This window comes from Mucilaginibacter sp. UR6-1 (genome assembly GCF_020880975.1).
Classification (GTDB): domain Bacteria; phylum Bacteroidota; class Bacteroidia; order Sphingobacteriales; family Sphingobacteriaceae; genus Mucilaginibacter.
On the sequence record NZ_JAJIWP010000001.1, the window covers coordinates 980,414 to 1,038,084 of the forward strand.

Below are 57,671 nucleotides of genomic sequence, written 5' to 3' on the forward strand. Positions count from 1 at the left end.
AACTATCCTTGTAGTGCCTTAAAGTGAGCAGGCTAAGCCCATCATTATATTTCACTTTAAAATCCCGTTTCAAATCATTTAACAATCCCTCGAATCGATCGGTGTTCATATCGATACATATTGAAAAACTCAGTGCCGAAGTTTGCAACACATTGGTTTTTACCAGATGCTTGGCAAATATGGCGAATATGCCACTCAGGTGATGCTCGGTAATAAAGGAATAATCCTTGGTAGAAATAGATACTAATACCTGGTTATTCTTTACAATAACAACCGGTTTTTCAAACACCGGCAACACACCTTCCTTTATTACAGTACCCGGCGCATCAGGCTGGTTAAATGATTTTACCAATAGCGGTATACCGGCGTTTTGCAGTGGCTTTATGGTTTTAGGGTGGATAACCGTGGCGCCGTAATACGTCATCTCAATGGCCTCGTTGTAACTCAGTTCATCAAACTTTACCGTATCAGCAAACAGTTTAGGGTCGGCATTTAAAATGCCGGGTACATCTTTCCAGGTAGTAACCGATTCAGCCTTCAGACACGATGCAAATATGGATGCCGTATAATCCGATCCCTCACGACCGAGCGTAGTTGTAAAATTCTCTGATGTACCTCCCAAAAAGCCCTGGGTAACTACCAACCCTTTTTGCAGTAAAGGCGGCAAGCCCCGCTCAATTTCTTCGCAGGTTTTTTGCCAGTCTACCACGCCTTCGCGGTAGGTATTATCGGTGTGTATGTAACTGCGTACATCAAGCCATTTACTTGTAAGGCCAATGGCGTTAAGGTAAGCGTTAATTATGCGGGTTGATACCAGCTCGCCGATAGATACGATCTGATCATAAATAAAATCAAAATCATCATGCGGTTCATCCTCTATCATCCAGTCTATCTCAACAAAGGTATTCTGTATATCATCAAACACCGGATGGCCGGGCTCAAACAGCCGGCTTAAAATATTAAAATGATGGCTTTTAATATCCTCATAAACCTGGTGCATATCATCATGCTGCCCAACATAAGCACGGGTAAGGGCTTCGAGCGCATTTGTGGTTTTACCCATGGCCGAAACCACGATAAGCAATTGCCCGCCGCTATACTGTTTAACTATGTTACCCAGGTTTATGATGCCCTCAGCATCTTTTACAGAAGCACCTCCGAATTTAAATACAAGCATTTATTATTTAACGAATTGTGTTATTACGGTATTAGGCCGTAACAGCGGTTTAATTTGCGCGTAAGGTATCAGCAACTCAGTTTGCCCCGCGGCGTAAGGCTTAATCTCGTATTGATTATACAAAAACCGTAACCCTACAGGCGTTACCATAAAGTTGCTGTTAAGTGCGAATTTGTTACTCTCAAAAAAGTAATTTGTTGCCAGCGATGCCGTATCGCTCAGCTTCTCATCCTTGCGGAATATTTTTTCGGCTATGGCAGTTAATTTAGGGCCGTATCCGTCAACCAGCAGATCATCCAGCGTCAGATCCTTATTGGCCTTTGTATCCCAATTAATAAACACCGTAGTGCTGCCGCCATGCGCCCCACCCTGAAATATGTAACCGCCAACTTCAATGGCTACCAAATTTGTATCCTGATGAATTACGCTGGCGTGGCTATCCATCTCAAAGTACATTTTGGTATCCGGATTTTCTTTTTTAAACGTTTCGTAATCACCTAAAAAGCGTTTGGCGTAAGCATTCAAACTACTATCAGCCTTGCCATCATAAGCGAACAGTACCAGCAGCTTATGCGTTACACTATCATTAAGCTTTTGCTGCCCTGTAAATTCAGGGTACGTTACCTCGAAATGCGTGCAGGTGCTGTCAGCTTTATCGCCGCAATCCGCCGCGCGCTGCTGTATGGTTTTATAGGTATATTTAAGTGTATCCCTGTAAATGGCATCTTTTTGTTCAACATGATCATCTGCCCAGTGGCATGATGCCAAAGTGGTAAGCAGAGCCGCAATTACAGTAAGGTTTTGTAATGTTTTCATGCCGGTAATAACCTTAAAAGCTAAGTAATTGTTCTTTACTTAATGACGCGTTGAGCCAGCCGGCCTCAATAGCAGCGTTGTATTTATTATAAAAATTAATGGCAGGTTCGTTCCAGTCAAGCACCTGCCAGCTCATGCCATTAAAGCCCAACGCTTGTGCTTCCTGTACAATACGGTCAAACAAAAGCTTACCCAGGCCACGGCCGCGCATGGTTTCGGTAACGTAAAAATCTTCCAGATACAAGCGGCAGCCTTTCCAGGTAGAAAAACGAATATAATACAAAGCAAAGCCTACTATTAATCCATCTATTTCTGCCACATAAGCCTTCCATACCGGTTTAGCGCCAAAGCCCGCCTCTTCCAGCTCCTGCAAGGTAATGGTCACTTCCTGGGGCGCACGTTCATAAATGGCCAGCTCATTAACCAACTCTAAAATTCGGCGGCAATCATCTTTAACGGCAACTCGTAAATTCAGGTTCATGGCTTAATTGTTTTTCCAGTGTTTAATAACGCGGTTGCCAAAAATGGTACTGCCCAATCTTATAAGGGTACTGCCCTGCTCAATGGCTATCTTATAGTCTGACGACATACCCATTGACAGTACATTAAAGCTTTCCTCCTTACGGAAGTACGTTAGCTTGATGCCATCAAACAGCGTATGCAACTCGTAAAACTCTTCATTTATCTGCTTCTCGCTGTCGGTATTGGTAGCTATGCCCATCAGGCCGCGTATGCGTATATTTTTCAATTCGCTATATTCAGGCGAACGCAACAACTCGATCAACTCATCATATTGCAGGCCGAATTTTGTTTCCTCATCGGCAATGTAAACCTGCAACAGGCAGTCAATCACACGCTTATTTTTTAGTGCCTGTTTATTGATCTCCTGTAAAAGCTTCAAACTGTCAACCGATTCAATAAGACTGATAAATGGTGCTATATATTTTACCTTATTGGTTTGCAGGTGGCCAATCAGGTGCCACTCAATATCTTTGGGCAATTGCTCATACTTTTCGGCAAGCTCCTGCACATTGTTTTCCCCAAATAAACGCTGCCCGGCATTATAAGCTTCCATAATATCTTCAGCGGGTTTTGTTTTTGATACGGCCAGCAATGCAACATTTATGGCATCGGTTTCGTTTTTTAAAGCGCGTATGTTATCTGCAATGCTCATATTTATACGTAATTTTGCTCAATTAAGCCGCTAAATTAAATAATGCGTAAATATATAATCCTGTTTTTTTCAGCTTTAGCTGTTTTTTGTTCCTGCGGTGATAATACACCCGATGGTATACTTGACGAAAAAAGGATGGCCGATGTGCTTGTAGATGTACATATTGCCAACGGTACCATGTTCATGATACCAAGTATACCCGACAGTTTGTATAAATACGGCCTGGGCAAATACCTGCTGGTGTTTAAAAAGCATGGTACCGATTCGGCACAGTTTACCCGCAGCTATAAGTACTACACCAGGGATGTAGAAAAATTAGTAGCCATTTATGACGTTGTGAACAAAGGGCTTCAAAAAAAATCAGACTCGCTGAACAAAATATATTTAAAACAGCAGCAGCAACCACAAAAAATAAAACCGGAAAACCCTAAACCGGTACAAGTTACCGGCCCTGCCAAACCACGGCCAAACAAGCTGGTAAAGGATACAGTAAAAAGGATAAAGAGGAATGTTATACCCAAATAACAGTGCTGATAAGCTCGGCTTTAACGAGATAAAGGAACTGATAAAAGCACATTGCCTGAGTACTATGGGCCGCCAAATGGTGGACAAGATACAGGTGATGAACAATTACGATAATATTAAAAAGTTTTTAAGCCAGGCCGCTGAGTTTAAAAACATACTCACCAATGATGCCGCCCTGCCTATTCAGCATTTTTTTGATATAAAAACGCTGGCTAACAAGGCGCGTATTGAGGGCGCGTTTTTAAGCGAGGAAGAATTTTACCAGGTGCAGGCATCGCTATCGACAGTGTTTGCGGTGATAGCTTATTTTAACGAGCGTGAGGGGCAATACCCTAACCTGGAAGCTTTATTTGAGCACTTACCTATCGAGAAATCGATACTGAAAAAGATAGGACTGGTAATTGACGAAAAGGGAAAGATAAGACCCAATGCTTCGCGAGATTTGATGGACATTACCAGCTCAATAGCAAAAGCCGAGCAGGAAGCACGCCGTAAAATAGACCAGATATTTAAAAGTGCCGCGGCTAATAACTGGACTGCAGACGGATCACTCACCGTGCGCGACGGCCGCCTGTGTATCCCGCTGCTGGCCGAAAACAAACGCAAGCTGAAAGGCTTTGTGCATGATGAATCGGCATCGGGACAAACTGTTTATATGGAGCCTGAGGAAGTGTTTACACTGAACAACCGCGTGCGCGACCTTGAATTTGAGCGCCGACGTGAGATTGTAAAAATACTCACCCAACTTACTGATGAGTTGCGGCCTTATGTGCCATTGCTGCTATCATACCACGGCCTGCTTACCAAGCTTGATTTTGTGCGTGCTAAAGCCCTGTTTGCTATTGACATTGATGGCTCGCTGCCGGAGGTTACTAATGATGCTACCATAAAATTGGTGAACGCCCGTCATCCGCTATTATACCTTAGCTTTAAAAAGGAACAACGCACGGTAGTACCCCTTAATGTTAACATTGATGAAGGCGCAAGGGTGATCGTTGTATCAGGCCCGAACGCCGGCGGCAAGTCGGTATGTATGAAAACGGTTGGTTTACTGCTGATGATGGTACAGGCGGGTTTGCTTATCCCTGCTGATGATACCAGCCGCATGGGCGTATTCAAGCAGTTGTTTGTTGATATAGGCGATGATCAATCCATCGAAAGTGATTTGAGTACCTACAGCGCCCACCTGTCAAAAATGAAATACTTTGCCGAAAATGCCAACGGCAAAACCATGATACTGATAGACGAGTTTGGTACCGGTACCGACCCGCAATTTGGCGGTCCTATTGCCGAGGCTGTGCTTGAATCGCTCAACCAAAAAAAGGTGAAGGGCATGGTTACCACCCACTACTCCAACCTTAAAATATTCGCCAGCAATACCGAGGGTTTAGAGAATGCCTCAATGCTGTTCAATAATGTGGAGATGAAACCGCTTTACATACTGGAGGTTGGTAAACCCGGTAGTTCGTACGCTTTTGAGATAGCGCAAAAAATAGGGCTGCCAACACATGTGCTCAACCTGGCCAAAAACAAAATAAGCGCCGGGCAAAAAAAGGTGGATACTTTGCTGGTTGATCTGGAACGCGAAAAAAAAGAGATATATGATACCCGCATAAAGCTGAACAGCCAGCAACAAAAAGTAAATACTTTGCTGGCCGAGAATGCCAAGTTGCAGGAGTATCTGGAAGAAAATAAAAAGAACCTGATACGTGAGGCCAAACAGCAGGCACAAAGCATCATACTAAATGCCAATAAGCTGGTTGAGAATACCATTGCCGAAATAAAAAGCAGCAATGCCGATAAGGAAAAAACCAAGGCCCTCCGCGATAATTTGACGGTAGAGCTTAAAAAGAATACTGTTAAAACCGAGCCTGCCAAACCGGCGGCCAACAATGAGGAGATACAAAAAGGTGATTGGGTAAAACTAACCGACTCTGAAACCACAGGCCAGGTTATCGAGATCAATAAGGATAATGTGGTGATAGCTATTGGCGATCTGCGTACCGTTGTTAAGCGCAAGCGGGTACAAAAGGTGTCGAGCTCATCAGTACCCAAGGAGATCAGGCGCAGGTCAGCATCAAGCGTGGGCGACTATTCGAGTTTTAGTCCGGAGATCGATGTACGCGGTATGCGCGGCGAAGAAGCCCTGTATACCATCGAAAAAATGCTCGACCGCGCTTTAATGATGAGCGTTAACAGCATTAAGATACTCCACGGTAAAGGCGACGGCATTTTGCGCAAACTGATACGCGATTACCTAAAAAAGTACGATCAGGTTGACCGGATGGAGGATGAACACGCCGACCGCGGCGGCGATGGTATCACTTATGTTTATTTGAGGTAATGGTATTTTATAATGTCATTTCGAAGCGGTAGCGAGAAATCTGTCTGCGTTCATAGCAAAGCGACAGATTTCTCCTCATACCTCGTCGAAATGACATCTGTTTTAACCAAGTATCGCCACTCTAATTATCTTGTGTAAGTATAGGTACCTGCTGATACATTATACGTTTTATAATCTTTACCGGCAGCATCAGGCACGTTCACTTCGGCAGTGGTGCCTTTTGGTACAGTCACCTTTAGGGTGAGTTTGCCGTTCTCTATCTTCCAATCGCTGCTAATAGCGCCGTTCACGCTGTTAAAGCTGGCCTTGGCCCAGGTAAGCTTGCCGCCAATAATGGGTTTGATAATGATCTTTTTATAACCCGGCTCGGCAGCCTGTATACCGGTGATGTTTTTGTACATCCAGTTACCTATGGCACCATAAGCATAATGGTTAAAGCTGTTCATCACGGTAGTTTGGAATTCGCCATCAGGTTTTATGCCATCCCAGCGCTCCCAGATAGTAGTAGCGCCTTTTTTTACAGGGTATAACCAGCTCGGGAAGGTATCCTGTAAAAGCAGCGTGTAAGATAAATCAGCATATCCGTTTTTGCTTAAAACATGGCACAGGTATGGTGTGCCCACAAAACCCGTAGTTAAGTGGTTATTATATAAAGCCACATTTTCGGCAAGGTAAGCCGCTGCTTTTTTGCGTGGCTCACCCTCGGGCAGCATATCAAATTGCAGCGCCAATACATAAGCGGTTTGCGTGTTCGACATCAGCCTGCCGCTACCCGTAACATACTCTTTATTAAAAGCGTCCTTCAGGCGTTTTAACAGGGCCTCATACCGGGTAACATCATCTGTTTTACCTAATACTTTGGCCGAATTTATTAATAACTGGGTTGAGTAGGCAAAAAAGCATTGTGCTATCTGGTACTTATCAGTAATAGCCTCGGTGCCATCATCATTACCCGGACGGTAGCTCAGCCAATCGCCATAATGAAAACCGTAATGGTACAGGTTATCCTTATTAGTATGGCTTTCCATGTAACCTATCCACTTTTTCATGCTCTCGTATTGGTTTACCAGTATCTGCTTATCGCCATAAACCTCATACATCTCCCAGGGCACAATAGTAGCCACATCTCCCCAGCCGGTTGAACCGAACTCCCAGTTGCCCAGCACATTAGGCACTACGTGCGATATCGCCCCATCCTCACGCTGATCGGCAGCAACATCCTTTAACCATTTGGTAAAAAATTGCTTAACGTTAAAGTTATAAGCCGCTGTGCTAAAAAACGCCTGCGCGTCGCCTGTCCAGCCCAGGCGCTCATCGCGCTGAGGGCAATCTGTCGGCACATCTAAAAAGTTACCGCGCTGCCCCCAGGTAATGTTATGCTGCAATTGGTTAAGCAATGGGTTTGAGCATTCAAAGGTACCGGTAGGTTTCATGTCAGAGTACAGTGCAACCGCTGTAAAATTCTCCGGTGTTATCTCTCCCGGGTAACCTTCTATCTTTATGTACCTGAAACCATAAAAAGTAAAATGTGGTTCAAAGGTTTCGCCGGCGGCATCGCCATTTAAAGTATAATTGGCCGTGGCCTTTGCAACACGCAGGTTAGCGGTATAAAAATTACCTTCCCTATCCAATACCTCGGCATGTTGTATGGTAATATGATCGCCGGATTTGCCCTTGGCTTTAACCATTACCCAGCCAACCAGATTCTGTCCAAAATCTATCACCTTTTCGCCTTTTGGCGTGGTCAGTATCTTTACAGGCTTAAATGTTTCGTGCTTTTTAACCGTTTCATTTTCTGTAGGTATAAGGTTATCGTTATTAAAAGTAGCCACGGCAACCGGTTTCCAGGCAGCATCGTTAAATGCCACGTTGTCCCAATTCTTTTGAGTAAGGGTATGATCTACAGCCTCCCCATCATATATCTCGTTTCCCTGAATTTCACCATTGGCGGTTTTCCAGGTATTATTTGTGCTGATGGTTTCTTTACTTCCATCAGTATAAACCACACGCAGCTCTGCTAATAACCCCAGTTTTTTACCCCAATGGTTTTTATTATCGCCCCAGCCTAAACTGCTCCTGCTCCAGCCGTTGCCTACTGCTACACCAACAGCATTTTTACCTTTGGTAATAAGTGCCTTTACATCATACTGCTGGTATTGCAGGCGTTTGTAATAGCTTGTCCAACCCGGGGTAAGGTAACTATCGCCTACACGTTTACCATTAATACGGGCCTCATACATGCCATGTGAGGTGATGAATAAGGTGGCCGACTTTATTTTCTTTTTAAGATCAAAAGTGGTACGATAGTATTGAGCCGGGCGGTTTGGAGCTTCATCGGTTGATGTTTCGATCCAACTGGCTGTCCAGTTAGCCTGGTTTTGCTGGGCATGTAATACTTGTTGCGAGCTAAGCATTAATAACAATGCAGCTAAGGTTTTTCTCATCAGTTTATTGCAATGGTTTATAATCTGCTAATTTATGTGATCTGAAATTATAACCATCACGAACTGTCTGATGTAAAAAATCATTATTATATGATGTTGATAGTCGCTTGGCTATCTACCTGCCCTGCCGGCATCACTAAGCCACACCTTGTAAGCATGATCGCCACGGTTACCAAGTGCGAAAAATGGAATGGCCGTAAACTGTATTTTATTATTTGTTGCGTGTGCTTCAATCACATTTACGCCGCCAAGTAACCGCGGTTTATTTACTCCCTGCAATAAGGTTTCTTTAGTAATACTGATGTTTTTTATATCGGTGTTATCGTTACCTTCCAACGCGTAAACCAGCGGGCCGGCGGCAATAGCCAATTTGTTCTCAATTGTTTTTACCTGCTTATTAGGCTCAACCAGGCGTGGCTCAACAGGCAGGCTAAGCTCAATACGGTCGCCCTTCTTCCATTGGCGGTTGATAACCGCGTAGCCTTTCTCTATGTTCAACGGTTCATCATTACCGTTTAGCTTTAACGTTACCTTGCCCTTAGTGGCTGATGTGTACAACCCGTACGGATTTTCGTTACCCTGCGCCCAACCCGGTACGCGTACCCTCACTGCAAAATTTTGTGCCGATTCGGGGTCAACTGTTAACTCTACCCGGCCCTTCCAGGGGTACGCGGTTGTTTGCTTTATGCTGATGTTCTTATTTTTCAGCTTGAATTTGGCTGTACTGCCGATGAAAAGGTTTACATAAATATCCTTATCATTCTGCGCGTAAATATAACCTGGCAGCGCTCCTGCCATTTTCAATAACATGGGCGGACAGCACGGGCAGCTATGCCAAACCCAGCGCGGATGTTTATCAGCAACCAGCGGATTTTCATAATGATAATGTGTGCCATCAAGCGACAGGCCCGATAGGATGTTATTGTACAAAGCCCGTTCAAACAGATCCATATATTTACCATCGGCCTGTAACTCATTCATGCGCTGACTGAAGAATGCTCCGCCAATTGAAGCACAGGTTTCAAGGTATGCCGATTCGGGCAGAAAATAATCGTCGCCAAATTTTTCATCATTGGCAATAGCACCCTGCCCGCCGGTGATGAACGTACGTTTACCGGCCATGTTATCCCAATATCTGTTTGCTACGCTGATGTAACGGGCATCGTTGGTATGTTCAGCCATGGCCACAATGGCTGTACCCAGCAGGGTTGCGCGCACGGCATGCCCTTCAATAGTTTGCTGATCAAATACCGGTTTATCATCCTGGTTATAAGCGCCGAATGTTTCACGTTTTCGTGAGCCATCGGCATCGGCAAAAACACCACGTTTTTCAACCCAGTATTTAGCTAAAGCAAAATAGTCATCAGCCTTTACCGGGGCATTCACCTGTTTTTGCACCGTCGGGTTATTTTTAAACAGTAAATACATTTTAAAAAAAGCTTCCTCTGGCCCGGCATGGCCCGGTATCACGTTCAGCCTGGGGGCATTACCCATAACCTTGCTCATGTAATTGGCCATTTTAACCGCGACGGTGAGCAGCTTGGTTTTGCCCGTAGCCTGGTAATAATGTACGCCGGCTTCAACCAGCATACCCGCGTTGTACATATCGTGCTGCCAGCGGTCGTCGCCGCCATTGGTACCCCAGCGTTGATTCGGGCGGTTGAGGGTAGTATATGTGTTGATATAGCCATCCTTATCGGCAGCCTGTGCGGCAGCAATACGGTCAATGTATGCATCTATCTTTTGCTCCAACTTTTTATCCGGATAAGCCACCAGCAGATCGGCCGCGCCGCGTATGGTTTCGTAAACCAGGCCGTCATACCAGGGCGGGCCATCGCTGGTGCCGATATTGGTTTTACCCTGCGCCACACGGTCAAAATTCAAAAAGGCGTTGCGGGTACGACCCATCTCCTTTTTTTCTTTAATGATATCCTCGCGGTCGGGCTCGTACTTACCTTCCAGTTTATTAAAAACATCATAAACGGTAACGGTATGCCAAACCTTTAACTTTGGCGACCAAAAAGCATCCTTCACCTGCACATCGCGCAGGTTAATCGGCTTTATAATTTGCGTTTTTTGTGCTGATACTGATAAGGTAAAAGCACCCGCTATTAGTAGCGAAATATATTTTTTCATACTGTTTATTTTTCAAACCGGAGGATGGTATACGACCCCGCCGGAAGTTCATAATTGATGGTATTGCCCGGCATATTGCTCCGGGTGATTGTAGTGCTTATTAGTTCAGGTTTTGCCGGCGTATTCACATCGCTTAGCTTACCACTCATTTGTGTGATGGTAGCCTCAGCCTTTCGGCCATCAAAGCCGCTTAACTGCAAACTTGCCGATATCGGCTTTTCGGCAGGGTTTACAATATGGATCACCAGTTGGCGGCCATCCTCGCTGCGTGTGGCGGTAACATCAATATCTCCCACGGTACCTGATTTTACAAGCAGTGGCTGATGGTTAGCCGATGCCATTTGCTGCGAATAAAAAGGCGGCATGCCCCAAACCTGTAAAGGCGTAAAGAATATCTGCCCCTGATCCCACCCATTATCATTTTGCCCGAAAGGCTGCAATGCATTTGCCGGGCAAGAGGTAAGCACAAACTCACCATGACGGCGCACCGCGTTAAGCGTGGTGGCATGGCCAAGCGCACGGCTAACATCGTGCCGCCCGCCATTCTCCTCAAAAATAGCGCATTTCATTTTGGTTTGCGGGTCCCACTGCTTAAACAGTTGCTCCATACGGGTAAGGGTGCTATCCACTTTTGAGCCTGAGCGTGGCGCATCGGCATCGGTATGCAAATCCCAGTAATCAGCTTTACTATTAAGTGCCTTAAATACCCGCGCCATATTTGGAGATTCAGGCCGCCACCAAGCCGATTGGATAAACTTTATACTTGCGTCCTTAGCACGCATGGCATCATACAACAAGTTGAAACGCTCAACGTAATGATCGTACTCCGATGCTACATCGCCATTAAATATTACTTCTTCGTTGCCTATCTCAAAGTATTTAACCTTGTACGGCGCCGGGTGGCCGTTTTGCGCACGGCGCTTGCCCCATTCGGTATTGGCATCGCCTTTCAGGTATTCCACCAGGTCGGCGGCATCCTGTGGCGTTTCCTCTATATTAATGGCGAATGCGGCCTCAAAACCTGCCGCTTCGCAAAACTGTAAAAACTCCTCAATACCAAAACCATTGGTTGAATATGGATACCAGTGGCCGGTATATGGCGGACGCTTATCACGCGGACCGATCATATTTTTCCACCGATAGCCCGCCGCGTTTACCATGGTTCCGCCATAGCGTAAAAAGTTAAGCCCTTGTTGCTGCATCTTTGTAGCGATGTCGGCACGCAGTGGCAAGCCTTTAAATTGTTCATCGGCACAAACCAAAGTAGCCTGATCCATCCATAATTTGCCTTTGTTATTTATAGAGATAACAAAGCGGGCTTTAGCATCGGTATGATTTGGTTTGAGGTTGAATTCGTATCGTTTCCAATCAGCAGTGATGCCTTTTAACTGGGTCGTAGCGTAAGTAGTTTTGCCATCGGTGCTCTGCAAACTAAGGGTTACATTACCTTGCAAACCAATACCTTTTAAGTAAACGCTACCTTGATAATTCAGATTGCTACGTAAGCCTATCCCCCACCTGTTAAGCCCTTTGTTAGCTACACCGATAATACCATTGCCGCCATTATGCACCAGCACTTGCGCCTGTTTACCATTATAAGCATCGGTACCATCTAATTGATAAGTGCCAGTGCGGGTTGTATTCACAGCATCCCAAACACTGCTTACCTGCAACTGTGGCGCGGAGTTAAATTTCTCGTTAACAGTTATGCCATTATGCGTGATAGAGAACCGGCTGAATGTAACATCAGATCCAAAAGTTCGCAGAGCTATCCTGCCCGGTTTTAGGGATGAATTGTTATCAGCCAATACAGCTACCGGCTTAGTAGAATTATTCACATATATATCGAATGCCCCTCCTTTGGCAACTACTTTCAGCTTGATCCAGTCGTTAGGGTTTATGTTGATCTTTATTTCCTTTATTGGTGTCCAGTTATCGGTGTGTTTGCCTAAAACAAGCATTTGCCTCTGCGGGTCAATGCTTACCTCATAACCGTCAAAACTATCGGCGCCGGCGCGGGCGTTGTTTACATTAATCAGCAACCCGGCATTGCCACTGCGCTCATTGCTGAATTTCAGGGATACCTGGGCGTTATATTCGGCTGGCAATGCTTTGTTCAATAACAGCTTATAACCCGGCCCGGCCTTTACGCTTACCTGTTCACCATTTGCCGCCCAAATGCCGCCCAAAGTTGTAAACCCAGTTATTACAGCGCTTGCAGGCGGTTCTTCAAAGCTTTCGCCGTAAATACGCTGACCGTATAACCCGCCATAAATTTCATGGTTAACATCCTCAATACAGGCGCCATATAATCCCGCCGGAATGCGGTTCAGTACAGTTGAAGCATCAACCATAATTTTTGCCTGCTGCCCAAACACTAACACAGGCAACAGCAATACGCCGGCAATACAGGTAAAACGGTTTAAAGTAAATATTTTTAAAGACATAGATAGTGTTAAAATATTTTTATAATTGTTAACTGTGTACAAAAATGATAGCCTGTGCCGGTAAAAGCCTACACCTTATTGCCCAATATTAACACCATATTGACCAAATGGAACTATTTGAGGAGAAAATACTATTAAACGACCGCCTTTTTGTTGCCAAAGAGGAGCATTTTCCGTTCAACGATTTTCCGTTGCATATCCATCCGGAGTATGAGTTGATCTACATTTTGAAGAGCAGCGGCACCCGTTACGTAGGCGATCATATTGACCTTTTTCATGCCCGTGAACTGTGCCTTTTTGGCCCCAACCTGCCGCATACGTTTTATAACAAACACCTGCCTGCTGACCGTGAGGTGCACCAATTTGTGATACAATTTAATGAGGATTTTTTAGGTTCCGGCTTTTTTGACAGGCCGCAGTTCAATGCTATAAAATCCCTATTCAAATCATCTCTTAACGGCATCAGGTTCAGCCAAAAAACAATGGATGAGGTTGATAACAGGATAAGGGCATTGGTTTGTGATGACGAAGCACAAGCCGTTGCCGGATTGATCAGCGTGCTGGCCACGTTAGCCAGGGCTGATGATTTTGAGGTTCTGGCTTCGCAGCGGCAAACATCATCAAGCATAAAAAAAGATACTGCCCGCATGAACCGCATTTACCACTATCTGCTTGATAATTTTAAAGAGGAAATAACAGTACAACGAATGGCTGCCATGGCCAATTTATCAGTACCGGCATTTTGCCGGTACTTTAAGGCCCATACCCGCAAAACGCTGTCGGATTTTATTAATGAGCTGCGCATAAACTATGCCTGCCAGTTGCTGCAACTAAATGATAAAACCATATCGCAGATATGCTTTGAAAGCGGCTACAACAACATATCCTATTTCAACAGGCAGTTTAAAAGCATTACGGGCACATCGCCATTAGCGTTTAAAAAGAAAACCTCACAATATTAAACAAGCCGAAATATTTATCACTTCGGCTTGCTCAATAATTGCTTTAAGCAGATAATTACTTTGAAAATTCAATATTAAAATCATCAAATTCCGCATTAATTGATGATGAGCCTTTGTAATGTAAGCCAATGCGCGGGCTCCTGTCCCACTGTGGTAAATAGCTTGCGGATACCGGTTTTGTTAGCGGCAAGGCCAGCCAGCCCTTCGTGTTAGCTTTATAATAAAAGGTGCAGTTGTGCTGCACATCAACCTTAATTTTTAAACCGATACCTTTAGCGGCGGCAACCTGTATGGCCCTTGCCTGTTCCCATTTTCCTTCACGTACACGCCAGCATATTATGCTATCGCCTTTTATACCTATACCTAAAGCCGCGTTGGCATCGCCATAATAGGCAAGGCCTTTTAATTCGTTATTTTTATTTACAATGTTTACCGATGCCTCAAAGGTTGATGAATAAGGGCGCAAAGCCAGCACTACGCCGGTATTATTATCCTGCGTGGTGGCACCGCTTAGTTGCAGTATGCCTTTAAATTGCAGGTAACGGGGCACGCTGTGCCTGAAATCCCATTGCCAGTATTTGGCGAGGCTCATACCGGTAAAGGTATCTGTAATGTTTGTTTTAACGGCAGGTATATCCGTTGCGGGTTTAAATACAGGCCAGTCTGACCTGTTCTTAAAACTCACTTCAGATATTAAACCTTCTCTTCCGGTAAAAACTGTATTGTCTTTATTATAAGCATGATGAACATAAAAATATTTACCGGCAGCATTGGTTACAAAGGTACCGTGCCCCATACATTTCCATTTATCGTTTTGAAAAAGTACAGGGTTATTGTTGTACAGTTCATAAGGTCCTTTAAAATTGATTGACCGTACTACACGTACATTATAACTGCAATCAATACCGCAGCAATTACCTGCCGAGTAAAACAGGTAATAGTACTTACCTATCTTTAAAATGCTTTGCCCTTCAAGGCCAATACGGGGTGTATCTTTCAGCATTGAAAAAGTTTCTCCCTCAAGACGCAAACCATCAGCAGATAGCCTGCTGCCAAGTATCTCGATAGGCCTGTCATCCAAACCATATGCCTTAAAGGTGATGTAAAGCTGCCCCTTATCGCGAAACAAAAAAGCGTCGATAGCTTCCTTACCAAAAGCAACCACCACACCCTGATCTTTAAACCCATGATCCGGATATTTTGAGGTGGCTACACCTATACATGATATACCGTCGGATTTACGGCGGGCGGTATAATAAATATAATAGGTATCTTTTATCTTATAATACTCAGGTGCCCAGAACGAGCCTGATATCCATTCAGGAGTTTGATCAAACACATAGCCTGTTTGAACCCAGTCTTTTAAATTTTTAGATTGATAAATAGGATAATGAGGTGCCCACTCGGATGATGTGGCTACAGAATAATAAGTATTACCAACCCTTATAACTGATGGATCGGCATAATCACCGGGTATGGCAGCCGGTGTTTGTGCCATGCAGGTGGCCGTAATAAATAATGGCGCAAACAGCAGCATTAATGCTTTTTTAAGTAAAGAATAGTTCATAAGCAATTGGTTAAAGCTTTTAGTATCCACCAAAAATAACATTATACCTTGCTTTAAATTAATTAAAGCAAACATTTACCATCACCAATAACACAAAAGGAGGCCATAAGCCTCCTTTTGCAACTAAACTATAACTGATGGTTACTCCCAACCACCGCCTAATGCCTGGTATATATTTATACGGGCATTTATTTGCTGCTTTTTGGTTTCTATAAGTTCAAACCTTGCCTCTAACGCGTCGCGCTGGGTCATCAGCACCTCCATGTAATCAGCACGGGTTGATTTGAACAGGTCATTGGAAATGTTTACAGATTGCGACAAAGCCTGCACCTGCTTTGATTTCAGGCTGTAGCTTTTTTCCAGATTATCCATTTTTGACAATTGATTAGCTACCTCGATATAAGCGTTCAAAACAGTTCGCTCATAATCATATATCGCCTGTATCTGCTTGGCATTGGCATTAACATAATCAGCCTTTATGGCATTCCTATTCACTAATGGCGCCATGATATCTCCACCTATAGAGTACAATAACGACTCGGGTGTATTTAACAGGTACGATGGGTTAAATGCCTGGTAACCTATTGATGCCGAAATTCCCAGCGATGGATAGAACCTTGCTTTTGCTGATTTTACATCAAGCTTAGCGGCGGCAATGTTTAACTCGGCTTGCCTGATGTCGGGCCTGTTAACCAGCAATTGCGATGGCAGGCCTGATTGTACAGCCAGCGGTGTAAGGTTTTCAAAGCCCTCGCTGCTGCGCGCTATAGGCTGCGGGTAACGGCCTAACAAAAAGTTAATGCGGTTTTGCGTTTCAACTATCTGCTGCTGAATATCATACTGCAAGCTTTGGGTACTTAAAACCTGTGCTTCAAAACGGCGTACAGCCAGTTCGGTTACACGAGCCGCCTCTTTTTGCAGCCTTACAATTTTAAGGGCATTTTGCTGTATGGCGATATTCTTCTTTACAATATCAAGCTGATTATCAAGCGCTAATAGTTCATAATATGAATCAGCAATTTCGGTTATAAGGTGAGTAACCATAAAATTACGCCCTTCAACCGATGCCAGGTAGCGCGATACAGCCGCCTTTTTTGCATTACGCAGCTTGTGCCAAATATCCAGTTCCCAGTTGGCATAGGCCGCTACTACGTAATCAGGCAGCGGATCGGGCATTTCCTTACCGGGCTTAATTTCGGTGGTTGCCTCTGATGCACCCCGACTGGTATAGCGAGCTACCTTATCCAACCCGGCACCGGCCCTTACACCAACAAACGGCAGGTACTCCCCCTTGCGCGCCTTGATCTCGTTACGGCTCATCTCGATCTCCTGCATGGTGATGTTCAGCTCCTGGTTGTTTTTAAGGGCGGTATCAATCAGGTTTTTAAGATACTGATCCTGAAAAAAGTTTTGCCATACTATCTTTGCCGTATTGGTGGTATCGGTAACGCTATCAGTACCGTAAGCGGTGGGCACTGTTTTATTCACCGTTTTTTCGGCTAAAGGCGGTATTCGGCAGGCCGCGTACATTAACGACAGGCCGGCAATACCTATATATCTGTATATTCTGCGTCTGCTACTCATGTTGATCATTATTTACTGTTGATGACTGATCATTTTTAAATTTTGAAAACCATTTTTTCTTTTTGCGTTTTGAATGCGTAAAGTCTTCACTAAGCGGAACTTCGTCCTCATCCCTTATCAGCTTACGGCCCGCGGCTATGCTGCCAAAAATGTAGTACAGGCCAGGCACTAAAATTACCCCGAACACGGTGCCCAACAGCATACCTCCGGCTGATGACGCGCCAATAGTACGGTTACCCAAGGCACCCGGGCCGGTAGCGAACAACAGCGGTATCAAACCGGCAATAAAGGCGAAGGACGTCATCAATATCGGGCGGAAACGCACTTTGGCACCCTCAATGGCGGCTTCGAGAATAGTGGCACCCTGCTCATGTTTCTGCGCGGCGAACTCTACAATCAGTACAGCGTTTTTACCCAGCAAACCCACAAGCATTACCAAACCTACCTGAGCATATATATCGTTTGACAGACCCATGATCTTGAGCAGCATAAACGCCCCGAACACCCCTACCGGCAAGGATAGGATTACCGACAACGGGATAATAAAGCTCTCGTATTGCGCGGCTAACACAAAGTACACGAACACCAATACTACCAGGAAGATGTAAAGCGCCTCGTTACCTCGGCCAACCTCATCTTTTGAAAGGCCGATCCAGTCGATGCCGTAACCACGTGGTAAGTTTTGGGCTACCTCCTGAATAGCTTTAATAGCCTCGCCGCTACTATAGCCCGGTGCAGGAGCGCCGTTTATTGCCGATGCGGTGTACATGTTAAACCTCGTGATCTCGTTCAGACCCTGCTTTTTAACGATTTTCATAAAGGCTGAATAAGGCACCATCTCATCACGATCGTTCTTAACGTATAACCGAAGCACATCATCAGGCAATGCCCTGTATTCGGGCAAAGCCTGCACGTACACTTTAAAAAAGTTACCAAACCTTACAAAGCCCTGCTCATAGGTACTACCAATCAGTATAGAAAGGTTATTCATGGCTTTTTCAATACTAACACCTTTTTGCATGGCGGCCTTGTTGTCTATCTCCAGCTCGTACTGCGGATAGTTGGCAGCAAAGAAAGTGAACAAGCCGGTAAGCTCCTTGCGCTTGCGCAGGGCAGCCATAAACTCATCATTCACCTTGCCAAACGCTTTATAGTCTGACGAGTTGGTTTGATCGAGCAAACGCAGCGAGAAACCACCCGCGGCACCATAGCCCGGTACTGCCGGCGGTTCAAAAAACTCGATGGTGGCACCTGGTATAACACGGGCTTTCTCCTCAAGTTCCTCAACTATTTCTTTAGCGGAATGCTCACGATCCGACCAATCCTTCAGGTTGATCAAACATGTACCGGCATTTGAACCGCGGCCCTCGGTGAGTACCTCATAACCGGCCAGTGCCGATACGGATTGTACCCCATCTACATGCTCGGCAATTTTTTGCAACTGGCGCGATACATCATTAGTACGCTCAAGCGTTGAACCCGGAGGCGTTTGAATAATAGCATATATCTGCCCCTGGTCTTCATTCGGGATAAAGCCTGATGGTAAACTGGTTGACAGCAGCCATGTACCCACACAAAACGCTATCAGCAAGCCAAAGGTTACTATACGGCGGCTAACTATGCGGCGCAGCAGGTTGGTATAACTGCCGGTAACTTTATCAAACCAGGCGTTAAACGCATCTATCATCCGGTTTACCGGCGTGCGTTTACGGGGCTGGCCATGCGTGTTTCTTAATATCATGGCACATAAAACCGGCGTAAGTGTTAACGCTACCAAACCCGATATTACAATTGAGGTTGCCATGGTGATAGAGAACTGGCGATAAAATATACCCACCGGCCCTGTCATGAAAGCAACCGGCACGAATACCGCTGTCATCAGGAAAGTTATAGCGATAATGGCTCCGCTGATCTCCTGCAATACTTGTTTGGTGGCTTTAAATGGTGATAAGTGTTCTTCAGCCATCTTGGTATGCACGGCTTCAACCACTACAATGGCATTATCTACCACAATACCTATAGCCAAAACCAATGCAAACAGCGTTATCAGGTTGATGGTAAGGCCGAATAACTGCATGAAAAAGAATGCCCCGATGAGCGATACCGGTACCGCCAGCGTTGGTATCAACGTTGAACGCCAGTCGCCTAAAAAGATGAACACCACTATGGCTACCAGCACGAATGCCTCAACCAGTGTATGTATAACTTTTTCCATCGATGCATCAAGGAAGCTGGATACGTCATAACTGATCTGGTAATCCATCCCCGGAGGGAATGATGATTTTTTGATCTCCTCCAGTTTTTCCTTAACCTCTTTAATTACATCGCTGGCGTTACTGCCATACGTTTGCTTAAGGGTAATAGCGGCTGATGGGTGGCCATCCATGTTGGAGTAGATATCATAAAACTCGCTACCCAGCTCTACATCTGCCACATCCTTCAGGTAAAGCAGCTCACCCTCTTTGTTAGCACGTACAATTACATTTTTATACTCCTCCGGCTGGCTGTAACGCCCTTTGTAGGTGAGCACATACTCTAATGATTGTGAGCGCTTACCTGTACTTTGACCAAGCCTGCCCGGCGAACCTATAACGCTTTGCTGCGCCAGCGCATCCATTACCTCATCTGTTGAGATATTGTAGGCGCGCATTCTGTCGGGCTTTAACCATATACGCATTGCGTACTGCCGACTACCCAGTATTTTGGCGCTGCCTACACCTTTAAGGCGGCTTAGCTCATTAATAATATTCACCCCCGCAAAGTTGTACAAAAAGTTCTCGTTCGCTTTGGGGTCCTTACTGTAAAGGTTAACATACATCAGCATGTTTGGCGAGGTATAGCTCACCACCAAACCTTCACGCTGTACCAGCTCCGGCAGCCTGTTGGTAACTTGCTCAATACGGTTTTTTACGTTTACTACCGCCTGGTTCGGGTCTACACCCAAATCAAAAACTACCTGTATGGTAGCCTCACCGGCACTGGTAGCGTCTGATGTCATGTACTTCATACCCGGTGCGCCGTTGATGGCTTTTTCCATCGGGATAAGTACGGAGTTAACCAATACATCGGCACTCGCGCCCGGATAGGCTACGTTCACCACTACCATTGGCGGGGCAATGGAAGGGAACTGCGACACGGGCAGCGTTTCGATAGCGATCGCCCCCATGAATATGATGACCAGCGACATCACAATTGCGAGCACCGGCCTTTGAATAAATTTATTAAACATCTTTATCTCTTAGTTTTGATCGGTAAACTATTCTGACGGTAATCTCAACTGAGAAATGATCGATCTGAGGTTTTGAAAGTCGTAAACTATCTTATCGTTGTTTTTTACTTTACGTAAGCCTTCAAGCAGTATCTTATCATTTGCGGTAAGGCCTGCGGTAACCTCATACAGATCATTCATTTCAGCACCTGTTGTAATTTCACGTGCCTGCACGCGGCTATCCTTATCAACTACATACACATATTTTTTATCGAGCACCTCAAAGGTTGCTTTTTGTGGTATGATGAGTGCGCCTTTAAGCGGAACCTCTATTTGAACATTACCTGTTTCGCCGTGCCTTAGCAAGCCCTGCGGGTTAGGAAAAGTAGCACGAAAAGGAATGTTACCGGTTTCGTTATCAAAATCGGCCTCAATGGTTTCAACCTTGCCCGGGTAGTTAAATACCTTATGGTTGGCCATAAGCAGGTTTACTTTTGATGTTTCTTTATTGGCTTGGGTTTGATAATCCAGGTATTCAGCTTCCGGAACGTTAAAGTATACCCACATCTGGCTGTTATCGGCCAGCGTGGTTATCAAATCGCCCTCATCAATCAGGCTGCCCAGCCTTACCTGCAGGCGGTCAATAATACCATCAAATGGAGCGCGTATCTCGGTAAACTGCAGGTGAGCCTTGCTTAAAGCAAGCTCAGCCTTAGCCTTTTTAAGTTTTGCCTTTGCCATAGCCAGTTCATTAGGGGCTACCACGTTACTGTCGGCAAGTTTTTTGGTATTTTGATATTCAATCTCGGTAAAATTCACCTCGGCAGCGGCTTTATCCTGCTCGGCACCGTAAATTTTAGGCATTATTTTAAATAAAAGCTGGCCTTTTTTAACATGCTGACCTTCGTCAACAAAGCTGCCTTCAAGGTAACCCCGCTCCTGTGCCCGTAATTCGATGTGACGTATGGATCGTACCTGGCCTACATAATCGTTAACCACGGTGGTATCCATTTTTAACGGACTGGTAACCAATAGTTTTTCTTCTGTTTCTTGTTTTTCATTGTGAGATTTGCAGCTTGTATAGCACAACAAGGCACACAAACCCATAAGCATGAGTTTCATCTTCATGATAGTTTTGGTATTACTGGGTGTGATTTATATGTTAATTTTTTGAGTAAACTAATAGTATAGGGATATACATCAACTGTTAAGGCGCCACACACAGAGCGTCAGTTTTAAACAGTAATTATTAAGAAGTTTTTAATGAATACGGCGATGTTAAACTGCCTGCGGAGATATCACAGCCTGAATACCTTTAGGGCAAGGTAAAGCTTGTTATTAGGAGAAAAGGAAAGACATTTACTGAAGTGTAAGTGCTTTTGTATGTATTGGAAATAAATATCGTAAGTGCGGGCCTGAAAAATAGCGGCCAAAAAGTCTACCTGATCAGATAATCTGTCGTGCGAGAGCGACTCGTCGATCTCTTCATCGGCCTCAACAATATAAACCTTATGGTTTTCGCCGGGTTTGTGGCGTGCAGCAAATTTGGTTTGGATGCTTTTGCGGGCATGGTCGGTCTGCGCGGTTTGGTGATGATACTCATTACCGGTAAGGTCATTATGCTTACGGCCGTGTATGGTGCCAGCATGGGCTACATCGTGCCCGAAGGACACCAGGAATGTGAGCGAAATAAATAACCTAAATAACCACCTCATTTGCCGGGGCTAAAAGTAAATAAAAAAGTGAATTGCAAGAATAGGTTGCGAGCAAAGCAAACGCATATATTCACATACTCTAACTATAACTCAATTATAATTATAATATTTTTAACAATTGATAATAAAAATTAAAATATTACCAACATTACAACTATTCGTGTTAGTAAGCCTAAATATCTTGACATCAAACAAACAAAAATTTTACATAGATAAATAAGTTTTGAGTTAGACACATATGTAATACATGGTTTGATAAAATACAAAAAAAGGGCTGACAGCATACTTTGTCAGCCCTTGTAATTAATTTTGTTAAGTGTATTAGAATGATTTTTTAAGCTGACTTACCGCATAATCTTCAGCATCTTTGGCTTGCGGTAAAACGGCACCCATGCCAAAAAATTCGTGGGTAACACCGTCGTAATTTTTAAGATCGGTAGTAACACCTGCGGCTTTCAACTGATCGGCCAACTGCATGCCATCGCTTTGCAGCGGGTCAAGCTCTGCTGTAATAATGGTGGTTGGCGGCAAGCCTTTTAAGTTAGCCTTAACTAAGTTGATTCTTGGATCTTTACCCTCGCCCATATTATTCAGGTAATGTTTAACAAACCAGCCCATCATGGCTTTGTTCAATGGTTTGGCGTTAGCATTTTTAGTGTATGATGGTGTGTTCATGTCTGACCCGGCAACCGGATATACGGCAAGGATAGACACAGGCAAGGCAACTTTTTTATCGCGCGACATAATAGCTGTGTTAACAGCCAGATTACCGCCGGCGCTTTCGCCCGCAACAGCTATCTTTTTAGGATCACCTTTTATTGAGGCGGCATTTTTTAACACCCATTGGTAAGCAGCAAAGGCATCATTATGCGCGGCAGGGAATTTATTTTCAGGCGCTAAACGGTAGGCTACCGATACTACAACAGCACCGGCCTGATCGGCCAATACATTTGGCGTAGCATCATACACATCCAGATTAGCAATAACAAAACCACCACCGTGGTAATAAACAATTACCGGGAACGGACCGCTGCCTGATTTTGGCGTGTATATCCGTACATGGATATTGCCACCATCTGCAGGTATATCCTTACCCATGGTATCAACATTAAATACCGGCTTGGCAATACCATTCTCATTCATCAAATCCATTACGGCATCTGTTGGTGTATGGTTTTTACGGGCCTGTGCGGGTGTAAGTGTTTCAATAGGTTTATCGCCATAGCTGCCCAGCTTTTCAATAACGGCCCACATTTCAGGTTTGATATCCGGAGCCCAGGCCGGGTTGGCGCCTTTTGGTTTTAAAGATTTGGCAGAGTCTGCTGCTGTCGTGGTATCGGCCATAACAGTATCGGTACTGTCTGACGTACTTTTGGTTGAATTGCCCGAACAGGCGGCTAATCCCAGCATGCCACAGGCTGCCAGGATGGTGTAATAGTGTTTTGTTTTCATAGTTGATGTATTCTGCTTTGGAAACATGGTTACTAATACTTTAGTTTCACCTACCTATCCTAAACATTATCAACTTATTAAAACCAGCGGCTCTAACTAAAATCAAACTATATTCTCCAGATACTTGTATCCGCTGCCTGTGTTTAGAAGCAACACACGCTCGCCCGGCTTTATCCAGCCTGTTGATTTAAGTTTTTTAAACGCCACCCACAAAGCGGCACCTTCAGGCGCTATAAGCATACCTTCTTTTGCTGATATGTATTTAACAGCCGCATTCATTTCCTTATCATCAATGGCAATAGCATTGCCATTGCTTTCATACAGAGCCTTTAATATTTGCTTATCGGCATAAGGTTTTGGTACACGTAAACCATTAGCTATTGTAAAGCCGCTATCCTTAAACTCCGACCTTGATTTTCCGCCATTAAATGCGAGCACAATACCATCGCAACTTACCGATTGAACGGCAACCATGCGCGGCCGCTCAGCACCTATCCAGCCCAATTGCTGCATCTCGTTAAAAGCCTTCCATATACCAATGAGCCCTGTACCGCCTCCCGTAGGGTAAAAAATAACATCGGGCAGTTGCCAGTTAAATTGCTCGGCCAGTTCATAACCCATCGTTTTTTTGCCTTCCAGGCGATAAGGCTCCTTTAAGGTAGATACCTGGAACCAGCCGTTTTGCACGGCATCATCATTTGCCAGTTTACCGCAGTCGGCAATATTGCCATCCACCTCTATCAGTTCGGCGCCATACAGGCGGCATTCATCCTTAAATACTTTGGGGGTAAGTACCGGCATATATACTGATGCCTTTATACCCGCCCTGGCACAGTAAGCAGCCAGCGCCCCACCGGCATTACCGGCTGTAGGTGTAACAATATGCCCTATACCTAATTCCTTCGCCTTTGAAACGGCCATACCTATGCCACGTGCCTTGAATGAGCCTGTCGGGTTGCCTGATTCATCTTTCCAAAACACCTCGTTGCCTTCAACTTCGTGTTTCAGATTGGCCAAGGGTAGCAACGGCGTAAAACCCTCGCCTAAAGTAATGATATTAGCAGGATCAACCACGGGTAAAAATTCGTGGTAACGCCACATATTTGCAGGGCGATGGGCTAAAAAATCTTTCGGGTTCAAGCCCTGCGGCAAATCATACTCTGCAAAAAGTGTCGATCTACATTCCTCATTATTGCATACTGTATTTATTTGCCCGGCATCATGTACCAGCCCGCATTCGGGGCAGCGCAGGTGTTTAAGCAATGAGAATTTATTGGAATTTGATATCGACATAATGAAGTATTAATTAAGCTTGTACTAAACAACCAGCCAAATTAGCTTATTGGCGAAACAGATGTATTGAAAACTTTGCTATTTTTGCGTTACAGACGGTATAAGTACTTTTAATCAGCCTGATTACACTACCCCCGATCTGTGTACTTTGCAATTAGTCAACTCCATACATGAGCAAAACCGCCCCTCCCTTTTTTGATTTTTCGCAAAAAATAAATTACAAGAACGAAATATTTGCCGGCCTTACCGTTGCCATGACAATGATGCCCGAATCGCTCTCATTTGCCATACTTGCAGGCTTTCCTCCGTTAATGGGTTTGTACGCAGCATTTATTATGGGTTTGGTTACCGCAATTTTTGGCGGCAGGCCGGGGTTAATATCCGGTGGCGCAGGCGCTACCGTTGTTGTTTTAATTGCCCTGATGAAAAGCAACGGACTTGAATATGTATTTGCCGCTGTAGTGCTGGCTGGTATCTTCCAGATATTGGTGGGTATATTCAAGCTGGGCAAATTCATCAGGCTTGTGCCGCAACCCGTAATGTATGGCTTTGTAAATGGTTTGGCTGTAATAATTTTCATGGCACAGCTCAAACAGTTTAAAACCATGGTTAACGGGCACGAGGCGTGGTTAAGCGGCACCCCGTTATTAATTATGGGTGGATTAGTGGCATTAACAATAGCTATCGTGTTTATTTTACCACGTATAACCAAGGCTGTACCACCCTCATTAGTTGCTATAGTAATAGTTTTCGCCATTGTATTAGGCTTTGGTATCGAAACCAAAACCGTACGTGATATAGCGGCTGTAAGCGGTGGCTTCCCGCCCTTTCATATACCTGCGGTGCCGTTAAACTGGGCTACTTTACAGATCATTTTTCCTTACGCCCTTATTATGGCAGGTGTTGGGTTAACCGAGGGGTTGCTCACCCTTAACCTGGTTGATGAAATTACCGCCACCCGGGGCAACAGCAACCGCGAGTGTATTGCCCAGGGCAGCGCGAATATTTTAAATGGATTTTTTTTTGGGATGGGCGGCTGCCCCATGATAGCGCAAACGCTGGTAAACCTTTCGGCCGGCGCAAGGGCAAGGCTGTCGGGCATTATTGCTTCGCTTACTATATTGGTGATCATATTATTTGGCGCACCTGTTATTGAGCGTGTGCCCATGGCGGCACTTACCGGTGTAATGATCATGGTGGCTATTGGTACTTTTGAATGGGTAAGCCTGCGTATTATCAATAAAATGCCACGGCATGATATATTTGTGGGTATACTGGTAGCATTAATTACCATTTGGCTTCATAACCTGGCCCTGGCTGTACTGATTGGCGTTATTATATCGGCCCTGGTATTTGCCTGGGAAAGCGCCAAGCGCATACGCGCCCGAAAATATGTTGACGAAGCCGGGATAAAACACTATGAAATATTCGGCCCGCTGTTTTTTGGTTCGGTAATGGCTTTTACAGAGAAATTTGATTTAGATACTGACCCGGAGCAAGTGGTGATAGATTTTAAGGAGAGCCGCGTGGCTGACATGTCGGGCATTGAGGCGCTCAATAAACTTACCCAACGTTACCGCAAGGCAGGCAAGGTACTTCATCTGAAACACCTGAGCGACGATTGCCGCACCCTGCTTAAAAATGCTGACAATGTTATTGAAGTAAATATTTTGGAAGATCCTGCTTATCATGTAGCTATCGAAACAAAATAAAGCTAATTTTTTATCAAAAAAAGGCATACCAATACGGTATGCCCAAATTAACTGACCATTTAAACGGGTATCTCGCACACCCTGTAAGTAAAAACAATTATCTCAAACTGCTATTTAGCAAGCAGAGAAGGATCGCCAATTAAAAAGATGGTACCTGCCGAAAAGCTTAAACAGATGGTAACGATTATGGCTACATCAAATCCGTTCATCTCATTGTTCATTACCCGCAGGCCGAACCGGTTGATAGTTGTTGTTAAATTTTTCATTTGTTTTGGTATTTAATCAGGTTTATAAATTGATTACAAGCATAAAATACCGGCCCGAAACAGGCAGGTATAGCAAGGCCATTCTCTAATTAAGAGAACCGTAAAAAATAAATAGTGAATAGTTTAATCAGGGGGCGAGCAAACACACGGTCAATCAATTAACCATATGCAGCACGTTAATCAGCAGGCTTTTAAAGCTGTTTGCTAACCGTTTAGTAAGGCCATTTTATTAGGATAATGACCATTAGCGTTGAAAATGTTTTTAATAGCGATCTGCGTAACGGGTTTTATGATATAATCCTTTACAAAAGAGTAACCCTTTGAGCGATCAATATCTTCCGGATCAATTGATGATGATATCACATACACCTCAATATGCTTAATAAGCCTTTGACTTAATTTCTTGAATCGCTCTAAAAAGTCAAAACCGCTAAGCGATGCCATGTGTATATCCATAAAAATCATATCGGGCAAAGCTTTGGCGTTACCACTGTTTTGCCTTAAAAATTCAAGCGCGTTTGCGCCGTCATAACTGTGCATGGTATGCGATGAAGCATCAGGCACATAAATATCCAGCATCTTATCGTAAATAAGATGCTGGATTGGTTCATCGTCAATAATAAGCAGGTTCATAACGTTATTATTTGATTGTGTTTTCTTATTCGTACTGATTCTTGATCTCGTAACCGAGTTCTTTAAGTATGCGCTCTTTTTTGAACAGGGTAACGTCTGATTGTACCATGTCGCTAACCAGCATATCCAGGGTATATTCAATCTTCCAGCCTAACTTTTCTTTTGCCTTTGTTGGATCACCAATGAGCAGTTCAACCTCTGTGGGGCGGAAATAGGCCGGATCAACCGCTACAACTTCTTTGCCTACCTCAACCAGGTAATCAATATTGCTGCAAGCCACTACATAACCGCGCTCATTAACACCCTCGCCTTTAAATTCAACCTCTATACCCAACTCGGCAAACGCCATTTTTATAAAATCACGTACGGTGGTGGTTATACCGGTAGCTATTACAAAATCTTCAGGTTTATCCTGTTGCAGTATACGCCACATAGCCTCCACGTAATCTTTAGCGTGGCCCCAGTCGCGGCGGGCATCAAGGTTACCGAGGTATAGTTTATTTTGCAGACCCAAAGCTATTTTTGCTACACCACGGGTAATTTTACGGGTAACAAAGGTTTCGCCACGCAGCGGGCTTTCATGGTTAAACAGGATGCCGTTACAGGCAAACATATCATATGCTTCGCGGTAGTTAACAGTTATCCAGTAAGCGTAAAGTTTAGCTACTGCATACGGTGAGCGTGGATAAAAAGGCGTAGTTTCTGATTGCGGAACGGCCTGCACCAAACCATACAGCTCAGATGTTGAAGCCTGGTATATCCTTGTTTTTTTGTTAAGGCCTAATATGCGTATAGCTTCGAGCAAACGCAGGGTACCAATACCATCGGCATTTGCGGTATACTCCGGGGTATCAAAGCTCACTTTAACATGGCTCATGGCGCCCAGGTTGTAGATTTCGTCGGGCTGTACCTGCTGAATAATGCGGATCAGGTTGGTTGAATCACTCAGATCACCATAGTGCATAATAAAATTACGATCCTCATCGTGCGGATCCTGGTACAGGTGGTCAATACGCTCAGTATTAAACAGCGAGCTACGCCTTTTAATACCATGAACTTCGTAATTTTTTGACAATAATAATTCAGCAAGGTATGCACCGTCCTGGCCGGTGATACCCGTGATAAGGGCCTTTTTTTTCATAATAAGTTTCAGTAATAAATATATTGAGGAGAATATGCAGCAAAGCTGCACAGCAATAAATGCCGACAAAGCCTACAGTAAATAATTACTGTACAGTATTAAAGTATGGTGTTATAAATGTTGAGTTATGGTTAAGCTGCTTCTATATGCAAAACCGCTTTTGGCCTCGTAAAAGATATTTCGGGCAGGCTGTACAGGTAGTTTGATGATTCGTACTCGTAAACCTTAACATCTGTAAGTATAACTTGCATGTTATTATTTACTTCGGTTAACTTATTAACTACGCCATAAAAAGTCAGGTTCCGCTCTAAATCGGTTAAATAAACTTTGGTAAGTTGAGCTTGATCCATCGTAATTGGCATAACAGGGGTATTAAAGTACACCCTGCTTTTACGGATAAAGCTACAAAATGTTATTACACTTATTAAATATTATGTGTACTGCGTAAAAATAAGTGGGCAATAGTGTTAAATATTGTTTTCAAGCTCAAAATATTCAACATGCTTGGTGCTTACCCGGGGTTCAAAGCTTTCGTTGCCTATCAGCTTCATAATCTTGGTCAGTATGTTGTTTTTATCCAGATGTGTTTCGGCATAGTTGCGGCCATTTATTTTCTCGGCAGTATTATCAATGGTGCAGCATCGTAAAATAGCAGCCTCTAACGACTGTAAATTCTCTGACGGTATCACCACCCCCATCCTGTTGTCGTTTATTATTTCAAACAGGTTTGTACCCGGTTCGGCAGTAATGAGGGCCAGGCCGCCAACTGCCAGTATAGTAGTTAGTTTTGATGGCATAACCAGGTCGCTGGCATTCTTTTTTTGCAGCACCAGGTGTATATCGGCCATGTTTAAAAAGTTATTGAACAGGTGCGGTTCCTGCAAAGGTAAAAAATGCACATTAGCAAGCTTTTGCTCTTTAGCGCTGTTCATCAATTTTTCCTTGTAAGGCCCGGTACCACATATCACAAATTTAATAAAGCTTGAAGCTTCAAGATGGCGGGCAACACTTAAAATTCCATCTAATCCCTGCTTTTCGCCAATACTGCCTGAGTAAAGCACAATTTTGTCATTCTCATGAAAACCCCATAACTTTTTAAGCTCGGCACTATCATATAATGGGCAGTAAGCTTCGGTATCAACCCAGTTAGGAAAAAACAGCACTTCCTTATCTGCTTTTTTAGATACCTTTTTAAGCATCCCGCTTGATATGGTGCTCACAAAATCAACGCGTTGCAATATCTGCCTTTCCAAACCGAACAAAACTTTAAAGGCTTTATCAGATTTAAGCATCTGCAAATCGCGGGCAGCCTCAATTTGCAGATCCTGGATGTGGTACAATATCTTTCCGCCTTTAAAAAAGCGATATATCAACCCCAAAAAACCGATATGGAACGGCGGGGCAACGCAAAATATATAATCCTTTTTAGGCTTAAACAGTAGGTATATCACCATCAGCAAGGCTGAACAGAAAAAGGTGAACTCGTGTATCAACCTTTTCATGCCACTTGGCTGCGCGGGTACATACATCGGGCACCTGTAAATATTAAGCTTACCATTCTTTAACGTTTCCCTGGTGTGAAACCTGTTTTTATATGGCTTTTGCACCTGCCAGTACGGGTAGTACGGAAAACCCGTGACCATACTGCACTGAAAATTATTTTCAACCAGCCAGTCAACCATTTCGCCGGTGTACTTACCTATGCCGGTAAGCTCGGGCGAAAAGTTGATCCCGATAAGCAAGATGCTTTTAGAAGGAGCTTTTGTTTTACTCCGTTCAATTTCAAGTACGTTTTTTGCCATAATATTGGTTTAATTAGCACACCCGGGGAGGTGTTAATAGTTAAAAAAAAGAGGATTTTTATTCAGAGGCCTGCAACACTAATGTTGCAGACTTTTGATCGGCATTTGTAATGTTATTGATGCTTTGCACGCTTGCATTTTGGTTTACCGTGATCTCACGCATCTTAATGATGATCATGTATTCGTAATAGGATATATTGATGCAATAGGTTAAACCCTGTATACCCTCAGTAAAGCCCAAACTAAAAAAGTAAGTTTGTATAAACCTTAACATCGGCCAGCCCGGCACACGGCTTAACCACGATTTTAATGCCGGGTTACGTGTACTGCCATGTTTGCTGAATATATTTTTAAATGGCGGACGATGGTTCAACCTTGCCACAGCCTCAAGGGTTGAGTAACGGTTGTGCCGCTCTATCCAGTGCGACCAGCCTTTGGAAAAACCGTAATGCAGGTAGGGTTCCTTTAAATATAAGGCCTTACCCAATACATGATCCTCTTTTTGGCCATGCCCGAAATCAGTGTAAGTTACACGGCCCTTACGCAGCAAGCGTAATTGCCATTTCGGATAGTTATCGCACCGTTTTAACCAGCGGCCTTCAAGCATCATTTTCCAGCAGCAGTAAAAACCGGCAACTGCATCTTCGGCATTGATGGTGGCTTTTAACACGGCATCTCTAAATTCGGGCGTGGCTACTTCATCAGCATCCAAAAACAGTATCCAGTTATATTTAAGGCTGATGTTTTGCAGGGCAAAATTGCGCTGCTTGCCAAAGCTTTCAAAAGCGTTTTTAGTAACCGTTGCACCATGCCGGCGCGCAACTTCAACCGTACGGTCGGTACTAAATGAATCAAGCACCTGCACATCATCTGTCCACTGCAGCGAGCGTAAACAAATGGGCAGATCGGCTTCTTCGTTTTTAGTAAGTATAATTACAGAGATCATTATTTAATTAATGTTAACAGGCTTATTATGCTGTAACTGTGTTGTAAACGATTTTTTATTGGCCTTTTTGGTATGGCTTAAATGCTGCGATAACCTTACCGCGAAAGCACCCAGCATAAATGTAGGGTTAGCCTGTCCTGATGTTGGAAATACCGAACTGCTGCACACATATACATTGCTGGTGCCCCACACTTTCAGATCACTGTCAACCACGCCATTTTCGGGCGAGTTGGCTATGCGGGTAGTACCACACTGGTGCAACCCATCTTTTGACATGTTTTTTATAGCCTGCGGCAGTTCGTCCTTATCAAACCAGTATTTAAGCTCGCCGCAGCCTGTGGTACGCAGCCAATGGTCAAGCACATCATGCAGTTTTATAACCGAGGCAACATCCGCTTCGGTAAGCGAATAGTTGATGATCAGGCGCTCACCATCTGATCCAAGTTTCATGCTGTTGCCCTCAAATGGTACCTGCTCAGCATGAAAATGCAACGCGTAAGTATTTTTGGGGCTGTACAAAAACACTCCGGGCAATTTGCGTTTACTGATGTACCGTTTATAAAAAATGGCCGCCGGCTTGGTGAATGATCGGGGCAAACCACGTGCTATGTTGCCTATATGCGCCGGTATATTGTTTACCCTGCCTTTGGTTATAGAATGCGCTATTGCCGGAGGAGCCAGTTTTTTACCCAGTACAGGCGTAATCATGGCCAGATACATAAATGACATGGCCCCGCTGCGATGCTTAGGATCAAAGTATAAGGGATTATCAAGCCACAGCGCGGTATTAAGCAAATTGTTTTGCTTCAAAAACTCGTTACTGAACTGAAAACGTCTGCGGGCATAAACACCATCAGCATCTTTAGTAAAACCATAGTCGGTTTTTTTAGGATCGCCGTTAAATTGTACTGATGCTATTTTGCCTGATAAATGCCCCTGGTAGTATTTACCCAGTGCATCCGGTACGCCCCCTATATTTCTAAATAATTGCTGATTGCGCAGCAATATGCGGGTACTCTCCTGCGCGCCGGCAGCCAATACAAATTTGTCTGCCGTTACTATGATCTGCTTTTGCGTTGCTACATGGCGAAGTGTTAAAAAGGATACTTTGCCTTTAGCATTGGGCTGTTCAAAATCGCGTGCCTCATACCCTTCTGCCAACGTGAGGTTTGTTTGGGCGGCAATATCACCTGCATATCTTTCGCCAAAACGGGTAGGCATACTGTACCGTTCAAGCCGGGTATCGGTAACAACACCTTGTTTAAATCCCTCGGCTATGGGTTTAGCATCGGCATTTGTTAATGCCGAAAGATCGAAATCAGGTTTACCGCATTCAAAATATTCTGCCGCTTTGTGTATATGATCCTGTACATCAATCAGTATAGTTTTATCCCAGGTGCAGTTTCCATTAAGTATGGGCCTGTCCTCAAAATCTATCTCATCATACATTACGCAGCGCCCGCCCCATGTAGCTGATGTACCACCCAAGCCTTTATTTGTACACTCATTGGGCTGATGGTGGTTAACTGTATTGTTTATCTGAATACTGCTATCAAGTTGATTTTCTTTTTGTTGTGTATTTGAACCATACTCAACTAACAAAACTCTTTTATGCGGATTAGTACGTGCATAATCCAGGGCCAATATAATACCGGCCGGGCCGCTGCCTACAACACAAAGGTTATAAGCGGCTGCATCATCAGTTAAAAACATGGCGACAGGTTTAGTTATCGTTTGTAAAATTAGTACGCTTTTTTAATTGCCTGGCCGGATGCCCACCATACACTGTCCACGCCTCCAGGTTTGAGGACGTAACAGATGAGGCTCCCAAAACACTGCCTTGTTTACAATGAACACCCGGCAAAACAACCGCTTTTGAGCATATCCATACATAGGGCTCAAGCACTATACGTTTCATGATATAGGTAAAATCGGCAGTATTGTAATCGTGCGTTGCTCCGCACAAAAATGAATATTGCGACAGTATAACGTGGTGCGACAGGTATACACCACCCGGGTTATATATTTCAACCCCCGGCCCTATGGTAACAATTTCTTCCGTTTCGAGCAGCCATGGTGCCCATATCTTACAGTCAGGATAAATTACATTCTTATCTCCGATTTTTCCGCCGAACATACGTACAACAAACACACGCCAGCGATGCATTGGGTTGGGTGTCCACCGGCATAGTATAAGCCAGGCCATGTTCCAGCAAAACCTGCGTAGCTTATTAGTGAATGAAAATACCGGTCGTAAATAACCGTCAGAACTATTAGCGCTATGATATGAAAGCATACTGATTAACCAGTTTATTTTTTTGAGTTGTTATATTGATATTAAGCAGTACACGGCTAAAGCGTTCAATATTTGCCTGCACCGAGAAATACTGTTCAAAGCATGCATGTGCCTGTGCGCTCATTTTCTCTTTATCTACTGCCGATAACTTATACCATTTGTTGAGCGTGTTAAACGTTCCTTCGTCAGTATCATCGGCAACAATCGCGGCCCCTGCTTCATTAATTTCGCGCCATATGTTTACCTGGTCTGATATCAGTACCGTTTTGCCGCAGGCCAGGGCCTCAACAACGGCAATACCAAAATTTTCCTGATGGCTGGGCAGCACAAATGCTTCACAGCCATAAAAAGCGCCCCACTTAGCATCGCCACTCAACATCCCCGGAAAGTGAACGCGGCCTTTTAACACGTTAGATTGCTTTACTATTTGCTGTAATGCATCGCCGTAAGCACTTTCGGCACCGGGCCCGGCTATTACTAAATGCGGCAACGATGTAATATCTCCGGTAGCAGCTACCCTTTCGGCCAAGCTTTTGTAAGCTTGTAATAATAAGTCGGCGCCTTTTTTTTCGTGCAAACGACTTAAAAACAACCAGTAAGGCTTTTGCTCAACGTCAGGCAGCTTTTCGGCAAATGCCTTAGTCATTACCTGTGTGCAGGCTGGCGGTGATTGTACCCCCAGCCCTACTACAGACTCTCTTTTTGGTTTATATGGATTGAAAGGCTCTCGTGCGAGTAACAGTTCGGTTTCGCAGGTAAATAATAATTCATCTGCATTATTAATAACATTCTTTTCTATTAAAGCCCAATATGCCACATTGCGCAGCGCCTTTAACCGGCGGCCTTTAGCGCGTTGAAAATACGGATCGAGCATACCATGCGGCATTACCATAAAACGTGGCAGTACGCCTTCATTATTTCTTTCTAACTGCCTTAATGCCTTATTAACGGCATAGCCATGAAATAACCACAACCCATGAACTATAACCACATCAAAGCGGGTTAAATTTTGCAGCAACCATGGCAGCAATTGTTTGCTGTGGTACCAGGGCCCTTTTTTAGGCCCTAACGCGTGCTGTATAACCGCACCCTCCGGATGAAAAACTTTATCATCAACGCTGGCTATCTCGTTATAAAAACCGGCTTCAGTTAGTCCATCTGCTAATAAGCGTACGGCCTCGCACACACCCCCTGTTTCAGGGTCCATACTGCTGATAACGTGAAGAATTTTCATTATTGAAATTGAGTTATTAGCGGTGACATCTTTTCTTCTTCATTGGTTTTTGTAACGATATCAAATAATGCCTGCTTAACTTCGTGCACGGTGATTGACAGGATACACTTTTTACGTTGCTCCACGCATACCTCCAGGCCACAACCCGCACATTCAGGCAGGCGATAGATTATACGATTATTGTTACCCCGCGGAAACCATTGCCCCGGCATATTACGCGCCGAGTAAATGCCAATTGCAGGAGTGCCCACACAAGCCGCAAGGTGTATGGGCCCACTATCGTGCCCTATAAAAACGGTAGCATTTTTTAACAGTGCCGCCGATACCCGTGGCGATGTCTGGCCGCAAAAATTCACCCCCTCTTTACCCCAAACCTCAAGGCATTTATCTCCGGTTTGCTTTTCATCCGCCGCGCCTATTACCATGAGCATCCAGCCGTTAAGCCGGGCAGATAGTTGCTGCAGCAGTAGCTGCCAGTTATCCATCCCCCACTCATTTGCCGGGTTTTTTGTACCAAGTGATATGGCCAGAACCGGGATTCCGGAAGGCAGAGCTTCGTTAAAGCAGTTGGCGGTATATATTTCTTTTTTATTTAGTTTAAGATCCCAGTATCGGTCATCATCAAGCGGCAACTCACCAAGTATACTGATGCGGCGTGCCAGTCGTTTGGCTTCCCATTCGTTTATACCGGTAGCCTCATCAACACAAACTTCAAAATCCTCTTTCCCGGCATCAAAGCCTATCATTTTTTTAACGCCTGCCGCTTTAAAAAACCAATAATCACGCAGTAACGACATACGCGAACGTGCCGGATTAATATTTACCACGGTATCAATCTTTAATAACCTTATCTGTAATATCAGTTCGAAAAGTATGCGTGGGCTGCGAGTGCCTACCGGGTAATTAATAATGCGGTTAAAAAAGTATCCGCTGCCTAAAACAGTTTCAGCCGCGGCAGCCTTCGCCATTACCGGCTTGTTGGTAAGCAGGGTAATATCGGCATCGGCAAAGCTCTCTTTTATTTTATGAAAACAGGGCAATGCCATTATGGTATCGCCCAGGCTGCCCAGCCTGTAAATAAGCACTCTTTTACCTGAAGCCGCCATGTTATTGTACGTTATGATAAGCCATATCTGCTTTCAGCAGCCAATCCTCAAGCTCATGCGCCAAAACAGGCGCGGTACCAAGGTGAGCCACAACGCAGCCCGCCGCTGCATTAGCCAAACGTGCCGCTTCGGCCGGGCTGGCACCGCAGGCCAGAGACGCGGTAAGCGTGGCTATAACTGTATCACCCGCTCCCGATACATCAAATATCTGCCTTGCAACGGTTGGTAAATGTTCAACTACTTCGCCTTTTTCGCTAATGGCCATACCATCGGCACCAAGGGTAACTATTAAAGTTTCGGGGTTGTACATCTCATGTATCCGGCGGCAAACCTCCTCAAGCGGGTACTTTTCACCAATTGCCGGTGCCGGTAACTCGGCCAGTTCAAGTGCCTCATTACGGTTTGGGGTTAGTAAACCAACACCGCTGAATGACAGCCTGCGTGCAGGCTTCGGATCAACTGCGACCAGCAGACCCGGAATGCTTTTAGCGATCTTTAACACAGAATCTAATAACGATTGCGTGATTACACCTTTTGCATAGTCGGACACGATAACCGCGTGAACTTCACTCATAGCCCGGCCAAGTGCCTTTTCAAAATCAGGTGATGAATCAATGGCATAAAACTCGCGCTGGCCTTCCCTGTCAATACGGCAAAGCTGTTGCGATTGTATAACCACACGGGTTTTTACTATGGTTGGAGATTGAAACAGCACTTCCGGAGAAAGATATTTAACCTCTTTGTCGGCCAGTATTTTCAGCAGGCGTTCGCCCGCTTCATCCTGTATGCAATGCCCCATAATACTGGTTTTTACGCCCAGGTTGGTAAGGTTTAATGCAACATTGGCAGCGCCGCCTGCCGTGTAACTATCATCAGCCACGTGCACAACAGGTACCGGTGCCTCCGGCGATATGCGGGTTACGTTGCCCCACACATAATGGTCGAGCATCATATCACCGATCACCATAACTTTTACGGCACCCAGTTTTTTAAGCAAAAAGGTTAGGTTCATTGTTTTTTATTTTAGATCGCTCCAGTCTGTAGTATCCAGTTCTTCAAGCCATTGGTGAAGTATAAGGGTATGTACTTCCTGTATACGCGCGGTGGTGTTGCTTGGTACTATCAGTTCTATATCGCACATATCCTTTATAGCGCCGCCATCCTTACCACCTAAAAATATGGTTGTTATGCCCTGGCTGGCCGCCTGCTCAAATGCCTTTATGATGTTTGGACTGTTACCGCTGGTGCTAAAACCTACCAGTACATCTCCAAGTTTACCCAGGCCTTCTAACTGGCGGGCGTATATCTCATCAAAACCATAATCGTTACCGATGCAGGTTATGGCGGTTACATCGGCATTAAGGCAAATAGCCGGTAAACTACGGCGTTCGGCTTTATACCGGCCCACTAATTCTTCGGCCAAATGCAGCGCATCAGCCGCACTGCCGCCATTGCCGCAGGTTATCAACTTACCGCCGTTTAGTATTGACCGTTTTATGGTTTGAGCCGCAGTATCAATGCATTCCTCAAGTTGCAAACTCGTGGTTAATACTTTTATTAATTCATCAACTGATTGCAGGTAAGATACCATACCCGTATCGGCCGCAAAAACGCTTTGATTGTATGATGACTCGATCATATTGATTAATGATTAAATGTTTATTTAGTTAGATGATGGTGATATCAATTGTGAATACGCGCGTTTGGTTGAGCGTTATCACCCTCATCAAAAGTTTTAACCAGCCAAAGCTTACGGTTGGGCTTGCGCAAGGCAGCTACTATCAGGCCACCGAGTATAATATCAAAACCCAATGAGGTTGGTTGTGCCCATTGCCCCTGCATAATGGCCAGTATGCCTATGCTGCATATCATCCACGGTAAAAAATCATTCTGACTGACGCGTTTAAAGCTATCCCAACCAATGTTGATCACAAATATTACACGAATGATAATTACAGCAAAGCCCATGATGATACCCATTTCTCCGATCAGCCGCCCCCACTCACCTTCAGAAATAAGATAAACGGTATGATCTCCTGCTATAAGCATACTGCCTACGCTTGTGCCCATGCCTATGCCGTAGCCAAAAAATGGTTTCTCGGCCGATTCAATAATAGCGCCTACCATGCCTCCTAAAAAACGGTCGACAAATACACCACTAACACCACCCTCGGTTTCGTTAGCGTTGGTAAACCTGTCGGTGAAAACGGCTATTGGCGTCGCGGCGAACTTAGTTTGGCTCAGTACGCCAATTGATATTGCTAATACAACCGCCGCCATAATAATCTTGCCTATGTATTTGGGATTACGGGACATGGCGATCAGTGTAAATAATATACAGGCCAGCACCAGCGATAGCAAACTACGGCTGATAGAAAGCGGTATAGCCATAAGCAAACCCAAAGTAGCACCTATTAATATAATGCGGTTCATGCTTTTTGGCGTTAGCCAGAAGTAAAATATGTATGCCGATGCAAAGCCAAAAAATAAGGCTGTGCCGTTAGTGAACGAAAAGGTAGCCGGTGGCCTGAAAAAGCCCATTGCCCCGTCAAAACCGCCGCCTTTGGCATCGCCGCCTATACCCCTGTTTACCCATGCCGACTGCGGGCTATAAAATTGCATAGCTATAAGTATGGCCATGGGTATGGTAAGCCACACGGTGAACTTACCTATCTGTATCACATCATCACGATCAAACACCCTGCCTATAACAAATATGAGCGGGAAGTGAAACATGAGTATCCTGGCACCGTATATGGCTACAGCTATGTTTCCGTGTCCGAATGCCAGGGCGGTTATCACCCCCAAAGCACCTACGATCATGATAACGGTTACATAGAGATTTGCAGGCAACAAATTACGTTTCCAGGCCAGTAATACCAGCCAAAGCGCTATCGGGTCGCGCACTACAAGCAACGGCGTGGCTAAACCAGGCAATACCCATTTACGCAGGGCGCCTTCAAATATCAAAAGCAGAAAATAAGCCCAGATACCGCGTTTAAGTATCAGGTTAACATCCTTCTCCTTTACCGGCTCCAGTACATGGGTTTTGGTAAGATCGAGGCTGTTGTACACACCCGAAATAACAGAACTACTAAACTGTTTCATTATTTAGTGTGTATAATTGGTTAGGCTGTGTATAATGTTGTCGCCGTAATTTTCCCATGTGTAACCGGCTGCTTTTATTTGTGCTGCTTTGCTCATTTTTGGTAACATTTCACGATTATCTGCAAACCAGGCTATCTTTTGAGCGATAGCTTCGGGCGAGCGGATATCCACCAAAAAGCCTGTTTCGCCTTCGTCTACCAAATCGGCACCACCTGTATTTGGGGTGATGATGATAGGCAGCCCCTGGCTCATGGCCTCCTGCATTACCAGTGCCCTGCCCTCAACAATTGATGGCAGGCAAAACACATCGCATGATCGCATCAGTTCCAGCACCTGGTCATGAGAACGGCCAGGCTCGTAAGTAAAATCATCAAGCTGTTCGCGGTAAAAATCCATGGGTGCCAGTAATGAGCCCATTACAACGAATTCTACCTTCTTTGTATCGAGCAGCTTGATCGCCTTGAACAAATCGCCAAGCCCTTTGCGCTGGCCCATTGAGCCCGCGAAAAGCACTCGTAGCGGCGCATCAGTGTTTTTAGTAGTATTTTTAACCTCACCAACCTTTGGCGAACCAAAAGGCGATACGATGATTTGCTTTTCCTTTGCCCATTCAGGTAATGAATTCATTACAAATGAACCAGGGCCAACTACCACGTCAGCCAGTTCCAGCTCACGTGTTTTACGCTCCAGCTTTGCTTCTGAATCATTTATACCGCCGCCTAACGTAACCGCCCATTCGGGCATACGCAGCGCCTCTTCATTTAAAAGCTTTTGCGCGGTTTCCCAATAAGCTATCGGCAGATCATAAATACATTTTAAACCTAATCGCCTGGCTTCCTTAAAGGTAAATAACGCGCCGTCCTCGTAGGCATAAACGGCATTTACGCTTTTACTTTTCGCAAACGAGCGTAAACGTTTAGCTGTGGCTTTATCCAGATCGCGGTAAACAGCATCAATGCTTGCCCAACCTTTTTCATGTTCGGTGTAGCTATTGATACCTAAGCGGGGTAATGTCATTCGTACCAGCTCAAGTGCCGGACGGGTGTATAAACTCCCCGTTGGTACCTGGAATGAACGGCGCATAAGCTCGGCACGAACTTTTGCAGGCAAAAGTTTTAACCAGGCCGAATCCTGATGCGTAGCCAGCGTGGTATTAAATGCCGACAACATACCTGCTTTAGCCAAACTTGCTATTACAGCACGTACATTGCGGTTGCCCGTTGGGTGCGATAGTACTATATTCATTAATATACAGGTATATGGTACTTATTCTTTAATCCAGCTATACATATCCAGCGCGATAGCTTCCCAACTGCGGGTAAGCCAAAACCACTGGTGTAATAGCTGACGGCGTTTTTCGCCCTCGGCTGTGGTAACAAGGCTGTAATTCTCCATCAGTTCCTGCGGGCGAAATAAGGCATAGCCCGGAGGCTCATCCAGTGAAAGGGGTGCCTCGCACACCACAGGTACAGCATGAGCTGACAAAGCTGCAAACGTGCCCGATTTACGCAGACTGTCGGCTGTTTGACCAACCAAAGCCGCTTCAGCGCTCAGCATCATGCTTGATACTTCTGCCGGTTTTAAAACCCCCATCTGCACCAGTACGCCCTTGCCTATCTCGGTATTAGCCAGGCTGATCTCTTGCTCGGCAAAGGCATTATCATTTGGGCCGATAGCGTATATTTTGCTGATACCACCTTTCTGGTATAACTGCTTTATTAAAGGCAGGTGTTGTTGCAGTGTCCATAATCGGGTATGTGCCAAACCAAATATGATCCACTCGCCGGGGTTGCGTGTACTTTTAAGGCCATATGCCTTGTCAAAAGGTAAAATATTGGCTCCTACCATGCTCAAATGCACTTTGGGGTTTACCAATACCGATTCAAGTTTTTGCTTTTGCTCGTTAGTTACTACAGTAATGCCATCGGCCTGGTTACTTAATTGCTTAACGGTGTACTTGGTAAAAGCATCCAACACTTTGTGATGAAACTTTAAATTTTTACTACCATCCCATGTTTCATGGAAATACACAAACAACCTGTTGGCTGGCGAGGCTTTTTTAAACTTTTTTAATGCTGATAACAGCTTAAATGGCAATGCGAATTTTGAATAGCTTTTAGGCGTATAGTTCAATAATACATCAGTAGGAAAAGTACTGCTGGTACTTTCATTCAATGATTTTTCCCAGTTATCCGTTCTTAATTCAAGCTGATTTTCAGCCTTTTCCTGCGGAAAATATTGAACACCTATCTTAATATCAAGATAATACTTGCCTAATGCCAATGCCGTACGGAAAGCATGATCACTTACACCACAAACGCCGGGCGGACAAGTTGGGGCAATTACAAGTAACTGCCTGTTGCTATCGTTTATCATTTTAATTGTTGGATTCTTGTAATTGAAGTGCTAAACTTTCGGCAGGTGCTTCGCTTACCTGTAATGGCCGGTTTTGCGCCAAAGGCTGAGGTTTTCTCTTAGTCAAAAATCTTTTTTCAAACTTTTCGTATGATAAATGGGCTATCGCCACCGTAATACCAATAACGATCAATAATTCAAACACCGGCTTACCTGTAAATGCAGGCACTTTATCACGAAAGTTGAGCATCGCAAATATCACTATAGGGTGATAAACATATATGCCGTAGGATATTTTGCCCAGGTATTGCAGCACTGATGACCTTGATAAGGCCAGTATGCGTGCATTGCCCTTTTCAACAATGCCTGCTATGATAGCCGCGCTTGTAAGATTCAATAACGAGTAACCCCATACCCATTGGTATGCTAAAGGCAGGTTGCTTGGCCATCCCATAGAGGCCAATGTATACGAGGGTATAACTGCTACCAGCATTAACCCTGTTATTACAACAAGTGCCATGCAGGTATAAATTACCTGTGGCTTGCTTAAAAAGCGGCGAACCTTAACTTTGCACAGCAATGCCCCGAATACAAAGGCATCAATGTGCGAGAATGGCAGTACATATGGTGCAAGTGCCTTGGCGGTGGCATCGCCATTAAAGCCTACCAGGTAGGGTAAATGCTCATTTATTGTGTAACCCAATGCTCTTATTACCATACTGAGCGGCAGTAACCATAGTAAAATAGTGGTGATGCGTTTTTGAGGCACAAACCATAAAAAGAATGGCCATACCATGTAAAACTGCCACTCGAGCGCTAAGCTCCACAAATGGCCATACACCATATGGAAAGTGTAGCCTTGAAATAACCACCTGAAATTTACCGCGTAAGTAATCAGCCATGGCCATTCAACATCAAAGGCTTCGGGCTTGCCGGCAAAAAAGTTAAACAGCGCGAGTATGCCTATGTAGCCAAAATATAAAGGGAACAACCGCAATGCGCGTCGTTTATAAAAATCTTTAAAAAATGCCCCTGTTTGCTTTCCTGCTGAAGCCGCCCGGTATTTTATAACTATACCAGAGATCAAAAAACCTGATAACACGAAAAAGAATTGTACCCCTATCCAACCGCACGGAAATAGTGTATAATGGTAAGCTATGATGGCCAGGGCCGCTATGGCACGCATGGCATCAAGCTGGTAATTGTGTTTCATGTATCGGCTTATATCTCGTAAACTCTCTGTCGGTTTATATTTTATACGATCACCTTTGCCCACTGCGCCACCTCGTTCAGCCCCTCACTTAGTGAATACACTGAACTAAAACCTATATCATCCAGTTTACTTACATCGGCCCGCCAGTTAACAGGATCGCCCGGTGGTACTTTGCCGTCAAATGTTATATCCATATCAATATTCAAGCTACTGATAAGGCATCGGGCAACATCGGCAACGGTACTTTCAATACCTGATGCCAGGTTATATATGGAGCACTTTTCATCCTGATCCTGACCAATGATGCTGGTTACAGCGCGGCACACATCCTGCACGTACATAAAATCGCGGCTTTCGGCACCGGTGCCAAACAGTTGTATGCTTTTTTGTCCTAAAGTTGCAGCCTGAATGGCACGCTGTGTAACATCATATATTAACTGTTTACGCAAACCAGGTCCGTAAACCGAAAATATGCGGAATATCACTACCTGTATACCTAATGCCCTCGAATAATTCATCAGCAAGGTTTCGGCCGTGGCTTTGTGTATGCCGTATGGAGATATAGGCATAACCGGGGTTTGCTCGGTTATAGGCAATGTTTTAGGATTGCCATAAACCGCCGCGCTCGAAAAGAAAAGCATTTTAGCCTTACGCTGTGCCTTTGCTATATATAAAGCCAAACGTGCCGTACCGGGCAACAGACTCGAAAAATCGCCATACGGATCATTTACCGAAGCGGCTACCGAAGCGCCACCTGCCAGATGACAAACCGCATCCAACTCATGCCCTTTTAAAAGCTGATCCAGATCAACCGACTCCAGCGATGAGGTAGCAAACCCCTCCCACAACGCCGGGCGAAGCGGCGCGCGCATATCAATACCTATTAACTTATACCCTTGCTGCGCTGCTTCATCAGCAAGCCAGGTACCCAGAAAACCCGATGCTCCCGTTATCAGGATGGTTTTATTGTGCTTCATTAAAGAAAAGTTTAGGGTTATTTAAACATGCGCGCCAGCGATCGGCCATTACCTTATGCGAGAAATGCTGATCGTAATAATTCTTCAGTCGGACCGGATCAAAAGCACCGGTTTTTATATTGTTTATCAGTTTTGAAAGGCCTTCGCTTATGGAATGCTGATCAGGTTCAACTAATACTGTGTCAGGGTTATCAATACAGCAATCGCGTATGGCGCCAATGTTGGTTGCCATAAAAGGCAGGCCATAAGCCATTGATTCGAGCAGCACAAGCGGTAAGCCCTCCATTTCTGTTGAGGTAAGTACCAAGCCATCGTAGGATGCCATTAGTTCCGCCCCATCCCTATCTGCCGGGTAACCGCCTTTAAAACTCACAATACTATCCAGATCAAGTTCTGCGGCGAGTTTTTTCAGGTTTGTTTCTTCTTCACCCTTGCCCCACAAATCAAGCTTAACATTTTGACGGTTTGGCAAAGTTGTCAATGTATTAAATAACAGTGGCAACCCTTTATTACCGGCTAAACGACCAAAGTAAGCCAACCTGATCTGCTGTTTTTCGCCACTCTCCTGTTTTCTCAGCACACCACTTACCGGTGGAGCCGGAAAACATGGCAGCCAGTTTACATCAGATGCATCGGTTAAATTAGTTTTCCAGTAATCGAGCATGGATGGGGCCTGTACCGCTATGCCATTAAAACTGCCTCGGCTCTTGTTCCATATCTCTTCTTCTTTTGAGCGATTGGCTATAAAGTCCTGCGCTATTTTAAAGCAATCATTACTTAAATAACGGGTAATAAAGTTTGATGAATTTGACAGGCCGATGCTCACAAACACATCCGGTTTAAAGCTTCTGGCTTGTTTGGCTGCACTAAGTAATGATCTGTATTTCTTTACCTTATCTACCAAACCTGGTGTTTTGTGTTCAATACGCCCCAATACCAGATCCGCATCAGTTAAACGGCCGCCATTTTTATCATCGGTAATGTTGATGATCCTGAGATTATGGCCCTCGGCCTTTACAAAGTCGATCAGTTCGCGATACGCAATCTGAGCACCGCCAAGGCCATCAACATGCCCCATCAACAAAACATTTTTTTTATGGTTTAACCCCATCGGCTTAGATTTTTATAAAGAAAATTGTAGTAGAAATATCAGGTAACGGCAAATGCATTATATGCACTCCAAATATGCTTCGGCTGCCTGGTTGAGATAATTTTGCGGGATTATTTTACCTTTTGCATGCAGTGCCTCAATAACATTAGTAACTGATGATGCCTGAAAGATGCCCAGTTTTTTCATATCAGCCTCGTGATAGGTTTTATCAGATGCTGATATCAGTACCGGTATGCCGCGCTCCATCCACGCTATGGCTGCGCCGCTTTTGTTTATGCCATCAACCGGGCTGGTAACTATACCTGCATCAACCAATTGCATGCAACGGTTTATCATAGGTGCCGGTACAGAGCCTGTTTGCCAGTATACGGCGCCGGGTATGGTTTTAAGTATATCGGCAACGTTTTGTACCCGGCTATGACCTATCAGTAATACGCCAAGTTTTAAACCGGCTTGCGTAGCGGCAATGTTTACGGTTTCTATCATTTCCTTTAAACCAGGGCAATTGTAGCTGGTACCAAAAAAACCCACTACCAGCCAGCTTGCTGCCGTGCCCGTTAATAACGACAGGTGCTTAGACGATGCAAACTGCTGCCATTCTTTATCATCACCAAACTCATTAGTAGGTATGTTACCAAAAATGGGTACCACATCGGCTTCAACTTGTATTTGTTTCAAATAATCGTGGTAAGGACTTATACTGGTAAAAATATGCTGCGGTTTAAGGCTTGTTATCAGTGTTTTAAGAAAGCGCTTTTGCAGGTTGCCTAATACCTTCTCCTTAAACCCGGCATTTACCGCCATACCACACCAAAGTTCGTGAAGCATGATGTGCAGCTTTACACCCGCCACCGCTTTACGAAAGTTAGACAGCATCTCGAACGGCAAACCATATTTTTGAAAGCCAAAGCCTACATATTGCAGACTAATGATATCCGGAGAAAAGCTTTTTACTTTTTTACTTAGTAAGCGGTATCGTTCGCGGCTGCTTAACGTAGCAGGCAGGCGCAATACAGGCAATTGAATGCCATTAAGTTGCTGCACGGTATCCTCATGCACCGCTAAATGATGATCTTTTAACGCTACCGCATTTACCTGATGCCCGTTAGCTATGAGCATACAGGCCAGGCGGCGCACATAATCTCCCACACCATCGCTGCCCGCTTGCAGTGATCCGCATATAAAAAAGAACTTCATGCTGGATTAAATTAACGGTAGTTTATACCGTAAATGTTTAAAGTACACTGCGTTTAAGCTTGGTAAAATAATGGCGCGTACGCAACAAACCGGGATATTTAAACAGTAATGCAAAATAGCTCGACAGCCTGTTATAAAGGCGCTCACCAACATTTTCAAATTCCCACTGGCTGATATGCTTTTCGGGCAATAACTGGTAAGTAAGGGCCGATTGCAATTCCTTTTTATAATTATTGTAAGCCGGATCATTAAGTAAACTATTGTAATGATCTATCAGTTCATCGGCCTTGCTATCACGTATCACAATGGTTTTTGAACTTGAGTGATACCTGAAATGTACCAGCACATTTTGGTTATATATAACCTGCGGAAATTGCAGGAAGTACCTGGTGAAAAATATCCTGTCGAAATAGTAGGATGAGCTTTCAGAAAACTTGCCTGTATTACGGATGTTATTAATATCACACCAAACACCGGGTTGGTGAAAGGTATCTTTAAGCGACAAAAAATTCTCGATACTTAAATCGCTGTTTTGAATAATGTCCTTGAAACTTGGGTTATCATTATAAAAATTGTGCACCTTACCGGCTATTGTAGCACCTTGCGTAAAGGTACGACCCACGTAAAACAGCGACATGGGTGCCAGATAATCATCACTGTTTATCCAGTTAAATATGTTACCGGTACATAATTCAATACCTTTATTAATGGCATTGGCCTGCCCTTTATCCTTTTCGCTCACCCAATGGGTTATCCATCTATCGTATTTTTTAAGGATCTCGACACTCTCATCATTACTGCCACCATCCATAACAATATACTCCAGGTTAGGGTAATTTTGTAATAAAATGGAGCGGATGGTTTCCTCTAAAAAAACACCCTGGTTATAGCTTGGAGTAACTATTGAAATTTTAGGCCAATGCTTTTGGGTATTGTAAATACCGGCATCAACCTCTTCTGTCCACGGCCAGCCTTTTTTATGGCCTGCCGATGGTAATTGCGCTAACAATGACATACTTAACTATTCGGTAGTTGTTACTTTATTTATCATCAACAAACTGAATACAATGTGCATTACAGCCTCAAAACCGGCTACACATATATTGAGCATCAAAATGCCGCGTAGTGTTGATATATCTAAAAAATAAGCTGATATGGCTACCGCTGCAATGCTCAGAGGTATTAATATAACTGGCTTAATGGCCCAGCCACGATGGGTATATAATGAGAATGATGAACCCGCGATAAGCCCCAGGCAACTGCCTGCAATGTTCAAAAACAACTCGGTGTGCAGATTAGCGTAAGCCGGCCCAAGCGCCCACAAAATTTGTGTTGGAAATAACCATACAACCGCTAACAGTAAACTCAATATAAGCAGCATAGCTGCCGTAATTCTTAAATAATGACCAAGTAATACGCGCTTATTGTTAGGCAGCCTTGCAAAGCGGGGTGCAATAAGTGTTGAAAATAGCACATTAAATATGCTTAAAACCATAACCAACCTACCCAGGGCGCCTACCTGCGCAACAGCGGTGGTTGACCCAAAAATTGAGATGAGCCAGATGGTGATCTGCCCGGATGCGCAATAGTATATCGCTCCGGGTAAAATGCGCTTAACAAAGGTCAGTATCTCTTTGCTGATTGCCGGATCAGGATTTTGCTTTGTATCGGCATAGCGCGATGATGTTTTGCGTAACTGCCAGTTTGCCCATACAGGCGGTAAACCTGATGCGAAAATGGCTATATAAGCCCACGGAAATGTGAATATGGTTAGCGATGTAAGTATTAGCCGTAATATATTAGTGTGTACCTGAATTTTTTGCAGGGGTGCAATATCCTGCGTTAATTTTGGAGCGACCTCAAGCAGTGTGCTTGACAGGGATGAAAAGAATGCCGGTATTAAAGCTACCGTTAACAAACCGGCCATCAACCAGCTTGCGCCATGGTGAACCAGCAGATACAGTAGCACAGGCACCGCTACAAGTAAACTACCCACGGCAAATTTTCTGCGCAGGTCTAACCCAGTGGCGATTACCAGGCCCAGCTTGTTTTTATCCTGCCAAACCTTTCCACCCTGCGACATTACCCCGGTTGATATCCCTCCATCGGCTAACAAAATCATGGTACCCAGCATCGTGTTCACCAGGGTGTATAAAGCGTACTCTTGCGTAGGTAATAACCGGATAACAATTACGGCGCTTACAAAACCAATTAATTGTATAATCAGTTGGGCTGCGCCTGTAATCGTTACCAGTTTCCCTAATTCAAGCAGTTTAGCGTATTTTGAAACTGGCAGTGCAGTTGTCGTTTCGGTTTTCATTTATAATTTAAGCAGTAAAAATTGAGGGTATTAAGCCAATCTCTTTTTATGCTTTGTGTTGATGTAGTAGCTATCATCATAGTTATAACCATAGCCGTATTTGGTGCGTTGTATACCGTTAAACACAATGTTCAAGTTTGGTAATTGATCTTCATTGATTACTTGTTTAATGAATTTCAGTTCAGATTTATCGGTATAACCTTGTTTTATCAAGTACAAGGTCGCATCACATACACGTGCAAGTATCGAGGCATCAGTAACAAGGTGCAGCGGCGGCGTATCAATCAATATATCATCATACTCCTTGCGTAAGTTATGGATCAGTATATCCAGCTCATCGCCTATTAATAACTCCGATGGGTTTTCAGGAATAACACCTGCTCCTATCACCATAATGTTTTTGTGCACTGGCGATACCTGAACGATCTGCTCAAGTGTGGCCTCTCCTTTAAAGTAATTGCTTAGGCCCGGTTTGCCTGCATCAAACTTTAGTGTTTCGGTAAGTTTAGGCCTGCGCATATCAAGCTCAAGTACTACCACCCTACGGTTGGTTGCGGCTAAAACAGCCGCCATATTACTTGTTACAAAGCTTTTACCTTCGCCACCCACACTTGATGTACACATTATAACCCTGCCTGTTTTATTTTGCAATAGCATTTGCAGGTTGGTACGCAGCACCCTAAACTGCTCGGCAATTACGTAACCCTTCTTATCAAACATCACAATGCCTTTGCTCGCTTTTTCCTGGTTTATCTCGGCAATTACCGGTGCTGTTAAGGCTTTTTCTATCTCGGCGCGGCTAACCACTTTGTTCTTGATCATATCCCTGCCGTAAATAAACGCGGCCGGTATGCCTAATCCCATTAAAAATGCTAACACATAAGGCACCTGTTTTTTTGATTTTGGCGATATGTAATAAGGCTCCTCAACTGTGTGTATTCCGGTAAGCGTTGAAGCATAGCTTAATGATACTTCCTCCTTTTTTTGCAGCAGGTATATGTAAAGGTTCTCTTTAATGCTCTGCTGTCTTTTAATGCTGATGTACTGGCGCTCCTGGCCCGGTATGTTTTTTATAGAAGCTTCAAAGCCCGAGTTGTTTTGCTGCAACTCACGCTGAACAGATACTAATGAAGATTTTATGCCTTTTATATTTTCTTTAATGGCGGCTTTGGTAGCGTTTATCTGCCTGTTAATAGGTTCAAATATCGGGTTCTGCTCGGGTGTGGTGGCCAGTAACCTGTCCCGCTGTAACTGTAGTTTTGATAACTGGTCAACAAAACTTATTAACCCCGGATCTGAAATACCCAGTGTGGCCGGTACCGAGCCTTCATTATTGGTTGAGTTTACATAACGTTCAATACCGTTAATAACATTCAACTGCACATTTACTTCGCTGAGGCGGGTATCATTACTTTGTACATTATCCAGATAAAACTTTGATTTTGATGAGATATCTGTTAGCCCGCGGCTGCTTTTAAAACCTTCCACATCCTTCTCTACCGAAGTAAGCTCGCCACTTAATGATGACAGCCTTACATCAATAAATTTAAGTGTGCTTTGTGTAGCACGTTTTTTATCTTCAATGCTTGATAGCTTGTACACCTTTATCAGTTGATTTAAAAAGGCTTTGCCCCGTTCGGGCACACCATCTTCAAGTTCCATTTCTATTATCGGGGCATCCTTGTTTAAGGATACCAAAACAACGTTCTGATAATACGTTACTACATCTTCTGGGCTTTGTGTATTAATGCTGATCTTTTTGCCTATATAGTCAGTAATGTAAGGTGTTGCCGAAAGGCTCCATTTACCAAAACCGCTTTTGAGTGTGGTATTGAATTTATACGGACCTGATTCTTCATCGCCATTTATAAGCATAAAGCTGCCCGCATCCTTTATTTGTATGGTAACTGATTGGTACGCGGGGCCATTTTTAGTAGCCAGCAAATTCAGGCGTACCGGCGTTGTAGCGTAAATATCATCATCACTATAGCTTTCGGCTGCTTTATAGTTCGTCCACAGTTGCAGGTCATCAACTACCTGCCGTATCAAAGGTCTTGAGCGTATTACTTCAAGCTCGCTTTCAATATCTTTGGGTTGCCCTGCAAGGTCTATTTTTTCAAGCGCCTGCTGCTCTGCCGACGCACTTTTATCATCCTTAATAGCAAGTTTAGCCTTAACATCATACACAGGTTTGGTATTACGTACATGTATATATGCCGCACCAAAGGCCACTAACAGGCAAGCCACAAAATACGGCCAGCTATGCAGGTATTTAGCGAACAGCCCACGCAGATCTTTTGACGAATCGTCGCCGTTATCTACGCCTGCCGTGGTTAAAAATAAACGATCGTTTTTCATGAGGTTAATTATTAATGCTGGTGAGGATAATGGTTATTACTGAGGCCGCCGAAAGTATTAAGCTGGCATTGCGGTAATTTCTGTCGCCCGAGTTTGATTTGGTTTTGTCAGGCTGCACGTACAACACATCATTATTTTTAAGATAATAATAAGGTGATTTAAACAGATCGGCAGAGGTAAGATCCAGATTGTAATACTGGCGCTTGCCATCGTTTTCACGAATCAGCAATACATTATTGCGAATACCTGTAATGTTCAGGTCACCGGCCAAACCAAGTGCCTCTGGTACTGTAACACGCTCGTTAGGTATCTGGTAAACATTAGGGCGGGCTACATCACCAATTACCGAGATCTTAAAATTCATTATCCGCACATTTACCGAGGGTTGTTTTAAATAAGTGGTAAGGCGCTTTTGTATTTCCTTGCTAATCATCTCGGTGGTCATTCCTGCTACTTTTAAATTACCAATAAGCGGCAACTGTATTTCACCGCTTTGGTCAACACGGTAGCCTGATGTTTTATTACTCGAATCACCCCACGCTTCAGGGTTAAGGCTGCTCACAGTTATACCTAATATATCCTCGCGCTGTATAGTAAGCGGCGAAAAATTATCAATGCTTTCGTTAAGATTATTACCACGGTTTACATTTTGGAAGTAAGGTATATTCTTGTATGAAGAACATGAGGTGCACAGAACGATCAGTATAAGTACAAGGCAATTAAAAAATGTAGAATATTTCATCATTTACAGTAGATTTCAGTATTGATCAGGTGAAAAGAAAGAATAAATTGAGGGATTTGTACCGACATATAATTCGGTTAAACTGGGCTGCTGGTATAGCTTCGCCATTTCACTTACAGTGAATATATTTTTGTTAAAAATGATTGAGATTGAATATTAATTTGCTAACAAGCACATTAATCCGTTCAGAATCTGATACAAAAGTATAGTTTAAGGAAGGTGAATGTTAAGACAAGTAACTGATTGTTACCAAATTGGTACCTGAACGTAAACCACATGTGCAATATCAATTAACCTCACTTTTTAGAGAATTTATGAGAATTATTTTGGTCAAAAAACAACACTATTTCAATATTCTGTTTAAAAATTATGAAATACCAATATCCATATCAATACATATTTTCAGATGAAAATATGTTGTCGCTACTTTTAATTTCACACTATTAGCAAGCAATGTGCAATTGCAAACTATTTTTCAATTTTTGTTACAAAAACGAATTATTGTTATTAAACTCACAGTATTATTATTAAAATATTAAAAGTTTATATAAAAAGTTATAATCAATTTATTCCACAAAGTTGTAAGTTATTATATTTAGGATAGTTACATATGAAAACTATGTGCCTGCAGATATATAGGTTAAAATGTGGTATGATAATTATATTATATATAATCCCATGGAAAATAACTTGATCAAACAAACTAATACTTCAAAACGATGGATGGTAGTGTATACGCGATCCAGATTTGAGAAGAAAGTTGATAAAAACCTGAACCAACAAGGTATATATTCATTTTGCCCAATAGTTAAGTCAAAACATCAGTGGGCTGATCGTATAAAGACAGTAGATACCCCCCTTTTCTCTTCATATATATTCGTTAAAATTTCATTATCAGAGGTTGAGCGCGTTAAGCAAACATCCGGAGTGATCAGCTTTGTTGTTAATAACAATAAGCCTGTAACACTAAATGACAATGAAATATTAAGAATAGAAGAAATTGTTAAAAGCTATCAGAATATAGAGATCGTAGATGTAAATAAGTTAAACATTGGTGATGAAGTTCGCATCAATAACGGCTTGTTATATAATACTCAAGGCGTGGTTAAAACCATATCAGGTAAATCCGTGGTTATGGCCATTGACCAGCTTAACTGTGTACTAATGGTTAAAGTTAAAACAGAGCACGTGGTACCGGCCTCACGTGTTTTAAATACCATATTAGTAGCAAGCATTCTGCTCTATACGTTCCTAATAGCCTCAGCAACAGTATCATTATAAGTTTAACCTATAAATTTACAGGTTAACATTTTATGTAATTGCATAACTATGGACGTACACCACGGTCAGATAATTGAGAGGGTAATAAGACGGGAGGGGTATAGTATTAGCGAGATAGCCAGGCTAACAAACGTTAACAGGCGTTCTGTTTATAATTGGTTTAATCAGCAATTTTTAAAATCAGAGATCATTTACAAAATTGGTATCTCTATTAATCACGACTTCTCGGTCGAGTTTCCGCATTTATTTAACAGTGATGATTTTAAGCGTCAAACTCCGGTAAATCACACTGCACAGCAATATGCTACCCAAGCAGATCAAAGTACTAATCAACAGAATAACGAGTCGTACTGGAAGGATAAGTATATAGCCCTTTTAGAAAAATACAACGACATCCTGATCAAGAATGTTGAGCGTAATTCTGTTAAGATTTCAGTTGAAGGAACCATTAACCAATAATTACTTTTCTTTCTCAAATAGAATAGCAAGCTATTAAACAGCTACCGGGTGCTCACATAGTAAAAATTGCAAAAATGCCGTTAGGGATTATTTTTTGGCCTTTAAGTAAATAGCTGTACACGTAGTTTGATTTAACAATACAACTATATATTGTAAAAAATTAAAGTTAAAATTAATGTGATTTAAAATATTGTAGAAAATAAGCCTCAATATGGAGAATTGAATCCCCAAAGGGAGAATTATTTTCCACAGCAGATCGTTTGAGTTAAATTAATAACTCTAAAAAAATCGTAACAAAAAAATTACTTCATTTTTTTAAAACAAAATCGAAGCAAATCCATCACTACAAGGATTATTTATTATATAATATTTAATATTATTTATTTACTTCATTTAAATAGCTAATCAACTCTTTTATAAACTAATACGCAGGCGTGTTTTAAAAGGTTTCAATTAATTTTAATTTCTTCAGAAATTTAATTTAGCGGGCAGTTAAGCTGGGCCAGGTGAATTGTACAGATAATATATACCACGTGAGTAATATAATACGTAGTGCAATTTGTGAGATTAAGCGCTGCCTTATGTACTTCAGAATGAATCAGCAGAATATATTTATCACAGTGTTGGCAGTCGCCAATTTTTACGATATGCAATAATTCGCACTGCAGATACGATAATGATCGCAATAGCTTGCGCCCATTCCTCGCTAATATAATTAATAAGCAATACATATGTTATACCACCAACTATACATGGTGTTGCATACAGATCAGCATGAAACAAAGCGGGTATACGGTTAAGCAGTATGTCACGTATTACACCGCCAAAGCATCCGGTTATAGTGCCAAGGGTTATACAAATACCGGGCGAAAGATCAATCGCCATCCCTTTTTTGATACCAATTATGGTAAACAGCCCAAGACCGAGCGCATCAGACAATAACAGTGTTTTGTGCAAATTCACAATCTTTTTCCGGAAAAGCATAGTGATAACTGCGGTACCCAAAATGATCAAAAGAATATTTACATCCTTCATCCAGGCAACAGGTGTTGCGCCTATCAATACGTCGCGCACGGTGCCTCCCCCAATAGCCGTAACAAAGGCAATTATGGTAATGCCAAATACGTCCAGCTTTTTCTCCATAGCGGCAAAAACACCGGATATTGCAAAGGCCATAGTACCCAGTATCTCGATAACCTGTGAGAAAGTAGAAAGCGAAATATCCATGAATTGATCCGTCGCAGCAAAAATAGTATAAAAGCAACTATTCCGCTTTATGTATTAATACAGCGTAACTAAAGCTATAATGTTCACTGCATTTTTTTTGAAGTTACCTCTTCTGCTTCATGGTCATTTGCCATTCGCGACCCGGCTCATCAACCCTAAAAGTTTCAATATTACCCTCATCCTGCAAAGTTACATACATGGTTTTACCATCAGTACCGCCAAAGGCTACATTGGTGGGTTTTTGGCCGGTTAATTTAATCTCCTGTAGTACCTTGCCTTTTGGCGATACTTTGGCCACTGTACCTTTAGCATACCTTGCCTGGTATATATTGCCCTTAACATCGCAACGCATACCATCCATCCCAAAGTCGGGGAATTCTATTATCAATCTTTTTTTACTCACCTCACCCGTTGCTGATAAGCTGTAGGCCCATATTTTTCTTAATTCATTAACATACAGCGTTTTTCCGTCGGGGCTAACATCAATCCCGTTAACCGTAGCCATACTATCTAACAACAAGGTCACTTTACCATCTGTATCAATGCGCCATACCCTGCCGGTACCGGCTTTCCAGTTCGGGTCGCTGGCATACAGTCTGTCATACTTGTCAATAGCGATATCATTAGGTTGGGCCATCTTATCCTCATGGGTAAACACCCGCTGTTCTTTAGTGTCCATATTCACTTTGATGATGTTATGATGTGTATAGTCGGCTATCAGCATATTGCCATGGCTGTCAAAACGGATACCATTGCCTATACTTCCGGATGGGAGCTCTATAAATACGCTTGCTTTTCCATCGGGCGTTACCTTACCTATGGTACCATCATGGTCAAAATTTACAGCATACAGGTTACCATACTTATCTACAGCCGGGCCTTCAACTCCTATTGTAAAACTTTTGGGTGCCGTAAAAACCGAAGATGTAAAAAGGGCAGCCTTGTTTTGGGCATTTACTGTATAAGCTGCCGCTACAAGCAGCGGTGTAAATATTTTTGTTATAGCGTGATTATAAGATTTTAGCATGTTATTTTTTGTTAGTGCCCATTTTACGTACCATGGCAACTTCCGCTGAAGTTACAATTTCGGGCGTATTATTAAAATTAGATTTTATATAGGTTAACACCTCGGCCACTTGCGCGTCAGACAGGAAGCTGCCATGTGCGGGCATCACCTCATTATAAGGCAATCCTTTTACAACAATGGGCCCCTGCAAGCCGTTCAATACGATATTGATCAGCCTGAACTTATCCCAATTAACCCACTCCGATTGTTCAAGCGGCGGAAAACGGTTCCCGTCGCCCTTGCCGTCGCGCTGGTGGCATGCCACACAATAGGTAGCATAAACTTCGGACGTTTTGGGCAGGTCTTTAAACAAATTATCCTTTACCTCATCAGGCGTTTTTATGTTTGATGCGGATTGCTTGCGCTTTTGCATACCTGCTAATTGCGCCGCGCCAAAGGTTTTTTTATTGCCCGTGTATATTACACGCCATATCCTGCCCTTTTCGGTGTCACCAATATATAATGAGCCATCAGCACCTTCAGCAAGTCCCATCGGCCGGTATTTAGCATCACGTACGCTTACTATCGGGTCAATTTGAGCGAATCCGTCAGCAAAAACTTCCCATTCACCTGACGGCATACCATCTTTAAACGGCACAAATGCGATGATATAGCCAGCCTGCGGATAAGGCGACCTGTTGGTAGCGCCATGAAATGCAATAAAAGCGCCATTTCGATAGCGTTCCGGAAATTGCTTGCCCTTATAAAACAACAGATCGTTAGGTGCAAAGTGACCGGGGAAACCAATTAACGGCTTTGGCAGCTTAGCGCTATTTCCTTCTTTTACTTTGTCGCCGCCAAATTCAGGGTTTAGTAGTTTTTTGCCTTTTATCTGGTCGTAATAATAATACGGCCAGCCGCCATCCAAACCTTCATTAACCTTAAAAAACTCTTCGGCAGGCAGCATGGCGCTTTCCCAGGGCGAATAGGTATCGGGCCATAATAACCTGAAATCATCACGGCCATGATTAACCGTATAAAGCGATCTGCTTTTCGAGTCCCAATCCAATGCTACAATACTACGCAGGCCGGTGGCATAGCGCGTACCGTCCAATTGCTTTTGATTTAGCTTATTGGCATCAAACCGCCAGATGCCGCCATGATCTTTTAGCAGCGGGTTACCTTTATCAACCGAATAAGGGTCGCCCACTCCTTTTGAGCCCGGCACCCGGTTCTTTTCCTGCCCGGCATTTGATCCGGCACCCCATCCAACATAAATGTGGCCGTCGTTATCAAAAGCTATGGGTTTTGTTTGATGCTCATGGTACGGCGGGTCATCGGCAACAATGGTATCTATCTTACCTTCCGGAACTAAAGTTTTGGGATCAAGCTTCATGCGGTAAACCGTAAGCTCCGAGCTAAAATACAGGTAACCGTTATGCACCCGCATGGCCGTGCCATATGAGTGTCCATCGTATTTACCGAAGGGCTGCACTACATCCATCCGGCCATCGCCATTGGTATCGCGCAGGGCAATATTGCCATAACCATCATTCATGTTATGAAAACGTGCCTTAACATAAATATCGCCGTTATTATTTACTGCGATGTGCCTGGCACGTGCCTTTAAGCTATCCACAGCAACCAAGGCCCTGAAACCATCGGGCAAATAAAGGCCGCCATTATCAGCATCAGGCCTGGGCAGTTTATCCTTATCATTATACCATGTAAAAGCGGTAAAAACAAACAGGCACCCTGCGCCTATTATTTTAAGCTTGCGGCCTTTTAAAAATTTTATACTATGCAATTCTTTTATACTCAGATTTACTGGCTTCATGTATCATTTGGTGGTTAATAATGGTTTTAGTACGCTGAAACTTTAAAAAAGAACATAAGCCACTCCATCAAACAACACTATTCACTAAAAGAAAAGAATGGCAAACAAAAGGTAGATTTACGTTAAAGACACATTGAGTTTACATATCGACTAATGAGAACGTAAAAAATTACAAACTTTTTTATTAACCGATTAGATTTTAGAGATGGTATCAAAAAGAATAATACATACCATTTTTAAAAATAGTATATAAACTGAACGTAATGTTTTAAAACAACATTTTAATAGCTTATATTGGTAAGTTGAATATGTATACCAAAAGCTTATATCATGCTGATGATAAAGAATTGCTTTACCTGCTTGGACAAGGCAGCAAGCAGGCTTTTGATATTTTGTATGATAAATATTGGAAAAAAGTATACAATGCCGCTTACAAACGGCTTAATGATACCGTATATGCGCAGGATATAGCCCAGGATGTTTTTGTTCAATTATGGACC

The 57,671-nt window shown here is 43.6% G+C and carries 47 protein-coding genes (2 of these 47 running past the window's edge); 7 read left to right on the forward strand and 40 right to left on the reverse strand.

The annotated features are described in order from the left end of the window. The 4 genes in view from LJ707_RS04260 to LJ707_RS04275 are tightly spaced (at most 13 nt apart) and all read right to left on the reverse strand, a layout consistent with a single transcriptional unit that may run on beyond the window. A protein-coding gene (locus LJ707_RS04260) for an aspartate kinase (RefSeq protein ID WP_228949551.1) crosses the window boundary here: on the reverse strand, positions 1-1,177 show its 5' portion. Its footprint begins 80 nt before the window's first position; the window shows 1,177 of its 1,257 coding nt (coding positions 1-1,177); the start codon lies at positions 1,175-1,177; the stop codon falls past the left edge of the window. A 3-nt stretch (positions 1,178-1,180) separates the two neighbouring features. Then, positions 1,181-1,993: a DUF3298 and DUF4163 domain-containing protein gene (locus LJ707_RS04265; protein ID WP_228949552.1), complete on the reverse strand. Its 813-nt coding sequence runs from the start codon at positions 1,991-1,993 to the stop codon at positions 1,181-1,183. A gap of 13 nt (positions 1,994-2,006) precedes the next feature. Continuing rightward, a complete protein-coding gene (locus LJ707_RS04270) occupies positions 2,007-2,474 on the reverse strand; it encodes a GNAT family N-acetyltransferase (protein WP_228949553.1) in 468 nt (155 codons plus the stop codon). Positions 2,475-2,477: 3 nt separating this feature from the next. Further along, positions 2,478-3,167, reverse strand: coding sequence for a YggS family pyridoxal phosphate-dependent enzyme (locus tag LJ707_RS04275; RefSeq protein WP_228949554.1), 690 nt, complete (start codon positions 3,165-3,167; stop codon positions 2,478-2,480). 42 nt (positions 3,168-3,209) lie between these two features. Here LJ707_RS04275 and LJ707_RS04280 point away from each other — a divergent pair, with 42 nt between their 5' ends. Together LJ707_RS04280 and LJ707_RS04285 are read left to right on the forward strand one after the other, a co-directional pair. Further along, positions 3,210-3,692 (forward strand): DUF4296 domain-containing protein, encoded by a 483-nt coding sequence (locus LJ707_RS04280; RefSeq protein WP_228949555.1) that lies wholly within the window; start codon positions 3,210-3,212, stop codon positions 3,690-3,692. Next, positions 3,676-6,036 carry an endonuclease MutS2 gene (locus LJ707_RS04285; RefSeq protein ID WP_228949556.1) on the forward strand — a complete coding sequence of 787 codons (2,361 nt, stop codon included), beginning with the start codon at positions 3,676-3,678 and terminating at the stop codon, positions 6,034-6,036. Before LJ707_RS04280 ends, LJ707_RS04285 begins: the two co-directional genes overlap by 17 nt. A gap of 125 nt (positions 6,037-6,161) precedes the next feature. Here the strand turns inward: LJ707_RS04285 and LJ707_RS04290 are convergent, their stop codons facing one another. From LJ707_RS04290 to LJ707_RS04300, 3 genes are all read right to left on the reverse strand, one after another. Beyond that, complete coding sequence (locus LJ707_RS04290) at positions 6,162-8,480, reverse strand: alpha-L-rhamnosidase (protein WP_228949557.1); 2,319 nt, start codon at positions 8,478-8,480, stop codon at positions 6,162-6,164. 111 nt (positions 8,481-8,591) lie between these two features. Then, positions 8,592-10,616: a glycoside hydrolase family 127 protein gene (locus LJ707_RS04295; RefSeq protein WP_228949558.1), complete on the reverse strand. Its 2,025-nt coding sequence runs from the start codon at positions 10,614-10,616 to the stop codon at positions 8,592-8,594. Between the two features lie 5 nt (positions 10,617-10,621). Continuing rightward, complete coding sequence (locus LJ707_RS04300) at positions 10,622-13,063, reverse strand: alpha-L-arabinofuranosidase C-terminal domain-containing protein (protein WP_228949559.1); 2,442 nt, start codon at positions 13,061-13,063, stop codon at positions 10,622-10,624. Between the two features lie 107 nt (positions 13,064-13,170). On the opposite strand from LJ707_RS04300, the gene LJ707_RS04305 reads away from it, so the two are divergent. Then, the gene (locus tag LJ707_RS04305) at positions 13,171-14,025 is read left to right on the forward strand and encodes an AraC family transcriptional regulator (protein ID WP_228949560.1); all 855 of its coding nucleotides are present in this window, start codon (positions 13,171-13,173) and stop codon (positions 14,023-14,025) included. A gap of 55 nt (positions 14,026-14,080) precedes the next feature. Here LJ707_RS04305 and LJ707_RS04310 read toward each other — a convergent pair whose 3' ends face one another. The 7 genes from LJ707_RS04310 to LJ707_RS04340 all read right to left on the reverse strand — a co-directional run bounded on the left by LJ707_RS04310 (position 14,081) and on the right by LJ707_RS04340 (position 24,844). Further along, positions 14,081-15,592: a family 43 glycosylhydrolase gene (locus tag LJ707_RS04310; RefSeq protein ID WP_228949561.1), complete on the reverse strand. Its 1,512-nt coding sequence runs from the start codon at positions 15,590-15,592 to the stop codon at positions 14,081-14,083. Positions 15,593-15,733: 141 nt separating this feature from the next. After that, complete coding sequence (locus tag LJ707_RS04315; RefSeq protein WP_228949562.1) at positions 15,734-17,176, reverse strand: TolC family protein; 1,443 nt, start codon at positions 17,174-17,176, stop codon at positions 15,734-15,736. Further along, entirely contained in the window at positions 17,169-20,405 is a 3,237-nt protein-coding gene (locus tag LJ707_RS04320; RefSeq protein ID WP_228949563.1) for an efflux RND transporter permease subunit, read from the reverse strand. Before LJ707_RS04320 ends, LJ707_RS04315 begins: the two co-directional genes overlap by 8 nt. Positions 20,406-20,432: 27 nt before the next feature. Continuing rightward, positions 20,433-21,512, reverse strand: a complete 1,080-nt coding sequence (locus LJ707_RS04325) for an efflux RND transporter periplasmic adaptor subunit (protein ID WP_228949564.1) — start codon at positions 21,510-21,512, stop codon at positions 20,433-20,435. Between the two features lie 170 nt (positions 21,513-21,682). Further along, a complete protein-coding gene (locus tag LJ707_RS04330) occupies positions 21,683-22,099 on the reverse strand; it encodes a hypothetical protein (protein WP_228949565.1) in 417 nt (138 codons plus the stop codon). A gap of 321 nt (positions 22,100-22,420) precedes the next feature. Next, positions 22,421-23,551, reverse strand: coding sequence for an alpha/beta hydrolase (locus tag LJ707_RS04335; protein ID WP_228949566.1), 1,131 nt, complete (start codon positions 23,549-23,551; stop codon positions 22,421-22,423). A gap of 102 nt (positions 23,552-23,653) precedes the next feature. Then, the gene (locus LJ707_RS04340) at positions 23,654-24,844 is read right to left on the reverse strand and encodes a threonine synthase (RefSeq protein WP_228949567.1); all 1,191 of its coding nucleotides are present in this window, start codon (positions 24,842-24,844) and stop codon (positions 23,654-23,656) included. 170 nt (positions 24,845-25,014) lie between these two features. Here LJ707_RS04340 and LJ707_RS04345 point away from each other — a divergent pair, with 170 nt between their 5' ends. Further along, positions 25,015-26,556 carry a SulP family inorganic anion transporter gene (locus LJ707_RS04345; RefSeq protein WP_228949568.1) on the forward strand — a complete coding sequence of 514 codons (1,542 nt, stop codon included), beginning with the start codon at positions 25,015-25,017 and terminating at the stop codon, positions 26,554-26,556. 110 nt (positions 26,557-26,666) lie between these two features. On the opposite strand, the gene LJ707_RS04350 is transcribed toward LJ707_RS04345, so the two are convergent. From LJ707_RS04350 to LJ707_RS04460, 23 genes are all read right to left on the reverse strand, one after another. After that, positions 26,667-26,822: a hypothetical protein gene (locus LJ707_RS04350; protein WP_228949569.1), complete on the reverse strand. Its 156-nt coding sequence runs from the start codon at positions 26,820-26,822 to the stop codon at positions 26,667-26,669. A gap of 204 nt (positions 26,823-27,026) precedes the next feature. Further along, positions 27,027-27,455, reverse strand: a complete 429-nt coding sequence (locus tag LJ707_RS04355; protein ID WP_228949570.1) for a response regulator — start codon at positions 27,453-27,455, stop codon at positions 27,027-27,029. A gap of 25 nt (positions 27,456-27,480) precedes the next feature. Then, positions 27,481-28,596, reverse strand: coding sequence for a GDP-mannose 4,6-dehydratase (gene gmd, locus LJ707_RS04360; protein ID WP_228949571.1), 1,116 nt, complete (start codon positions 28,594-28,596; stop codon positions 27,481-27,483). 131 nt (positions 28,597-28,727) lie between these two features. Next, positions 28,728-28,946: a hypothetical protein gene (locus LJ707_RS04365; protein WP_228949572.1), complete on the reverse strand. Its 219-nt coding sequence runs from the start codon at positions 28,944-28,946 to the stop codon at positions 28,728-28,730. A 117-nt stretch (positions 28,947-29,063) separates the two neighbouring features. Further along, positions 29,064-30,398, reverse strand: a complete 1,335-nt coding sequence (locus LJ707_RS04370) for a WcaI family glycosyltransferase (RefSeq protein WP_228949573.1) — start codon at positions 30,396-30,398, stop codon at positions 29,064-29,066. A 58-nt stretch (positions 30,399-30,456) separates the two neighbouring features. Further along, complete coding sequence (locus LJ707_RS04375; RefSeq protein ID WP_228949574.1) at positions 30,457-31,344, reverse strand: glycosyltransferase family 2 protein; 888 nt, start codon at positions 31,342-31,344, stop codon at positions 30,457-30,459. A gap of 3 nt (positions 31,345-31,347) precedes the next feature. Beyond that, positions 31,348-33,057, reverse strand: coding sequence for a GMC oxidoreductase (locus tag LJ707_RS04380; RefSeq protein ID WP_228949575.1), 1,710 nt, complete (start codon positions 33,055-33,057; stop codon positions 31,348-31,350). Positions 33,058-33,067: 10 nt separating this feature from the next. Continuing rightward, complete coding sequence (locus tag LJ707_RS04385; protein WP_228949576.1) at positions 33,068-33,640, reverse strand: putative colanic acid biosynthesis acetyltransferase; 573 nt, start codon at positions 33,638-33,640, stop codon at positions 33,068-33,070. After that, positions 33,624-34,874, reverse strand: coding sequence for a glycosyltransferase (locus tag LJ707_RS04390; protein ID WP_228949577.1), 1,251 nt, complete (start codon positions 34,872-34,874; stop codon positions 33,624-33,626). The genes LJ707_RS04385 and LJ707_RS04390 overlap by 17 nt, the downstream gene beginning before the upstream one ends. Continuing rightward, a complete protein-coding gene (locus LJ707_RS04395) occupies positions 34,874-35,980 on the reverse strand; it encodes a glycosyltransferase family 9 protein (RefSeq protein ID WP_228949578.1) in 1,107 nt (368 codons plus the stop codon). Before LJ707_RS04395 ends, LJ707_RS04390 begins: the two co-directional genes overlap by 1 nt. A gap of 1 nt (position 35,981) precedes the next feature. After that, entirely contained in the window at positions 35,982-36,992 is a 1,011-nt protein-coding gene (locus LJ707_RS04400; protein WP_228949579.1) for a bifunctional heptose 7-phosphate kinase/heptose 1-phosphate adenyltransferase, read from the reverse strand. A 6-nt stretch (positions 36,993-36,998) separates the two neighbouring features. Beyond that, positions 36,999-37,619 (reverse strand): SIS domain-containing protein, encoded by a 621-nt coding sequence (locus LJ707_RS04405; protein WP_228949580.1) that lies wholly within the window; start codon positions 37,617-37,619, stop codon positions 36,999-37,001. Positions 37,620-37,663: 44 nt separating this feature from the next. Beyond that, positions 37,664-39,088 carry a hypothetical protein gene (locus LJ707_RS04410; RefSeq protein ID WP_228949581.1) on the reverse strand — a complete coding sequence of 475 codons (1,425 nt, stop codon included), beginning with the start codon at positions 39,086-39,088 and terminating at the stop codon, positions 37,664-37,666. A gap of 3 nt (positions 39,089-39,091) precedes the next feature. Further along, positions 39,092-40,333 (reverse strand): glycosyltransferase family 4 protein, encoded by a 1,242-nt coding sequence (locus LJ707_RS04415; protein WP_228949582.1) that lies wholly within the window; start codon positions 40,331-40,333, stop codon positions 39,092-39,094. A 21-nt stretch (positions 40,334-40,354) separates the two neighbouring features. Beyond that, positions 40,355-41,464, reverse strand: a complete 1,110-nt coding sequence (locus LJ707_RS04420; RefSeq protein WP_228949583.1) for a hypothetical protein — start codon at positions 41,462-41,464, stop codon at positions 40,355-40,357. 1 nt (position 41,465) lies between these two features. Further along, entirely contained in the window at positions 41,466-42,656 is a 1,191-nt protein-coding gene (locus LJ707_RS04425; RefSeq protein ID WP_228949584.1) for an acyltransferase, read from the reverse strand. Positions 42,657-42,697: 41 nt separating this feature from the next. After that, complete coding sequence (locus LJ707_RS04430) at positions 42,698-43,633, reverse strand: NAD(P)-dependent oxidoreductase (protein ID WP_228949585.1); 936 nt, start codon at positions 43,631-43,633, stop codon at positions 42,698-42,700. Continuing rightward, entirely contained in the window at positions 43,620-44,744 is a 1,125-nt protein-coding gene (locus tag LJ707_RS04435) for a glycosyltransferase (RefSeq protein ID WP_228949586.1), read from the reverse strand. Before LJ707_RS04435 ends, LJ707_RS04430 begins: the two co-directional genes overlap by 14 nt. Positions 44,745-44,801: 57 nt before the next feature. Further along, positions 44,802-45,941 carry a glycosyltransferase gene (locus LJ707_RS04440; RefSeq protein WP_228949587.1) on the reverse strand — a complete coding sequence of 380 codons (1,140 nt, stop codon included), beginning with the start codon at positions 45,939-45,941 and terminating at the stop codon, positions 44,802-44,804. 37 nt (positions 45,942-45,978) lie between these two features. Then, positions 45,979-46,956: a glycosyltransferase family 2 protein gene (locus tag LJ707_RS04445; protein ID WP_228949588.1), complete on the reverse strand. Its 978-nt coding sequence runs from the start codon at positions 46,954-46,956 to the stop codon at positions 45,979-45,981. A gap of 6 nt (positions 46,957-46,962) precedes the next feature. Beyond that, positions 46,963-48,261: a lipopolysaccharide biosynthesis protein gene (locus tag LJ707_RS04450; RefSeq protein WP_228949589.1), complete on the reverse strand. Its 1,299-nt coding sequence runs from the start codon at positions 48,259-48,261 to the stop codon at positions 46,963-46,965. 30 nt (positions 48,262-48,291) lie between these two features. After that, the gene (locus LJ707_RS04455) at positions 48,292-50,619 is read right to left on the reverse strand and encodes a polysaccharide biosynthesis tyrosine autokinase (protein WP_228949590.1); all 2,328 of its coding nucleotides are present in this window, start codon (positions 50,617-50,619) and stop codon (positions 48,292-48,294) included. Between the two features lie 4 nt (positions 50,620-50,623). After that, on the reverse strand, positions 50,624-51,364 hold the full coding sequence (locus LJ707_RS04460; RefSeq protein WP_228949591.1) for a polysaccharide biosynthesis/export family protein: 741 nt from the start codon (positions 51,362-51,364) through the stop codon (positions 50,624-50,626). Positions 51,365-52,039: 675 nt separating this feature from the next. Between LJ707_RS04460 and LJ707_RS04465 the strand changes: the two genes are divergently transcribed. Continuing rightward, positions 52,040-52,642, forward strand: a complete 603-nt coding sequence (locus LJ707_RS04465; RefSeq protein ID WP_228949592.1) for a UpxY family transcription antiterminator — start codon at positions 52,040-52,042, stop codon at positions 52,640-52,642. Between the two features lie 48 nt (positions 52,643-52,690). Next, on the forward strand, positions 52,691-53,101 hold the full coding sequence (locus LJ707_RS04470; RefSeq protein ID WP_228949593.1) for a helix-turn-helix domain-containing protein: 411 nt from the start codon (positions 52,691-52,693) through the stop codon (positions 53,099-53,101). A 615-nt stretch (positions 53,102-53,716) separates the two neighbouring features. Here LJ707_RS04470 and LJ707_RS04475 read toward each other — a convergent pair. The 3 genes from LJ707_RS04475 to LJ707_RS04485 form a co-directional block, all read right to left on the reverse strand. Further along, positions 53,717-54,328: a trimeric intracellular cation channel family protein gene (locus LJ707_RS04475; protein ID WP_228949594.1), complete on the reverse strand. Its 612-nt coding sequence runs from the start codon at positions 54,326-54,328 to the stop codon at positions 53,717-53,719. A gap of 103 nt (positions 54,329-54,431) precedes the next feature. After that, positions 54,432-55,355, reverse strand: coding sequence for an SMP-30/gluconolactonase/LRE family protein (locus LJ707_RS04480; protein ID WP_228949595.1), 924 nt, complete (start codon positions 55,353-55,355; stop codon positions 54,432-54,434). 1 nt (position 55,356) lies between these two features. Then, positions 55,357-57,171: a c-type cytochrome gene (locus LJ707_RS04485; RefSeq protein ID WP_228949596.1), complete on the reverse strand. Its 1,815-nt coding sequence runs from the start codon at positions 57,169-57,171 to the stop codon at positions 55,357-55,359. A 308-nt stretch (positions 57,172-57,479) separates the two neighbouring features. Here LJ707_RS04485 and LJ707_RS04490 point away from each other — a divergent pair, with 308 nt between their 5' ends. Further along, positions 57,480-57,671, forward strand: the 5' portion of a protein-coding gene (locus LJ707_RS04490) for an RNA polymerase sigma factor (RefSeq protein ID WP_228949597.1). Its footprint extends 387 nt past the window's final position; the window shows 192 of its 579 coding nt (coding positions 1-192); its start codon is at positions 57,480-57,482; its stop codon lies beyond the right edge, outside the window.

What these genes read in the sequence shown, in the direction of transcription:
- LJ707_RS04265 (WP_228949552.1), bottom strand. Translation starts at nt 1,993, where the DNA reads ATGAAAACATTACAAAACCTTACTGTAATTGCGGCTCTGCTTACCACT.
- LJ707_RS04270 (WP_228949553.1), bottom strand. Translation starts at nt 2,474, where the DNA reads ATGAACCTGAATTTACGAGTTGCCGTTAAAGATGATTGCCGCCGAATT.
- LJ707_RS04275 (WP_228949554.1), bottom strand. Translation starts at nt 3,167, where the DNA reads ATGAGCATTGCAGATAACATACGCGCTTTAAAAAACGAAACCGATGCC.
- LJ707_RS04280 (WP_228949555.1), top strand. Translation starts at nt 3,210, where the DNA reads ATGCGTAAATATATAATCCTGTTTTTTTCAGCTTTAGCTGTTTTTTGT.
- LJ707_RS04285 (WP_228949556.1), top strand. Translation starts at nt 3,676, where the DNA reads ATGTTATACCCAAATAACAGTGCTGATAAGCTCGGCTTTAACGAGATA.
- LJ707_RS04290 (WP_228949557.1), bottom strand. Translation starts at nt 8,480, where the DNA reads ATGAGAAAAACCTTAGCTGCATTGTTATTAATGCTTAGCTCGCAACAA.
- LJ707_RS04295 (WP_228949558.1), bottom strand. Translation starts at nt 10,616, where the DNA reads ATGAAAAAATATATTTCGCTACTAATAGCGGGTGCTTTTACCTTATCA.
- LJ707_RS04300 (WP_228949559.1), bottom strand. Translation starts at nt 13,063, where the DNA reads ATGTCTTTAAAAATATTTACTTTAAACCGTTTTACCTGTATTGCCGGC.
- LJ707_RS04305 (WP_228949560.1), top strand. Translation starts at nt 13,171, where the DNA reads ATGGAACTATTTGAGGAGAAAATACTATTAAACGACCGCCTTTTTGTT.
- LJ707_RS04310 (WP_228949561.1), bottom strand. Translation starts at nt 15,592, where the DNA reads ATGAACTATTCTTTACTTAAAAAAGCATTAATGCTGCTGTTTGCGCCA.
- LJ707_RS04315 (WP_228949562.1), bottom strand. Translation starts at nt 17,176, where the DNA reads ATGAGTAGCAGACGCAGAATATACAGATATATAGGTATTGCCGGCCTG.
- LJ707_RS04320 (WP_228949563.1), bottom strand. Translation starts at nt 20,405, where the DNA reads ATGTTTAATAAATTTATTCAAAGGCCGGTGCTCGCAATTGTGATGTCG.
- LJ707_RS04325 (WP_228949564.1), bottom strand. Translation starts at nt 21,512, where the DNA reads ATGAAGATGAAACTCATGCTTATGGGTTTGTGTGCCTTGTTGTGCTAT.
- LJ707_RS04330 (WP_228949565.1), bottom strand. Translation starts at nt 22,099, where the DNA reads ATGAGGTGGTTATTTAGGTTATTTATTTCGCTCACATTCCTGGTGTCC.
- LJ707_RS04335 (WP_228949566.1), bottom strand. Translation starts at nt 23,551, where the DNA reads ATGAAAACAAAACACTATTACACCATCCTGGCAGCCTGTGGCATGCTG.
- LJ707_RS04340 (WP_228949567.1), bottom strand. Translation starts at nt 24,844, where the DNA reads ATGTCGATATCAAATTCCAATAAATTCTCATTGCTTAAACACCTGCGC.
- LJ707_RS04345 (WP_228949568.1), top strand. Translation starts at nt 25,015, where the DNA reads ATGAGCAAAACCGCCCCTCCCTTTTTTGATTTTTCGCAAAAAATAAAT.
- LJ707_RS04350 (WP_228949569.1), bottom strand. Translation starts at nt 26,822, where the DNA reads ATGAAAAATTTAACAACAACTATCAACCGGTTCGGCCTGCGGGTAATG.
- LJ707_RS04355 (WP_228949570.1), bottom strand. Translation starts at nt 27,455, where the DNA reads ATGAACCTGCTTATTATTGACGATGAACCAATCCAGCATCTTATTTAC.
- gmd (WP_228949571.1), bottom strand. Translation starts at nt 28,596, where the DNA reads ATGAAAAAAAAGGCCCTTATCACGGGTATCACCGGCCAGGACGGTGCA.
- LJ707_RS04365 (WP_228949572.1), bottom strand. Translation starts at nt 28,946, where the DNA reads ATGGATCAAGCTCAACTTACCAAAGTTTATTTAACCGATTTAGAGCGG.
- LJ707_RS04370 (WP_228949573.1), bottom strand. Translation starts at nt 30,398, where the DNA reads ATGGCAAAAAACGTACTTGAAATTGAACGGAGTAAAACAAAAGCTCCT.
- LJ707_RS04375 (WP_228949574.1), bottom strand. Translation starts at nt 31,344, where the DNA reads ATGATCTCTGTAATTATACTTACTAAAAACGAAGAAGCCGATCTGCCC.
- LJ707_RS04380 (WP_228949575.1), bottom strand. Translation starts at nt 33,057, where the DNA reads ATGTTTTTAACTGATGATGCAGCCGCTTATAACCTTTGTGTTGTAGGC.
- LJ707_RS04385 (WP_228949576.1), bottom strand. Translation starts at nt 33,640, where the DNA reads ATGCTTTCATATCATAGCGCTAATAGTTCTGACGGTTATTTACGACCG.
- LJ707_RS04390 (WP_228949577.1), bottom strand. Translation starts at nt 34,874, where the DNA reads ATGAAAATTCTTCACGTTATCAGCAGTATGGACCCTGAAACAGGGGGT.
- LJ707_RS04395 (WP_228949578.1), bottom strand. Translation starts at nt 35,980, where the DNA reads ATGGCGGCTTCAGGTAAAAGAGTGCTTATTTACAGGCTGGGCAGCCTG.
- LJ707_RS04400 (WP_228949579.1), bottom strand. Translation starts at nt 36,992, where the DNA reads ATGAACCTAACCTTTTTGCTTAAAAAACTGGGTGCCGTAAAAGTTATG.
- LJ707_RS04405 (WP_228949580.1), bottom strand. Translation starts at nt 37,619, where the DNA reads ATGATCGAGTCATCATACAATCAAAGCGTTTTTGCGGCCGATACGGGT.
- LJ707_RS04410 (WP_228949581.1), bottom strand. Translation starts at nt 39,088, where the DNA reads ATGAAACAGTTTAGTAGTTCTGTTATTTCGGGTGTGTACAACAGCCTC.
- LJ707_RS04415 (WP_228949582.1), bottom strand. Translation starts at nt 40,333, where the DNA reads ATGAATATAGTACTATCGCACCCAACGGGCAACCGCAATGTACGTGCT.
- LJ707_RS04420 (WP_228949583.1), bottom strand. Translation starts at nt 41,464, where the DNA reads ATGATAAACGATAGCAACAGGCAGTTACTTGTAATTGCCCCAACTTGT.
- LJ707_RS04425 (WP_228949584.1), bottom strand. Translation starts at nt 42,656, where the DNA reads ATGAAACACAATTACCAGCTTGATGCCATGCGTGCCATAGCGGCCCTG.
- LJ707_RS04430 (WP_228949585.1), bottom strand. Translation starts at nt 43,633, where the DNA reads ATGAAGCACAATAAAACCATCCTGATAACGGGAGCATCGGGTTTTCTG.
- LJ707_RS04435 (WP_228949586.1), bottom strand. Translation starts at nt 44,744, where the DNA reads ATGGGGTTAAACCATAAAAAAAATGTTTTGTTGATGGGGCATGTTGAT.
- LJ707_RS04440 (WP_228949587.1), bottom strand. Translation starts at nt 45,941, where the DNA reads ATGAAGTTCTTTTTTATATGCGGATCACTGCAAGCGGGCAGCGATGGT.
- LJ707_RS04445 (WP_228949588.1), bottom strand. Translation starts at nt 46,956, where the DNA reads ATGTCATTGTTAGCGCAATTACCATCGGCAGGCCATAAAAAAGGCTGG.
- LJ707_RS04450 (WP_228949589.1), bottom strand. Translation starts at nt 48,261, where the DNA reads ATGAAAACCGAAACGACAACTGCACTGCCAGTTTCAAAATACGCTAAA.
- LJ707_RS04455 (WP_228949590.1), bottom strand. Translation starts at nt 50,619, where the DNA reads ATGAAAAACGATCGTTTATTTTTAACCACGGCAGGCGTAGATAACGGC.
- LJ707_RS04460 (WP_228949591.1), bottom strand. Translation starts at nt 51,364, where the DNA reads ATGATGAAATATTCTACATTTTTTAATTGCCTTGTACTTATACTGATC.
- LJ707_RS04465 (WP_228949592.1), top strand. Translation starts at nt 52,040, where the DNA reads ATGGAAAATAACTTGATCAAACAAACTAATACTTCAAAACGATGGATG.
- LJ707_RS04470 (WP_228949593.1), top strand. Translation starts at nt 52,691, where the DNA reads ATGGACGTACACCACGGTCAGATAATTGAGAGGGTAATAAGACGGGAG.
- LJ707_RS04475 (WP_228949594.1), bottom strand. Translation starts at nt 54,328, where the DNA reads ATGGATATTTCGCTTTCTACTTTCTCACAGGTTATCGAGATACTGGGT.
- LJ707_RS04480 (WP_228949595.1), bottom strand. Translation starts at nt 55,355, where the DNA reads ATGCTAAAATCTTATAATCACGCTATAACAAAAATATTTACACCGCTG.
- LJ707_RS04485 (WP_228949596.1), bottom strand. Translation starts at nt 57,171, where the DNA reads ATGAAGCCAGTAAATCTGAGTATAAAAGAATTGCATAGTATAAAATTT.